Source organism: Thermodesulfobacterium thermophilum DSM 1276, from assembly GCF_000421605.1.
GTDB classification, from domain to species: domain Bacteria; phylum Desulfobacterota; class Thermodesulfobacteria; order Thermodesulfobacteriales; family Thermodesulfobacteriaceae; genus Thermodesulfobacterium; species Thermodesulfobacterium thermophilum.
In genome coordinates this window covers 1-41,396 of record NZ_ATXI01000015.1, presented here as the reverse complement: position 1 = coordinate 41,396, position 41,396 = coordinate 1, and the positions used below count along the sequence as shown (strand labels likewise).

General features: G+C 36.2%; 55 protein-coding genes and 1 CRISPR repeat array. All 55 genes read right to left on the bottom strand.

The features are described 5' to 3' along the window. Positions 1-4: 4 nt before the first annotated feature. A CRISPR array of direct repeats spans positions 5-296; the repeat unit is 29 nt; unit sequence CTTTATATCCCACATGGTTCAGATGAAAC. Positions 297-503: 207 nt separating this feature from the next. The 55 genes from cas2 to tuf all read right to left on the bottom strand — a co-directional run bounded on the left by cas2 (position 504) and on the right by tuf (position 41,373). Then, positions 504-770 (bottom strand): CRISPR-associated endonuclease Cas2, encoded by a 267-nt coding sequence (gene cas2, locus H529_RS0107630; RefSeq protein ID WP_022855932.1) that lies wholly within the window; start codon positions 768-770, stop codon positions 504-506. A 3-nt stretch (positions 771-773) separates the two neighbouring features. After that, complete coding sequence (gene cas1b, locus H529_RS0107625; RefSeq protein ID WP_028843126.1) at positions 774-1,754, bottom strand: type I-B CRISPR-associated endonuclease Cas1b; 981 nt, start codon at positions 1,752-1,754, stop codon at positions 774-776. Further along, positions 1,748-2,644 carry a type III-B CRISPR module RAMP protein Cmr6 gene (gene cmr6, locus H529_RS10590; RefSeq protein WP_022855930.1) on the bottom strand — a complete coding sequence of 299 codons (897 nt, stop codon included), beginning with the start codon at positions 2,642-2,644 and terminating at the stop codon, positions 1,748-1,750. The genes cas1b and cmr6 overlap by 7 nt, the downstream gene beginning before the upstream one ends. Continuing rightward, on the bottom strand, positions 2,645-3,079 hold the full coding sequence (cmr5, locus tag H529_RS0107615; RefSeq protein WP_022855929.1) for a type III-B CRISPR module-associated protein Cmr5: 435 nt from the start codon (positions 3,077-3,079) through the stop codon (positions 2,645-2,647). Next, a complete protein-coding gene (gene cmr4 / locus H529_RS0107610) occupies positions 3,072-3,899 on the bottom strand; it encodes a type III-B CRISPR module RAMP protein Cmr4 (RefSeq protein ID WP_022855928.1) in 828 nt (275 codons plus the stop codon). Before cmr4 ends, cmr5 begins: the two co-directional genes overlap by 8 nt. Beyond that, positions 3,892-4,917, bottom strand: a complete 1,026-nt coding sequence (locus tag H529_RS0107605) for a type III-B CRISPR module-associated Cmr3 family protein (protein ID WP_022855927.1) — start codon at positions 4,915-4,917, stop codon at positions 3,892-3,894. Before H529_RS0107605 ends, cmr4 begins: the two co-directional genes overlap by 8 nt. Continuing rightward, positions 4,910-6,298 carry a CRISPR-associated DxTHG motif protein gene (locus H529_RS0107600; protein WP_022855926.1) on the bottom strand — a complete coding sequence of 463 codons (1,389 nt, stop codon included), beginning with the start codon at positions 6,296-6,298 and terminating at the stop codon, positions 4,910-4,912. Before H529_RS0107600 ends, H529_RS0107605 begins: the two co-directional genes overlap by 8 nt. Positions 6,299-6,300: 2 nt before the next feature. Continuing rightward, positions 6,301-8,130, bottom strand: a complete 1,830-nt coding sequence (gene cas10, locus H529_RS0107595) for a type III-B CRISPR-associated protein Cas10/Cmr2 (protein WP_022855925.1) — start codon at positions 8,128-8,130, stop codon at positions 6,301-6,303. Between the two features lies 1 nt (position 8,131). Further along, a complete protein-coding gene (gene cmr1, locus H529_RS0107590) occupies positions 8,132-9,337 on the bottom strand; it encodes a type III-B CRISPR module RAMP protein Cmr1 (protein WP_022855924.1) in 1,206 nt (401 codons plus the stop codon). A 21-nt stretch (positions 9,338-9,358) separates the two neighbouring features. Next, positions 9,359-9,883, bottom strand: coding sequence for a CRISPR-associated protein Cas4 (gene cas4 / locus H529_RS0107585; protein ID WP_022855923.1), 525 nt, complete (start codon positions 9,881-9,883; stop codon positions 9,359-9,361). Beyond that, positions 9,876-10,877, bottom strand: coding sequence for an ERCC4 domain-containing protein (locus H529_RS0107580; protein WP_211209653.1), 1,002 nt, complete (start codon positions 10,875-10,877; stop codon positions 9,876-9,878). Before H529_RS0107580 ends, cas4 begins: the two co-directional genes overlap by 8 nt. Before the next feature lie 81 nt (positions 10,878-10,958). Then, positions 10,959-13,187, bottom strand: coding sequence for a CRISPR-associated helicase/endonuclease Cas3 (locus H529_RS0107575; RefSeq protein ID WP_022855921.1), 2,229 nt, complete (start codon positions 13,185-13,187; stop codon positions 10,959-10,961). Between the two features lie 4 nt (positions 13,188-13,191). Beyond that, complete coding sequence (gene cas5 / locus H529_RS0107570) at positions 13,192-13,938, bottom strand: CRISPR-associated protein Cas5 (protein WP_022855920.1); 747 nt, start codon at positions 13,936-13,938, stop codon at positions 13,192-13,194. Then, on the bottom strand, positions 13,923-14,921 hold the full coding sequence (gene cas7i, locus H529_RS0107565; RefSeq protein WP_022855919.1) for a type I-B CRISPR-associated protein Cas7/Cst2/DevR: 999 nt from the start codon (positions 14,919-14,921) through the stop codon (positions 13,923-13,925). The genes cas5 and cas7i overlap by 16 nt, the downstream gene beginning before the upstream one ends. A gap of 12 nt (positions 14,922-14,933) precedes the next feature. After that, positions 14,934-16,040, bottom strand: a complete 1,107-nt coding sequence (locus H529_RS0107560) for a hypothetical protein (RefSeq protein ID WP_211209652.1) — start codon at positions 16,038-16,040, stop codon at positions 14,934-14,936. A 21-nt stretch (positions 16,041-16,061) separates the two neighbouring features. Continuing rightward, positions 16,062-16,358 (bottom strand): nucleotidyl transferase AbiEii/AbiGii toxin family protein, encoded by a 297-nt coding sequence (locus H529_RS10585; RefSeq protein ID WP_162138249.1) that lies wholly within the window; start codon positions 16,356-16,358, stop codon positions 16,062-16,064. A 64-nt stretch (positions 16,359-16,422) separates the two neighbouring features. Then, positions 16,423-16,692, bottom strand: a complete 270-nt coding sequence (locus H529_RS0107550) for a DUF6922 domain-containing protein (RefSeq protein ID WP_022855916.1) — start codon at positions 16,690-16,692, stop codon at positions 16,423-16,425. Then, positions 16,693-17,424, bottom strand: a complete 732-nt coding sequence (cas6, locus tag H529_RS0107545) for a CRISPR-associated endoribonuclease Cas6 (RefSeq protein ID WP_422821906.1) — start codon at positions 17,422-17,424, stop codon at positions 16,693-16,695. A gap of 387 nt (positions 17,425-17,811) precedes the next feature. After that, entirely contained in the window at positions 17,812-20,232 is a 2,421-nt protein-coding gene (gene lon, locus H529_RS10580) for an endopeptidase La (RefSeq protein ID WP_022855914.1), read from the bottom strand. Positions 20,233-20,240: 8 nt separating this feature from the next. Then, the gene (gene clpX, locus H529_RS0107535; RefSeq protein ID WP_022855913.1) at positions 20,241-21,494 is read right to left on the bottom strand and encodes an ATP-dependent Clp protease ATP-binding subunit ClpX; all 1,254 of its coding nucleotides are present in this window, start codon (positions 21,492-21,494) and stop codon (positions 20,241-20,243) included. Positions 21,495-21,502: 8 nt separating this feature from the next. Further along, on the bottom strand, positions 21,503-22,093 hold the full coding sequence (gene clpP, locus H529_RS0107530; protein ID WP_022855912.1) for an ATP-dependent Clp endopeptidase proteolytic subunit ClpP: 591 nt from the start codon (positions 22,091-22,093) through the stop codon (positions 21,503-21,505). Positions 22,094-22,095: 2 nt separating this feature from the next. Next, positions 22,096-23,382: a trigger factor gene (gene tig, locus H529_RS0107525; protein ID WP_022855911.1), complete on the bottom strand. Its 1,287-nt coding sequence runs from the start codon at positions 23,380-23,382 to the stop codon at positions 22,096-22,098. A gap of 55 nt (positions 23,383-23,437) precedes the next feature. Then, the gene (locus H529_RS0107520) at positions 23,438-24,892 is read right to left on the bottom strand and encodes a tRNA nucleotidyltransferase/poly(A) polymerase-related protein (RefSeq protein ID WP_022855910.1); all 1,455 of its coding nucleotides are present in this window, start codon (positions 24,890-24,892) and stop codon (positions 23,438-23,440) included. Positions 24,893-24,934: 42 nt separating this feature from the next. Next, positions 24,935-25,462, bottom strand: a complete 528-nt coding sequence (gene rplQ, locus H529_RS10575; protein WP_022855909.1) for a 50S ribosomal protein L17 — start codon at positions 25,460-25,462, stop codon at positions 24,935-24,937. Positions 25,463-25,481: 19 nt separating this feature from the next. After that, entirely contained in the window at positions 25,482-26,447 is a 966-nt protein-coding gene (locus H529_RS0107510; protein WP_022855908.1) for a DNA-directed RNA polymerase subunit alpha, read from the bottom strand. Between the two features lie 55 nt (positions 26,448-26,502). Continuing rightward, positions 26,503-27,135: a 30S ribosomal protein S4 gene (gene rpsD / locus H529_RS0107505; RefSeq protein WP_022855907.1), complete on the bottom strand. Its 633-nt coding sequence runs from the start codon at positions 27,133-27,135 to the stop codon at positions 26,503-26,505. A gap of 35 nt (positions 27,136-27,170) precedes the next feature. Then, positions 27,171-27,551: a 30S ribosomal protein S11 gene (gene rpsK / locus H529_RS0107500; RefSeq protein ID WP_022855906.1), complete on the bottom strand. Its 381-nt coding sequence runs from the start codon at positions 27,549-27,551 to the stop codon at positions 27,171-27,173. Positions 27,552-27,564: 13 nt separating this feature from the next. Then, positions 27,565-27,936, bottom strand: a complete 372-nt coding sequence (rpsM, locus tag H529_RS0107495) for a 30S ribosomal protein S13 (RefSeq protein WP_022855905.1) — start codon at positions 27,934-27,936, stop codon at positions 27,565-27,567. A gap of 11 nt (positions 27,937-27,947) precedes the next feature. Beyond that, positions 27,948-28,061: a 50S ribosomal protein L36 gene (gene rpmJ / locus H529_RS0107490; RefSeq protein WP_022855904.1), complete on the bottom strand. Its 114-nt coding sequence runs from the start codon at positions 28,059-28,061 to the stop codon at positions 27,948-27,950. Between the two features lie 5 nt (positions 28,062-28,066). Continuing rightward, a complete protein-coding gene (gene infA, locus H529_RS0107485; RefSeq protein WP_022855903.1) occupies positions 28,067-28,306 on the bottom strand; it encodes a translation initiation factor IF-1 in 240 nt (79 codons plus the stop codon). A gap of 2 nt (positions 28,307-28,308) precedes the next feature. Continuing rightward, positions 28,309-29,082: a type I methionyl aminopeptidase gene (map, locus tag H529_RS0107480; RefSeq protein ID WP_022855902.1), complete on the bottom strand. Its 774-nt coding sequence runs from the start codon at positions 29,080-29,082 to the stop codon at positions 28,309-28,311. 2 nt (positions 29,083-29,084) lie between these two features. Then, the gene (locus tag H529_RS0107475) at positions 29,085-29,732 is read right to left on the bottom strand and encodes an adenylate kinase (protein WP_022855901.1); all 648 of its coding nucleotides are present in this window, start codon (positions 29,730-29,732) and stop codon (positions 29,085-29,087) included. Between the two features lie 11 nt (positions 29,733-29,743). Next, positions 29,744-31,054, bottom strand: a complete 1,311-nt coding sequence (gene secY, locus H529_RS0107470) for a preprotein translocase subunit SecY (RefSeq protein ID WP_022855900.1) — start codon at positions 31,052-31,054, stop codon at positions 29,744-29,746. Between the two features lie 19 nt (positions 31,055-31,073). After that, on the bottom strand, positions 31,074-31,523 hold the full coding sequence (gene rplO, locus H529_RS0107465) for a 50S ribosomal protein L15 (RefSeq protein WP_028843124.1): 450 nt from the start codon (positions 31,521-31,523) through the stop codon (positions 31,074-31,076). 4 nt (positions 31,524-31,527) lie between these two features. Beyond that, positions 31,528-31,713 (bottom strand): 50S ribosomal protein L30, encoded by a 186-nt coding sequence (gene rpmD / locus H529_RS0107460; protein ID WP_022855898.1) that lies wholly within the window; start codon positions 31,711-31,713, stop codon positions 31,528-31,530. After that, positions 31,710-32,213 carry a 30S ribosomal protein S5 gene (rpsE, locus tag H529_RS0107455; RefSeq protein ID WP_022855897.1) on the bottom strand — a complete coding sequence of 168 codons (504 nt, stop codon included), beginning with the start codon at positions 32,211-32,213 and terminating at the stop codon, positions 31,710-31,712. The genes rpmD and rpsE overlap by 4 nt, the downstream gene beginning before the upstream one ends. Positions 32,214-32,227: 14 nt before the next feature. Next, positions 32,228-32,608 (bottom strand): 50S ribosomal protein L18, encoded by a 381-nt coding sequence (rplR, locus tag H529_RS0107450; protein ID WP_028843123.1) that lies wholly within the window; start codon positions 32,606-32,608, stop codon positions 32,228-32,230. A gap of 31 nt (positions 32,609-32,639) precedes the next feature. After that, positions 32,640-33,218 (bottom strand): 50S ribosomal protein L6, encoded by a 579-nt coding sequence (rplF, locus tag H529_RS0107445; protein ID WP_022855895.1) that lies wholly within the window; start codon positions 33,216-33,218, stop codon positions 32,640-32,642. 14 nt (positions 33,219-33,232) lie between these two features. Beyond that, positions 33,233-33,628 carry a 30S ribosomal protein S8 gene (rpsH, locus tag H529_RS0107440; protein ID WP_028841354.1) on the bottom strand — a complete coding sequence of 132 codons (396 nt, stop codon included), beginning with the start codon at positions 33,626-33,628 and terminating at the stop codon, positions 33,233-33,235. A 14-nt stretch (positions 33,629-33,642) separates the two neighbouring features. Continuing rightward, positions 33,643-33,828 (bottom strand): type Z 30S ribosomal protein S14, encoded by a 186-nt coding sequence (locus H529_RS0107435; protein ID WP_022855893.1) that lies wholly within the window; start codon positions 33,826-33,828, stop codon positions 33,643-33,645. A gap of 6 nt (positions 33,829-33,834) precedes the next feature. Next, on the bottom strand, positions 33,835-34,374 hold the full coding sequence (gene rplE, locus H529_RS0107430) for a 50S ribosomal protein L5 (RefSeq protein WP_022855892.1): 540 nt from the start codon (positions 34,372-34,374) through the stop codon (positions 33,835-33,837). Positions 34,375-34,377: 3 nt separating this feature from the next. Then, positions 34,378-34,746: a 50S ribosomal protein L24 gene (rplX, locus tag H529_RS0107425; RefSeq protein WP_022855891.1), complete on the bottom strand. Its 369-nt coding sequence runs from the start codon at positions 34,744-34,746 to the stop codon at positions 34,378-34,380. A 13-nt stretch (positions 34,747-34,759) separates the two neighbouring features. Continuing rightward, positions 34,760-35,128: a 50S ribosomal protein L14 gene (gene rplN / locus H529_RS0107420; protein WP_022855890.1), complete on the bottom strand. Its 369-nt coding sequence runs from the start codon at positions 35,126-35,128 to the stop codon at positions 34,760-34,762. Positions 35,129-35,130: 2 nt separating this feature from the next. Further along, positions 35,131-35,415, bottom strand: coding sequence for a 30S ribosomal protein S17 (rpsQ, locus tag H529_RS0107415; protein ID WP_022855889.1), 285 nt, complete (start codon positions 35,413-35,415; stop codon positions 35,131-35,133). A gap of 13 nt (positions 35,416-35,428) precedes the next feature. Then, the gene (gene rpmC / locus H529_RS0107410) at positions 35,429-35,626 is read right to left on the bottom strand and encodes a 50S ribosomal protein L29 (protein WP_022855888.1); all 198 of its coding nucleotides are present in this window, start codon (positions 35,624-35,626) and stop codon (positions 35,429-35,431) included. After that, entirely contained in the window at positions 35,626-36,039 is a 414-nt protein-coding gene (gene rplP, locus H529_RS0107405) for a 50S ribosomal protein L16 (protein ID WP_028843122.1), read from the bottom strand. Before rplP ends, rpmC begins: the two co-directional genes overlap by 1 nt. 26 nt (positions 36,040-36,065) lie before the next feature. After that, positions 36,066-36,728 (bottom strand): 30S ribosomal protein S3, encoded by a 663-nt coding sequence (gene rpsC / locus H529_RS0107400; RefSeq protein ID WP_022855886.1) that lies wholly within the window; start codon positions 36,726-36,728, stop codon positions 36,066-36,068. Between the two features lie 3 nt (positions 36,729-36,731). Further along, a complete protein-coding gene (rplV, locus tag H529_RS0107395; protein WP_022855885.1) occupies positions 36,732-37,088 on the bottom strand; it encodes a 50S ribosomal protein L22 in 357 nt (118 codons plus the stop codon). 14 nt (positions 37,089-37,102) lie between these two features. Next, the gene (gene rpsS / locus H529_RS0107390; RefSeq protein ID WP_022855884.1) at positions 37,103-37,393 is read right to left on the bottom strand and encodes a 30S ribosomal protein S19; all 291 of its coding nucleotides are present in this window, start codon (positions 37,391-37,393) and stop codon (positions 37,103-37,105) included. Between the two features lie 22 nt (positions 37,394-37,415). Next, entirely contained in the window at positions 37,416-38,237 is an 822-nt protein-coding gene (rplB, locus tag H529_RS0107385) for a 50S ribosomal protein L2 (protein WP_022855883.1), read from the bottom strand. A 13-nt stretch (positions 38,238-38,250) separates the two neighbouring features. Beyond that, positions 38,251-38,541 carry a 50S ribosomal protein L23 gene (gene rplW, locus H529_RS0107380; protein WP_022855882.1) on the bottom strand — a complete coding sequence of 97 codons (291 nt, stop codon included), beginning with the start codon at positions 38,539-38,541 and terminating at the stop codon, positions 38,251-38,253. 3 nt (positions 38,542-38,544) lie between these two features. After that, positions 38,545-39,177 (bottom strand): 50S ribosomal protein L4, encoded by a 633-nt coding sequence (rplD, locus tag H529_RS0107375; protein ID WP_022855881.1) that lies wholly within the window; start codon positions 39,175-39,177, stop codon positions 38,545-38,547. Positions 39,178-39,191: 14 nt separating this feature from the next. Beyond that, positions 39,192-39,827: a 50S ribosomal protein L3 gene (gene rplC / locus H529_RS0107370; protein WP_022855880.1), complete on the bottom strand. Its 636-nt coding sequence runs from the start codon at positions 39,825-39,827 to the stop codon at positions 39,192-39,194. Between the two features lie 14 nt (positions 39,828-39,841). Next, positions 39,842-40,150, bottom strand: coding sequence for a 30S ribosomal protein S10 (gene rpsJ / locus H529_RS0107365; protein WP_028841344.1), 309 nt, complete (start codon positions 40,148-40,150; stop codon positions 39,842-39,844). Positions 40,151-40,173: 23 nt separating this feature from the next. Further along, on the bottom strand, positions 40,174-41,373 hold the full coding sequence (tuf, locus tag H529_RS0107360) for an elongation factor Tu (RefSeq protein ID WP_022855495.1): 1,200 nt from the start codon (positions 41,371-41,373) through the stop codon (positions 40,174-40,176). Positions 41,374-41,396: the final 23 nt, after the last annotated feature.

The window sequence follows — 41,396 nt, the reverse complement described above, 5'->3', positions numbered from 1 at the left end:
AAGTCTTTATATCCCACATGGTTCAGATGAAACACAACAAGATTAAATGCTTTTGTGGCCTTGCATGATTCTTTATATCCCACATGGTTCAGATGAAACTGAAAGGCGATTAGTAATGTTATTACCGCATCAGCAGACTTTATATCCCACATGGTTCAGATGAAACTTGCTTTATCAATATTTTGCTAAAAATGAAGAAGAGCTTTATATCCCACATGGTTCAGATGAAACCAAGTAGGTCAACACTTGAAGATACTTTCTTTTTAACTTTATATCCCACATGGTTCAGATGAAACCCAATTGTCAAAGAACATAAAATTACATGCAAAAGCTTTATACATAAAAATTTTAAAACAATCTATAATTTTATCTACAACCTAGATTTGATTTTATCTGCATCAAACCTTCAATCGATTTTAAAAAAGCTAATAAAAAATATCTTCATTATGTAGCATTCATTAAGTTTATTCAAATTTTGGCAGAAAACCAGGTTCGATGCAAAATCATAAAATATTCCCTGTCATATCCTTTTCAATTCCGAGGACTGTTTTTCTGTAGTTCAACCTGTTCTCAAGACTGTAAAAATATATAGAATCATTTTCTTTATCGATTACCTTTTCCAGCTCTAACTTGCACTTTAATAACTTTCCCTCACTAATCTCTCCCTCAAAAACCGAATTCTGAACCCACATAAAGTATTTTTTAAGAATTTTTCTCACTTTATTTAGCCTTTCTTCTCCTATATCATAGGTAACAATCAAATACGGCATATATCACCACCAAGCCTTAAAAGGTTTATATACTTCATCTCCTATCAAATGTTTAATCAACTTGTAACACTCAATCCTAATCAAACTCCTATAAGAAACCTTTCTTTTCATTTTTCTGTGCTTTATCGTTGTGGTAAGCTTCTGGTCAAACTCTTTGATAAACTTTTTTCTACCACTGTCATTCAGATAGCAATAATTTACATCTTCCTCAAAGTCATCAAGCCTGAGCATGTTGTTGTTTATCAATTTAAATATAATTGGGTCTGCTATGAGAGGTTTAAATATCTCTGCAATATCAAGACTTAGAGAGTATCGCCTGTGCCCTGGCTCATGAAGATAGCTTATTGTAGGGTTCAGCTGGGTATGATATATCTCATTCAACACTGTTGTGTAAATCATGCTGTTTGCAAAGGAAATTAAAGCATTAACGGGATTTGTAGGAGGTCTTTTCTCTCTTTTTTCCATTGAAAAATCTGATTTTAAGATAGTATTGAATGCCTCATAATAAACATCTCTTGCCCTACCCTCACATCCCATAAGCTCACTGATGTTTTTTGCCTCAACGGCATTGGTTAACTCTTTTTTGATTTTTTCCTGAAATCCTTCAGTATTTTTATATTCTCTTAGATTTCTTAACATGTGAAAGATTGCACCCTCTACAAAGGAAAAAGCAAGATAAAATCTGCGTTCTTGGTCAAGATAATGTTCAACCTGTTTTACTAAAAGATGCCCTGATACGTTTCTGTCTCTTGGCATAAGGCTTCCAGAGTAAAATCCATAGTAGTTGTAAAAATGTACAGTCTTTCCGTGCTGGCAGAGAAAATTAAGAAGTTTCGTGTTTAGATCAACTTCTCCAAAAACATGGATGGTATCTACATCTTCAATGGGTATGGCTTTTTTGTCACCCTGCTCGTTTTCTATGTAAATGGTGTTATCCTTCCGTCTCAGCCTTCCATTTGAGAAAATATAATAGTTTCTCATGATTGAAAAACTCCATACCCAAGAGCTGTTTTTGCACCTATTCCAAGTAGTTGTAAAGCATTTTTCAGATCACTTTCAAGCTGCTCATAGGGATTTAAAAAGTAAAAATTAAATCTGGTTCCCGCAGGTAAAACAAGAAACTTTACAGGATTTGGATTCTGCCAATCTGCAGGCGGTTGATTATCCTGGTAGTAGTCAGGGTAGTGGGGGTTCATTATGTCAATTTCAAAACCATTCAACTGCTCAGGATAGGCATCAAAAACTATTAGGCTTCCTCTATTTACCTGACTGCCGAAGATTTGTAAAATTTCAAATAATTCGTTCTTCTTTTTAAAAATCATCTCTGTCTTGTCCAACAAAATATTTGCCTCAGGCTTTAATTCTTTTTTCTGGATATTGTTTAGTCTTTCGCAAAACTCCTTTTCTGGCTCTTTACATTTCTCATAAACTAATTTAATTGCATACTCAAATGCGCTGAAAAGCTCCATATCCCAGTCAGCAAGCTTCCAGAGTTTGTATGCCCTCAAGAGTCCTTTAATAGCAGTTGAAGGTATGTATGGCACTCCATAGATGTGGTGAAGTTTTATTGATGTCTCAAGCACTGAGGTTGAGCCAAGACCCACAATAAGTCGAGAAGAGGTGAATAAGGAATAAGATTTAGCAATAATCTTCATTTTTTTATTTATTTCAGAAAAAAGCTTTTTCATATTTCTCAAAATAATATCACTTTTCAAGCTTCTAAAAATCTCTGTTTTTGCTTTATCAATTTTTAAAATTTCCAGTTTACTATTGTCATTCACATTAATTATTTTTATAAACTTATTCATTAGTAAAAGCGGATTATCAGGTAGAAAATTATTAGAGATCTTTGAATTATTAGGAACTAAATACATTTACTTACCTCCTTTTTCAATAATTCCATCTGAAAACCGCTTGAGCCAGATGAAAAGAGAAAGTAGTTCATTTGTAACCACAGAGTAATGATATACATCTAGTTCCAGAACAAGGCCATTCAAAATATCACCTAATTTGCTTTTGACTTTATCACTATTAAAAATCCAGTGATCATTAAACCTATCAAAACCGTTAGTAGAAACAATTTTGCACTTTCTCAGTATCCAGTCAGCCATTATGCCAGCGATAAGAAGATGGTGCTCTTTGCCCTTTGAAAATAGAAAAGCCAGGGTGTTTCCAAGACCGTTTGTTAGTATATATGAATGCATCTTTGATACGAGCGATGAAAAATCTGATGCATAGCTTTGATCTTTTACTCTTTCAACAATCTTATATGCATATTCTGCCCTTTTTTGTTCAAGAGTCTTAGCCATTTTTCTCCCCTCCATATAGAATTACTTTTGCAAAACCACGGCCAAGGGTTTCATTTCCACCAAACTGGAAAATCTGATTATTGTAAGTCTTAATGAATTGCTGTAAATCCTTACAACTATCCTTACTCCTTTCAATTACAAGGCTATAAAATACAGATTCCGCTGGCACGAGTTCTTCATACCATAGTGCCCCTTCTTCAACGGTTCCTTTCTCTTGGTCAATTCTAATTCTTGCATTTATCTCAGTTGCATTCTTGACAAAATATGAAAACATATTATCAGAAATAACCGCTATTCTTGATTTATCTATACCAATCTTAAGCTGGTCAATCCAATTAAAATCAATGTTATTCTTTTTTTTTAAACTCAGTTCTTCAAGAATTAAAAAATCATTGACTGTAATTCTATCACTTGAAACATAAGCCACCTCATCATTATCAAAATTAAGGCTTGCCAGAAAATTAATTTTAAAATCAGATTTTATAATTTTCATATCCCTTTCAAATCTTTGCAAAACCATAGGACAGGTAATCCATACAAAAACTCCTCTTGCAGATTTTACAGGGAAGAATAGTATTCGTCCGTCAACGAATGTGAGTTTTCCTTCTTCATCTCCTTTACCAAAAATGCTTTCAGCTTTTTCTTCTCCGTATGTTTGCTGATAACATGCCCTGAATACACCTTTAATTCCCGTTGACGGCATTACAGGATAGTTCGTATGAGATTCCCTTTCTACTGGAAGATCAATGTAACTTAATGTTGTGCCGCTACCAAAGTGTAGAGATGTGTAAAAATGGTAAAATACAGCTAAATTACTCATAGCTAACCTCCTTAACTGTGCCTATTATTGTTAATCCTAAACATAGTGGATTTATCCCATCTAAGCTTTCAAAGTATGGAAAATCAGGTTTAAAAAATGCAGGCTTTAGCCAGAATCTATTAAAAAGGGATTTTACAAACTCTTCTCTATTACTGTTTTCAATTCTGTAATAAAAAACAGCACCCGGTTTTATGAGGTTGAATAGCCTTGATGGAAAGGCGTCCTTATCCTTTCTTAACCAGCCTGAGTAAACATAGGGTCTTTCTACTACCTTAGCAATCATCCTTGCTCCAGATATTTCACATGGACCGTTAGTAGGTGTAAGAAGTATTAGCTTAAAAAGACCATTATTGATAATATGTTCTTGAATGCGATCAATATTTACAAATTCATCTTCAATAGCTATTTCTATTTCTTCTAAAATAGCCATCCTTGATTCACCACCAAGTTTGATTGTCTTTTCTGAAGCTTTAAAGTTAGTTTTGATATAAAAAGCAGAATCCTCTTTAAATCTGAGATACTCTTCAAAGTATAAAAATCCTTCTTCTGTAGTCCTCTTTTGTCTATCTATCTTTATGCCGATTCTTTTTTCTGTTTTGATTGGCTCCGAGGTTTTAATATTCTCCACTTCAAATTCACTGAGCAAATATTTGTCCATAAAGTAAGAATCAATATATCTATCAAATTCTCTATGAATTTTTTCTTCTCCAAAACTGACCCAATATTCATCCTCTGAGTCAGATACAAACTTAGATGAAGCAGTTCTCTTTAATATTCCCTGTTTATAATCGGTATCAGTCTTCACAATATCAAATGGTAAGGGAAAAAGAAATTTATTTTTACTAATCAAGGATATAAAATTAATCTGTGCATCCTTAAACTTTTTTCTAAGTGCTCCGAAAAAAGGTATAGGATTTATAATTTTTTCTGAGGCTCTGTAGGTCTGTTCAGCACTGTTAAAGGGGGAAGGATTGCCTAATATGAATAAATCAATTGGTTTTATAAGATAGTTATACATTGCCTTGCTCCTTGCTTAGGTTTTTATAAATATTTGACAGTTCTCTAAGCTTTTCTACTACTAAAAGGTTCGGCAATCTTTCTATATCTTCAAATATTGCTTCAAACTTCTCCCATTTAATCTTCTTACTTAAAGTTGAAGGAGTCAAATGTTCGGCTAATTTAATTGAATTTTTATAGATTTTATTTGCCTCATCTTCAGATAAATCTTTTATGTGAGCAAAGCAATTTCTTATATTGCTTAATTCATTGAATAATATACTTAATGGTTTCTGAATATCATACAAAGCAGCATTGCCTTTAATGTACTTATCAATAAATTGTTTGTATTCTTCATTTTGGTGATTTTCTTTTATTGGTATGAGAATTGCTTTAGCTATTTCCCTGTCTTCTCTTTTAGACGAATTAAGTTTATATGCCTCACAGAGTTTAGTTACTAAAGACTCAATCAATGCGACGTATCCATGAAGGTATCTCTTATTCTCTAAATGCCACTTTGCAAGGGAAAACTCAAATTCAGATTGAGAACCATTGCTCTTAAATTCACCAAGCATTTTTCTTATTTCTTCTAAAACTAGTGAATATACATCATTCTCAAATTTACAATCATTAATTTTTATTTTTAATTCTTTTAAGGTTTCCTTTATTTTAGGAGAAAGATTCATATCAAGGGAAGATTGAAGAGTATTCAGTGTTTCGGAAATATCATTCATTAAGCCCTGTAAAAACTCTGCAATAGGTCTAATATTTGCACTGTTTTTAAATGTGAAAATACCGTGTGACCAATCCATAACACCCATATATTCCTTAAGACTTATAACTCTGTTTTTTGCTGAAGTTTCACCGAAGGCATATAATATCTCTCCAAGCTTGATAGGTAAACCTGCATTTTTAAGAAGTGATACCACTATTGTTAAAAACATAGGTATAAACCGGTATCCATGAGTAATGTCTATATGAAAAATATTGTCAATATGTTTTTCCATAAATGTCTTTAAATTAGCTACAAAAGATACAAGGTTATCTTCATCAATAACTAAAAAATCATATGTGAAGTTAGTTTTTGATTTTAAAGTCTCACAAAAAAGACTTTTATGTTCTTCATAATTCTCTTTTCGTTTAAAACGCTTAATTATATCTTTTTCAAACACCTCGTCAATTCTTTTATTGAGCAAAAATTCGCAAAGATTTTCAAAGAGTAGATAGTAATCTTTCTGCAATTTTTTTGTAATAACAAATACTATTTTTTCAACATTTTCTAGTTTCTCACAAAGCCACAGAATTGGAAGTTTAGATTTATTTTCCTCCGAATTATAAATATATGTAATTTCTCTATATTTACTCAGATCCCCAAGAGGATAAAGAAAAATTGATTTTTCCATCTTTAATCTCCTCCTTTGATTACATGAAGTATACTTAACAACGAACTTAAACGATTAAAATTTAATAATTTGTCAACCTCAATAAGCTGATCTATAATTCCCTCTATTCTGTCCGATTTCACTTTTCTTTTTAATAGGCTCCTTATGAAAGCCTGTCGTGCATGAAATTCATTTAAACCATCCTTATCTTCAAAAACATTTGATACACTACTTAATTGATAGATAAACGATTTTGGTATATCCCTTAATCTTTCAAACTCGCTAAGTTTATCCCATTTCAATATTACCTCATCTGATGAAAGGGAGTGTTTGATAAATTTTATGCCAATTGAGTCTTTGCCTTTCTGGGATTTTGCTTCTTTTTCAATTTCATAAAGTTCTTTGATTAAATACTGTAAAGGTAGGAGATGATGGGCAACTAATATAGCTCCTGACATAGTAAAACTATGTGAGCCCGATAACTGGCTTGCAATTTCCTTCATGTGGACTTCATATTCACTCCTGATTGACTTTGCACACTCAAGAACATACTCAACAGGCAAAAATGCAAAAATATCATCCCCTCCAATGTAAACTGGAGCACCATAGTATTCGTAGATAAATTCTTTTGCTTTCTCTACAAAACTATATTGTAATTCGCTCAATTTTTTATGTCCTTTTTTGTCAAGAGCTGAAATCTTTGCTCCCATGTTGTCCCCATCAAGTTTGAAGATGGCGTACATCTCAGATGGTTTTTTATGAGATTTATAAAAATCCTCCAGTTGTGAACATACTCTTTTTGCCTCATCGTCATTTATACCATATACAGCATAAGTATTTGGATTTTTCCACGTGTCAATCATAAACCACTCACCATCAATTTTGAGAAGTTCTATATTTTTTTGATTAGATTTCTTTTTGAATTCCTCTCCCAACTTCTTCACAGAATTGCCTCGGGGTAATTTATTAATTACTTGCTCAAAAATACGAGTTAATTCCTCAAGTGCCTCTGAATTATCAATCACCTGTTTCTTAAACACTGTAGCGGCCATCTCGCTTGTAGAAGGAAAGGACTGTTTTTTTAAATATTCTGCTAAGAATCTTTTAATAAGACAGAAGCCACAGAGTCTTTCACCTTCTTTAAATTTTGCTTTGTGGTTTTTCCAGTATTGCCTCCAGAAATCGCTTCCTTTGTAATCTTTCTCAGTTGCCCCTATAATGGTATTTTCTTTACAAACTGTACAGGTATATGCTCCTCTGCAATATTTTTCATAGTCTTCTGTGTTCTGATAATTATCAAACGAACTTTCAGGTTTCTGTCGCTTAATCAACTTATAACTTTGAAACACTTCATCATTTTTTATATATGCATCCTTTAAATATCCAGTAAATGCATCAAGATGCTGCCTTGTAGCTTTATAATCTCCTTCAACTGGAAGGGCAGCCCAGAATAGTTTGATTGTACTTTTTGCCTGATGATAAGCGAGAACTTTATAATCATCGATATTAATCCCACATTTACGAAAAATACTATCAACTAAGTCACTAAGCCCTTTATAAGTAATTGCTTCTATCTCTCCTGCTATAGCCTTTATTTCTTTTTCATTTGATTTGAGAACTTTAAAAAGAACTTTATTTGAAATATCAGCAAAATCAGAGTTTTGGTCTTTACTAACAGATGATGGAAATATTAGTTCTATTCTTCCAGCATATTTATTTTTTATCTCTGATATAAAGCTCTTTATAAGACTTGCCACAATCATGCTACCAGCCCAGAGGTCCTCTGTCCTCCTTGAATATTTAATAAGCTTTCCAATTGAAGGAATAGTTATAAGACAAAGATAATCAGACATTTTACCCTCCTAAACTTTTTTTAATGTAGGGTATAAATCTTTGTTCAAGAAATGTATATTCCTCAACCTGAGCCTCTCTATTATCAAATTTTACTTTGCTATTTTCAGGAGCAAATCGAGATTTAAAAAGCACAATATGAAGATTTAATTTATTATAAATCTCCTTTACACTGAACCATATCGGAGAAGCTCGCCTTAAAATTTCTTTTTCATTGTTGTCTTTAGGTCTTTCAAGCCTAAGAATTTTCTTATTGGGATATACGATATTAAGTCCAAAGAGGGCATTCCTTACTTTGTAATTTCTAAAATTTTGAAGCCCATCACAGTTTTTTGGCTTATTTGCATTGATTAAATAATCAAAATCCGTTGTATGAATCCCTGTTCCTGGAACTCCGGGTTTAGGCTTTTCTGCACAAACCCTGAAGCCACGATAATGTTTCCCAAAATTATCTAAGAGAGCTTTATAGTCTGTTTCATTGGTTTGTATCACTTCAAAAATAAATTGTGAATCATCAATAGCAGGATATTCAGTGGCAGGAGTTGGATTGCTAAATTCTTTATTAAGAATACCTTTTAAGTGTCCTATATTCTTTTCTATACCCTCTTTAGTATAGTCCGTTGGATTAAATACTAAATCCAAGCCTTCATTCTTTATAATCTGCCAGCTACCAAAACACTTTCTTGCCCTCAAGCCAAATCCTCCAAGTGCTGTTGCAAGATAGAAAGAGCCTGTGATGAGATTTATTTCTTCTTTGGTGGTGCCTGGATAAAAGAAAAACTCTAAATCAAAAGTAGAACCAGCATCTATTAATACATTGCCCTGTATGCCTGATTTATTCGGATTTGGAATAAAATTTCTACTTTCTTTTTGCCATTTGAAAATGACATTGCCAATGCCAAGATAGGTATATCCATTTAGGGGAATGCCAGATGTATTTCTATTTATAAAATTCAGCTTACTGTTAGTTATTAGTAATTTAAATTTACTTTTTTGACTGCTTTTTTTAGCATCGGCTATACCAAAAAATCTCCCTTCGTATTTTTTTAATTCTTTATAGTCATTTCCTACAAAACTACCAGCCAGTGCTCTGAACCACCATCTCAACATACCTTTAATCTCAGATGTCCTTATCTCGTCAAACTTTCCGTCACCACCACCCATGAATGTTGGAGTAATGGTTTTGATTTTTAAAGTTACAGTCTTCATAAAAAGCCTCCTACATAGGTTTTACCCCCAGCAAAATTCATAATATGCACATTTAGGGCAATATGGTTTTTTCTGAAGTGCTGGCGGTTTATCTTTTTTAGTTATTTCATGAACTTTGATTAAAGCCTGTTCAACTTCTAATTCTGCTTCCGTTGTGAGAACAACTTCTTCCTTTTTCCTCATTTTAGGATAGTTAATAATACCTCGCTTTTCGATGCCGAGTTGTTTTAAATAGTATAGATAATAAAGTATCTGAATTCTATCAGCATGGGCAAGACGGTTGCTGTATTTAACTTCTCTTATGTTACTGTCTCCAACGATGTCTATGTTTATCAGGTTGTCAATAAGTATTTCCTTTTTTTCATCTCTTGGGTATGAATACTCTCCAAGAAGTTTCCCCATAAGAACTCTGTCAGATTTTGACTCCATCTGGATTCCCCTGTCAAAAAGCCAGAGCTTGCGCTCGCAAACATAGAGATAGTTTACTTTGATACCATTGGTTTTAAGTGTTTGAAAGTCAAAGCTATCTTCTTTTAATTCATTCATCAGCTTTATTTATTTTTTTCCAATAGCTTTTCCTGCCTTTGGTGTACTTTGTAATAACACCCTCTTTATTTAAATCATTAAGCAGTTTTCTTATGGTTGAAACAGATGCATGTGGAAATTTTTCTTTTATTTCTGAAAGTGTAAACTCTTCTTGAAATCCTTCAATGATGCTCTTTCTTAATTCGAAATATAACCCTCCCCTGGTTTCCTGAGAGGCTCTGTATTCTTCAATCACTTCAGAGACTTTTGCATGTGGGGTATCATTTTCATGAGCATTTATAGCACAAAAAAATCTATAAGCCCATTCATTTGCAAGTTTACGATTACCTGCAAATACTATGGCGAGATTTGGATGCATCGCATAAAGCTCAGCAATAGCCTTGGCGGCAAAAGCTGGAGTATAAAATTTAATCTTTTTAGGATTAAGGAAATCAGAGTAATTTGCCTCTATTACTACTGCTGCATACCTGTATGCTTCAAGCTCTCCAAGTTGCTGATGAAAAGCAGACATTCTGCCCAATTCAGCAAGAAGATTGTCAAAAGTCTTTCTCTCTACCACTGCAACTATGCCTGTTTCGTTAATCAATGCATAATCACCTACAGGTAGTTTGTCTTTCTTTATTTCAGAATCAGGAAATTTCCAGGGATATCTTTCATTTGCATCCACTATCAAATTTAGTTTGCCTTTGTGGTAAGTACTGAGCTTAACCCTTGGTCTCCTTTCAGTAAGAGCCCTTTGAGTCCTCCAGAATATCTGTTCGTATTCACCTTCTTTGGTTTTATACTTCTTTTTTAAAAAAAGAAAATCGCAACGTTTATTTATAGGTCTATCAAGAACAATAGCTAATCTTTTTCCATAACGCTTTAATGAGACAACAGGGACTCTTTCAATTTCCTCAACAGGTGGGTCAAGCTCTTTGTTGTCCTCTCTTATACAAAAGATATTCCCCTTTTGCCCTGGCCATCTATCCTGAACCCTTAGAGCAAGAAGCACCTTTTCACCCTGCCTGATAGTCAGGCGATATGGAAATTTTAGATTGTTAACTGATTCAAGGATGAAGAAGGTAGACATTAGTTATCCAAAATTTGAAGGTAAAGTTTTAAGATTAAGTCCTGTCTCGCTATTGTAGTCTAAATGAGCCAGAAACATACCGTATCTTGTCTCCTCAAAAAACGACCTGAATTTTAGTAAACTATATATTGGAACAGAAATTATTTTACCTCTTATCTGATACAAAAAGGTCAACTTTTCATCCCTGTCTCTCCATTTATAGTTCCCATTAAGCTTCTCTATTTCTGAGTCTTCTAATTTTGATACAGGAATTACATTGAATAAAACGCCAGAATCCCTTAAAAATCTGCTTACCTCGTTGTTACTAACTGTTTCAAGCATTGTGAGGTCAGAACTTAGAAAAGCTCCAACAATATTCTTTGCTCTCGTCTTCTCATCAATAATTTTTTTACTTTGCCAATATTTCTTAAAGTAATTGTTTAAAATCTTCAACTTTTCTTGCCAAGTTAAAACACCATTGTTCCCTTCAAATGCCTTTAAACTCTCTTTAATTGCAAGCTCTCCATACGGATAAAATTCTCTGTTACTGTTATCATTTATAGATTTTGAATAGATAAAGACTTTCCCTACACCTTTACGCTTACGATAACATCTACCCATTCTTTGTATTAAAGCATTCACAGGTGCAGCTTCTGTTATCAATACATCAAAATCTAAATCAAGAGAAACCTCTACTACTTGAGTTGTAATCCATATACCTGTACTTCTGCCGTTATGGTCAGCTTGAGCTATTTCTGCTTCTTTAATTTCCCTGTCATCAAAAGTAAACAATGAATGATAAAGTTTGGGTGACAGATCTTTTAACTTTTCATAAACGTAAACCGCCTTTTTAATGGTATTACAAACAATAAGGATACTTTCTCGTTCACCATTAGAAAGATCTTTTATGGTTTTGTAGCAATTAATAATATCATCATTAATAATTTGTATTTCATGATTAGATTCATTTTTTAGTTCTATCTCTTCCCATTCTGGGATATATTCTTCCGACACAATTCCTTCTTTTTTAAGTTCCTCTTTCAGAATATCCGGGATTGTCGCAGACATAATTAAAAAGTTTATGTCAAATTGACGTGCTATTTTAAGGCTCTGTTTCAATATTTCAATAGTATATGGAGAATATGAATCTATTTCGTCTAAAACAATATTTGCACCGTAAAGTCCCATAAGAACCTTTTCATACTGATGCACTCTAAGTGCAAATGAAAAAATCTGATCAATTGTTGTTACTACAATTGGCTTTAATAAATTTTTACAGAGATTTACTTCATAAATGCTTTCCTCTAATGCTTCTGTTTCATCATATTCCCTCCTTAAAGTTGAATAAATAAATCTGCCCGCTTCACCATGAAGTATGCCGACATCATCACCATAATATTTTTGTAACTTCCTAAATGCGGCATTAACAGAGGCTCTTGTAGGCAGGGTAAAAATAATCTTTCCTTTTCTGTTTCCTGCCCAACATAAAGCAGCCTCGGTCTTGCCACTTCCAGTAGGAGCAATAAGAAGAAGAGATTCTCCTTTATTAACAATTTCTTCCTGAAATTTTTTAGGAGTAATTTTAAGTTTAAGAGTCTTGTATGCTTCAGAGTTTAGATATATCTTTGATTCTTCATTTATTCCAGCAGATGCTATATGATCTGCCCTATGTAAAATCCCTTTAAGGTGTACAATTTCTTTATCAAATGGATTTAAATCAAAAATTATGTCTTTTAGTTTATCGATAATACTGTAATCTATGCTAAATTTAATATCAGCATTGAAATATTCTTTGAATAATTCCTGCATAGGCTTAAGCAGATGGAGCCTATTTGTCTCTATATCAATGAGTTCATCTTCAAGCCCGTCGGTCCCTGCTCTTTTTGAATCATTAATGAAATCACTAAGCTCTAAAAAATTTTTGTGGTGAAAACCTACTGCATAGATTATCTTATTTTTTAATTGATCCGGAATATCGCTTATTTGGTCAAAGATGGTTTTAAGAAAAGCTACCGATAAGAGATTATGAGGGATATATTTTCTACTTCCCGATAAGGAGTCCTGAAAGGCTCTTGAAACCTTACCCAAATCATGTGCAAAACAACAAATCTTAATAGCCTTTTCCATAGTATTGTCAATATTCAATCCAAGTAATCGTAAATTGTAAATCTCTCTTTCAGCACACTGAATCACTTCAAGTGTATGTTCGTACAACTCTTTTTCAGGATTGCTTTTAGCTAAAATTCTTTGCATTTTTCTACCCCAATAATATTGGCAAATTCCCGTTTATCGTATCTTTGTATTCTAATAGCCATAAAAAACAATCGCCATCAGAAGTTTTCCAATATTCGCCTTCATAATAAGACACAGATTGCTGAATATAATAAATCTTTTCCATCTTCAGGTTCCTATCTTTCAAATGAGAAACTGGTAAAAACAAAGGTGTCGAGCCATATAACTCTCTTGGTAGATAGGAATTTTCAATTTTTATCTTATCCTTTTTTTCAGCCTTTTTCTTTTCAGCACTAACAGAGACAGTTTTAAACATTGCTATATCTTCACTTCTACCGAGAGAAATAAAGCCTTGAGGATCCTTGAGTTTTGATAGGTAATAATTATGGTGCTCAGGTGTAAAAAGATATATAGTATATTGTGGTTTGAATAAAATCTTAACATATAAAGGGTTTAGCTGTACATCATCGCCTTTTTTTGCGTCCGAATACCGATTAATTTTTCTCCTCACCCACCAGCCCTTTTTACTATCCAGCTCAATTGCACCATGTAGAAAGGTCTGGTAGTCAAAGAATACTCCTTTAAACCATCCCTTGATTGCAAGGGTTAAAGGCTCTGGTGGTCTTTCACCGAGAGCTTCCCTTAATATTCCAAGCACTGTTGAAGGTGGCGGTAAAGGATAAGAATCGCAAAAATTCTGGTTGCCATATATCCTAAAATGCGCTGTCTGTCCCCAGATATTTATTTTGATGATTTTTATGTTGTTTTCCATATTTTTTCCTTATTTTTCTCTATAAAATCTACAACTTTATCTATTGCCTTCTTGGGTAACATAGTTTTAATATTCACTTGCCCATCCAATGGAAAGCCCTCATGGATACCAAAGACTAATAAATTATTATCGTCTGATTTAAGTTCATATTCATCAATAATGTCATTAATAGCCTTAGCTTTGACCGCATTCTTATTTTTATCCCATACAATTGAGTCAATAAAATATGGAAACTTCTTTTCAAAAACACCACCCACAACAAGATGAGGTCTTAGAGTACCCACTAAAGCGCCATTTCTATGGATAGCAATATAGGGTATCGCTTCTAAAATTGCCTTAACCCTATTTAACTTCTCATCTGTGTTAACCTCGTTATTCTTGTCTTTATTTTCCTCTTTACCAATACGCTGTAAATCAAGATTAAGCGTATAAACAAAATAGTTCATGTCTATTTCTCTCTGGAAAATCATCTGTCCTTCTCCTTTTGAGCCTGACAATTCGACCAGTCCGAGATTGGTTCTATAATCAAGACAATTTTTAAAGCCCATCAAGCCTATAGCATAAGAGACGCCAAGAGGAGATTTCCTTTTTCGTGTTTCCTCTGGTGCTTCTTCCGATCCAACACTTTCTTCTTCACTCTTTTCTTTTTTACCTCCTCCAGTTTTTTTTCTTGTAAATAAATATCCAAATATATCAGCAAATGGATCTTCATCTGCAAAGCTTGTTATTTGAAGCGGAGGTTTATCCGTGGCTTTTTTCTTAGGAGCTATATTTATATTTTTACGAAATTCAAACTGCCATTTCTTTTCTTTTACAAAATACTCCATCAAGGGCTGTTTTAATATTGCATTGGGTGAGAGATAGGGAAAGTCGCCTATATCTGTTGTCAATACTTTCATAGGATTAATATTACCACCAAGCCCTTCTCCCATTGAAGGAGTTCCTGTAAATTTAACAACCATTGTTAATGTTACTCCTTTCATGTTTAAGCCTCCTTATCCTTTAATTGTGTTCATTATACCCATAATAAATGCAAGTGCATATTCATCGTTCTCAGTTATTTTTGTAAGTTCAGGTGGGATCGGCTGTTTTAGATAAATATATATTCCTATTACTTGCTTTTGAAGTTGTGTAGGATCCTTGAGAGATTTATATAGTTTTAATGCTGAAGAATAAGCCTTATCACCTAATTCATTTCCAAGTTTTTTGCCGAGATCAAAAAACTCTTTTGTCATACCAATACCTCCTTTATAAGCTTTAACAAAGGCATAAAATGCTATAACAACCTCATCTGAAGATAATTTAGACTGCTTCATAAGAAAATCTGATACTAATTTTGCTCCTGCTTTATCCCGATACTTTTCAACAATCTCTAAAATATATTGTTCTTTACCTTTTGTTCTCAATAAACCTGACAGATTCATTAACATTAAAGAAGCCTTAGGCAAGAGAGGCCGTAAATCAAAACTCTCTATATTTCCTCGCCTGTCAAAATTAGGATAAACCAGCAAACTTCCAAGAGAAAGAAAAATTGATGAAGATCTTTCAAAATTCAGATTTAAATCTTTTCTGAGAAGTAAATTATCCAGAAGCTTCTTATATAACTGAATATCAGGATTATAGATGATGAATGGCAATTTTTCTTTTACAAATAATTCATATGCCTTAAATGCAGCCAATAAAGATAACCTTCTACAATTTAAACATATTCTTGGTGCAATATAACCTCCGCCAGCATAAAGAGGTGAACCCTCCCAGCCACCTGAGACAATCCATTTACGCCCGGCAATACTGTCTTTATTTTTTGTTGTCATTTGACCACAAAAACTACAATTAATCTCTGCAGGTTCTGGTTTTGTACTAAAGAGACTTTTAATATCCTCTTCGCTTTGCCTTTTGGATTTATTTTTGGGATTTGCAATATAATTGTTTAAAAGAGTCGTATTTATAATTGAAAGATATGGATTTCTCTTTTCACCTATCCTATCAACTATATTAGATGCTACTTTAAACAACCGAGTTGGGATTTCAGGATCAGATAAATTGCCACTTTGGTTCAATTCATAACAATAAACCATTCCTAAATCCAGCCACCAGTTCATTCTACTTCCTATTGACATATCCTATACCTCTACAAACTCCTTTATAAAATACTTCTTTATTTTATCCCAGGATATCTTTTTTATCATTTTCAACTCTCCCTCTTTATCAGCGTCTTCAAAATATGTAAGAACCTTTTTTATTATTAAAGGATTAAAGTTTCCGTATTTCTGCTGAAAAATTCTTATTAACTGTTCACAGTTTATTTTTAGTTCTTTTAAAATAAAATATACATCAACAAAATCTTTCTTGCTTCCTCTCTGAAGGATAGCAGATGTTTTCATTGCAAGGATATCCTCAAGACTTGCAAGTTCAATCATATCAAGTTTCTGTCTTTCCTTTAATAACTCATAGGAATAATAAAAGAGGGAAAGGACAGAATTTCTATGCTCTTTTTTTAGCCTTTTTCTCATAGTAAATTCTCCAAAAATTCAATGACTTTCTGGAAAGTAATCTGTCACCACTTTCTTGTAAAAATTTTATAATCTTGTCATCACCTACTACTGAAACTAAAATTTTAAACTGCTCGGGATTTCCCATTTCAAGAACTCTTGCTATTACAAAAGGAGAGTTTAAGTTTTTCTTTACAGAATTCCATTCATGCTCCCAGAAGAGAGGCTTTAGTTTATTAAGATTTTTTTCTTTTTTATCCATCTATACAACTTCCACCATGCCAAAGCCCTGACCTGTCCTTAAGCCTGCTCCTGCTTGATATAGCAACTGCAAATCCTCTGGATTTCCTTTTAATTTGAAACAACCATCAAAACACGTAAGCATCATGTAAGGTTTTCCTGTCTGCTCTCTAAATCCTTTTAATGTGTGTTTGACAACTGTTTTTTTTATTAATATTGGTTCAAGATAAAACTCCTCCATAGGTTCCTTGCCTCTTATATCTTTAAAAATTCTTTTATGAATTTCATTAAAATGCAGATTAAAATCATCCAGTTGTCCATCAATTGGAAGTAAGGGAGTACCATCTTTACTTTCAATCAGAATAGGTGATAGGGTTTTAAATATTACTTCATTAGAGTTAATTTTCTTTTCTTTAATGAGATGTGTTCTTTGATGATGAAGAATAATACCTCCTCCAAAATCAAAACTACTAAGCTCAAGTAGACCGTTATAAAGATTAATCATAAACTCTAAATCAAAAGAACTCATAAAAAAAGATATATAGGAGTCTGCTGGAAAATAAAAGACCGAATCTTCAATAAAGGTTGATTCATCTATCTGTATTTTTTCTTTTTTTATTTTTTTATTTTTTGGAAAAACCACCGCAAAAGTAAAGGGTTTTACTACTTTAGAAAAAACAGCTTTTTTATCTGGATAAAGCAACTTCTTATAACGAATATCTTGATTGGATATAGCTTCTTTTATCAAAGCCATAAATCTGTGTCGATAAAGTATAGGAAGTTTGTTAACTTTAAATCTAAATTGAAGCCTCATAGTAGTCCCTTTTTTCTCTAAACTAAAGTTAATATCGATAATAGCTAATATTAACAAAAAATTATTTGTATGTTTTATAAAAATAATTTTTATATGTTTTTTTTTCTTTAGTCAAGGTATAGAAGCGAAAATTTTCAGAAACAGAATGAATTTAAATGCTGATTTTCGATGAATTTTTTTATTAAATGTTAATTTTCGATGGATTTTCTAATTATAAAAAATTAGAATCCCAAATCTAAAGATGATAACTTCTGTAGATAAAAAGATTTCTACCGAGGAATTAACCCCGGTAGAAACCCTAATAAATAAGTAGACCTATTCTTATACTTAATGTTCTAAAGCTATGGTTTTTTCTGCAAGTTTTTGCTGCAAGTCTACCAATTCCCATACATCTAAGGTTGGAGCTTCTTTGAATAGTTTCGAACTATCTTGAAGGTCTAACGCAAGCTTTAAAACTTCATCCACATTGTCCACCAAGATAACCTCTAAATCTTTCAGTATCTTGGGATTTATTTCCTTTAAATCCTTTTCGTTTTCTTTAGGAATAAGTACTGTCTTAATCCCACCTCTTATGGCTGCAAGCAATTTTTCCTTGAGTCCTCCTATAGGAAGGACCCTACCCCTTAAAGTAATCTCACCGGTCATCGCTACGGTATTTTTCACCGGTATTTTTAAAAGGGCTGAAACTATTGCGGTTGCGATGGTAATACCTGCACTTGGCCCATCTTTTGGGATAGCTCCTTCAGGTACATGGACATGAATGTCTATCTTTCTATAAAAATCTAAAGGTAGTCCAAGCTGAAGAGCCCTTGACCTTACATAACTCATGGCTGCTTGTACTGACTCTTGCATGACCTCACCAAGTTTTCCGGTTATCTGAAGGTTCCCCTTACCTGGCATGATAACCGCTTCTATCTGAAGCAAAGCTCCTCCAGTTTCAGTCCAGGCAAGACCTGTAGCAATTCCTACTTGAGGTTTCTCTTCAGCGATCCCATACCTGTATTTAGGTACACCTAAAAACTTTTCTAACTTAGAAACCCCTATCTTTATCGGTTTAAACTCCTCAGGATTTTTAGCCACATCTCTGGCTATTTTTCTACAAAGGTTAGCGATTTCTCTTTCTAAATTTCTTACCCCAGCTTCTCTGGTATACCTTCTAATTATCTCAAGCAAAGCTTTTTCAGTAATAGGTACCATCTCAGGTTTTAATCCGTGAGCAGAAAGCTGTCTTGGAAGAAGATAGTTCTTCGCTATTTCTAACTTTTCTTCTTCAGTATAACCGGGAAGTTCTATAATTTCCATTCTGTCAAGAAGAGGTGCAGGAATAGTATGAAGAGAGTTAGCTGTAGTGATAAAAAGTACCTTGGAAAGGTCATAGGCTACTTCTAAATAATGGTCCTGGAAGGCAAAATTTTGTTCTGGGTCTAAAACTTCTAACAAAGCAGCCGCTGGATCACCTCTAAAGTCCATACCTATCTTATCTACCTCATCTAAACAGAAGAGGGGATTGATGGTACCTGCCTTTCTCATGCCCTGAATAATCTTGCCAGGTAAAGCTCCTACATAAGTTCTTCTATGTCCTCTGATCTCTGCTTCATCCCTCACGCCACCCAAGGATAACCTTACAAACCTTCTTCCTATCGCCTCAGCTATAGATTTAGCTAAAGAAGTCTTTCCCACTCCAGGAGGTCCTACAAAACAAAGAATAGGTCCTTTGATAGATTTAGTAAGCTTTTGCACTGCAAGATGCTCTATAATCCTCTGTTTAGGTTTTTCTAATCCATAGTGATTTTTGTTAAGTAAAATTTCTACCTTTTCTAAGTCTATGTTGTCCTTAGTTTTTTCATACCAAGGAAGGCTTAACAACCAGTCTATATAGTTTCTGACTACCGTAGCCTCTGCAGACATAGGAGACATCATCGAAAGTTTGTTAAACTCTTTCTTTACTATATCTGCTACTTCTTTAGGAAGCTTTTTCTTTTTAATTCTCTTCTCTAAATCTGCCAGGTCTTTTCTTCCATCTTCACGCTCACCCAGCTCTTTCTGGATGGCTTTCATCTGTTCCTGGAGATAATAGTCTCTCTGGGTCTTTTCCATCTGCTTTTTGACCCTTTCTCTGATACGAGCCTCAGTTTTTATAACCTCTATTTCACCTCTAAGATAGTTAAGTAAGATCTCCAAACGTTTTTTAACGCTTATCGTCTCAAGAAGTTTTTGTTTTTGTTCTAATTTAAGGTTTAAAATAGCGGCTAAACGGTCGCTAAACTCTGCTATATCCTCAATTTCCAAAAGATTAGAAACTGCATCTAAATTGAGCTTTTTGTTATAAGAAGAATACTCCTCTAACGACTCTTTACAGAGTTTAAAAAGAGCTAAAGTTTCTACATCGTTCTCTAAAACCTCGGTTTTAAGTTCAACCTCAACCATAAAAAAGTCTGTATTGTCAAGAAACCTTACAATCCTTCCTCTGTTAAGACCTTCTACCAGGATCTTTAAAGTACCATCGGGAAGTTTAAGAAGCTGCAAAATACGGCAGATGGTTCCTACCTTATAGATTTCCTCTTCTGTAGGATTGTCTATTTTAGCGTCTTTCTGAGCAGAAAGAAAGATAAATTTATCACCTGCATAAGCTTTTTCTATGGCAATTATACTTTTAGCTCTCCCAATAAATAAAGGTACTACTGTATTAGGGAAAACTACTATCTCCCTTAATGGGAGCAAAGGTAAAGTTTTTAATTGAGTTTCCATAAGATTAATTACCCCTCCTTTATCTTTTTTCTATTAAAAATTAAGATGGGTCTTTCCTTTTTCAAGACCACCTCTTCGGTAACCACACATTCTTTTACATCTCCTAAGGAGGGGAGTTCATACATTACGTCTATCATCACCTCTTCTATGATAGCCCTAAGCCCTCTGGCCCCAGTTTTCCTTTTATATGCCTCTTCTGCTACCAACCTCAAGGCTCCCTCGGTAAACTTAAGTTCAACCCCTTCTATCTCAAAAAGTTTTTGATATTGTTTAATAATTGAATTTTTAGGCTCTACTAAGATTTTAACCAAATCATCCACAGAAAGCTCATCCAAAGTAGCAATTACCGGTATCCTACCTACAAACTCAGGGATAAAACCAAACTTGATAAGGTCTTCTGGTTGGACTTGAGAAAGTATCTCTCCTAAAGTTAAATCTTTAACACTTTTTACCTCTGCCCCAAAACCGATAGAACCTTTACCTATCCTTTTTTTAATGATGTCTTCTAAACCTACAAAAGCCCCACCACAGATAAAAAGAATGTTGGTGGTGTCCATTCTGATGTATTCTTGTTGAGGATGCTTTCTACCACCCTTAGGGGGAATGTTAGCCAAAGTACCTTCTAAAATCTTGAGTAAAGCTTGTTGTACCCCTTCTCCTGAAACATCCCTGGTAATAGATGGGCCCTCGCTTTTCTTAGCGATCTTGTCTATCTCGTCTATGTAAACAATCCCTCTTTGAGCCAACTCAAGGTCATAGTTAGCTGCTTGTAAAAGATAAAGTAGAATATTTTCCACATCCTCTCCTACATAACCCGCTTCGGTCAAAGGAGTAGCATCGGCTATCGTAAAAGGTACCCTCAAAAACTTAGCCAATGTTTGAGCCATAAGGGTTTTACCAGAACCAGTAGGCCCTATCAAAAAAATGTTGGTTTTCTGGATTTCTACGTCTTTGAATTTATGTTTAAAGTTTTTCTCATATTCTATTCTTTTATAATGGTTGTAGACAGCCACAGAAAGGATTTTCTTCGCCCTCTCTTGTCCTACTACATACTGGTCTAAATAAGCCTTAATTTCAGATGGCTTGGGAAGTGCGCTGTCTTCTTTAAGGTTTATCCGCTCGTATTCCTCTTCTAAAATTTCATTACACAGCTCTACACATTCATTACAAATATAAGCTGAAGACCCTGCAATCAACTTGCGCACTTCAGACTGTGGTTTCCCACAAAAAGAACACCTTAGTTCCTGGTCTTTTGACCCCATAACTATACCTACCCCGTCCTTTTATTTAAAATATTGTCTATTACTCCATATTCAAGAGCTTCTTGCGGAGACATATAAAAATCTCTTTCTGTATCTTGCTTAATTTTGTCCTTAGGTTGGTTGGTATGCTGGGTTAAAATTTCGTTAAGCATTTCCCTTAATCTAAGGATCTCTTTGGCCTGTATTTCTACATCAGTTGCCTGTCCTTGAAAAGCCCCGATAGGTTGATGAAGCATAATTCTTGAATGTGGAAGGGCATAACGTTTACCTTTAGCTCCTGCTGCCAAAAGCACAGCTGCCATGCTTGCAGCTTGACCTACACAGATAGTACAAACATCCGGCTTTATGTACTGCATAGTATCATAAATTGCGAGCCCTGCGGTAACCAGCCCACCTGGAGAGTTTATGTAAAGCATGATGTCTTTATCAGGGTCCTCTGCCTCTAAAAAAAGAAGTTGAGCTATAACTAAGTTAGCTACCTGTTCGTCTATGGCTGTACCTAAAAAAATAATTCTCTCTTTAAGTAAACGAGAATAAATATCATAAGCTCTTTCCCCTCTCCCTGTCTGTTCCACCACTATGGGGATATAATAACTCATACTTAACTCTCCTTCTCAATCACTTTAGCATTCTCTATCAAAAAGTTTAAGGTTTTTTCTGCTAATTTTTTAGGCAAAATGTTAAAAAAGACGATATTTCTGGCCTCTTCTACGGAAAGTTTCAACCCTTGGGAAATAGCTTCCACTGTTTTGTCTATTTCTTCCTGAGGTATTTCTATGTTTTCTATCTCTGAAATCTTTTCAAGGATTAGCTCTTCCTTAGCCTGTCTCTCTGCTATGGGTTGTAACTTCTCTTTTAATTTTTCCATGGAAATATTTAATGCCTCAAAACTGAAACCATCTCTTTCTAAGCCTTCTTTTATTTGCTCTATCAACTGATAAAGTTTTAATTCTACATACCTTGCAGGAACTTTTATATCCACTTTTTCAAGAATCTTTTCTAACACCCTTTCTTTCACCGCATTTTCGTTTTTTCTCTTTTTTTCCTCTAACAATCTTTTTCTGACTGACTCCTTTAAGGCCTCAACAGTTTCAAAACCTATGTTAAGATTTTTTATAAACTCATCGGTCAGTTCCTGCAACTCTCTTTTATAAATCTCTTTTACCTCTATCTCATATTTTACTTTTTTTCCAGCAAGAAGTGGGTTCAACCCCTCTGCAGGATACTCTACTTCTATACTAAACCTATCTCCTAACTTTTTTCCTACCAAAGCTTCTTCTACTTCTCTGTTAAACTCTCCAGTTCCTACGTCTACAAACAGTGCTTCTGCCTGATGCCCTGGAATAAGCCCATTCTCATCATAGGCTTCAAAGCTTATAACAGCTACATACCTTTCAGCAATAGGTTCTTCATCTTCTATCTTTTTAAGTTGTCCAAAGGAATACCTCAACTCATCTACCAATCTTTCTACCTCTTCCTCCTTTACTTCATCTTTTTCTTTTTCTACCTCTAACCCAAGATAATCTTCTTTTTTCAACTCAAACTCAGGCCTTATTTCCACCAACACAGAATAATTAAACTTTTCTCCTTCCTTAAGTTCTCCTAACTCTTCCACTTTTGGCCTTAAGAGAGGCTCTAGTTTAGCTTCTTTAATAGCTTCATAAAGAGTTTTTTCAATCAACTTATCTATTGCTCTACCCTCTATCTCTTCTTTAAATAGCTTTTTTACTAAATACTCAGGGACCTTACCCTCTCTAAATCCCTTAACCTTAGCCTTTTTCTTTAGTTCATTGGTAACCTCTTTTATGGCTGACTGAACAACCTCTTCTGGCACCTCTACCTTTAAAATTTTTTCCACTTCGCTTAAATTCTCTACTTCTACCCTCATCTTTTTACCCCTTTCTAAGGATTTTTTACTTTTACCTTAACTTAATTTTTCATTTTTACAAGTTTAGATACCTTGACTTGATTAAGTCTAAGGCTTCCTCCTTGTTATGTATCTTTTTTTCTAAAAAAAGCAACTCTATCTCTTGCAAGATCTCTTTAAACATAGGTCCTGGTTTTAATCCTAAACTTATCAAATCTTGGCCGGTAATAAATCTTCTCTTTTGAGACATGCTTTCCATCTCAGCTTTAAGTTCTTTAAGCTCAAAGAAGAAAGCCTTAAGCCTCTCTTCGTAATCTGGTTCTTTATCTGGTCCTTGACTAGCATAAGAATCAGCCATAGCCACCACAAAAAGTTCAAGCCAATATGGCACATCGGTTAAAAGATGTCTTTTGGCCCTTATAGTTAGAGTACCTTTTTCCTTTTCATTTAACAGATGAAAAGGCCTCATATGGTTTTTTATCAACACATAGGTCTTATGAAGTAAATCTTTTTTTAACCGATAATTTTCAAAACTCTCTTTAAAGAGTTCTGCTGAAACCTTTTCATGACCATAAAAAGTTATCCTTTCTTCATTTCTTCCAAACGTAAAAGCCTTACCCAAATCATGAAAAAGGCTTGCCAATTTCACAGGTATTACCACTTCCTCTTTATGAAAATCCTCTGTTTTTTCTAAATCTAAGTAATCCTCAGGATTTTTTAATATCTTTTCAGCCCATTTAAGACTTTCTAAAAGATGGCCCCAAACGTCTAAATGATGAAAACTTGGTTGTGCCACCCCTTTTGTTTTCTCAAAAAACGGAAAAAGCTCTCCCAGGACTCCATCTTCATCCATCAGCTTAAAAGTTTCATAACATTTATCTGAAAGAAGGATATAACTAAGCTCTTGTAAAATTCTCTCTTTTGCGCAAGATAAAAGCTTCTTTCTGTGAAGTTTAAAAATTCTCCTTGTCTCTTCTTCTATTTCCCCTATTCCTTGAGCAAAAAATCGATAACCCCTAAGAATTCTTAGAGGATCTTCGATTACGTTCGCTTCCCCTATGGTCTTTATCTTACCTGCGATAAGATGTGAACATCCATCAAAAGGGTCTACTACCTTTAAACTTTCAGAAAAAAGAGAGCTTACAGGAATGGCCATCGCATTAAAAGTAAAGTCTCTGGCCCTAAGGTCCTCCTCTAAAGTTTTTCCTCTAAAAAGGGTTAAATCTAAGCTATTTTCTCCTTTAGCAACTCTGTAGATACCTAACTCTGGAGCAAGGGAAACCAAATGATATCCAAGATACTCTTTAGCAAAAAGAGCTAAAGCCTCTACGTCTTCTTTTACACATAAATCAAGGTCTAAAATCCTTTTACCTAAAAAGAAATCCCTTACCGCGCCACCTACTATAAAAAAATCGTCTCTGTGAGAAAATTTTCTTAAAAAAGAAAGAAGACGTTCCTTTTCTTTTTCAGGAAAGGCAAGAAGGGTTATAAATTCGGTAATCTTTTCTTGACCTAAGGTTAAAACATTCATAAAAAGACCCCCCCCCGAAGGGGGGAAAAGAAAGATCTATGGTTAAACTTGAATTTCTTGAGCCCCCTCAACCGAGCTATCTTCTTGAGCTGTCTTTTCGACAGTTGATTTTTCTTCTTGAGGTTTTACCCCATACTGTTTTTTCTTCTTTTCTATAAATTCCAACACCTTTTTAAGCCTTTCTCCTTTCTTTTTACCAGATTTAGCAGAAACCTTTTCTTCTACCAACTCCACCAACACCATCATAGAAGCATCGCCTTGTCTTGGGCCAATCTTAATAATTCGGGTATATCCACCTGACCTGTCTAAAAACTTCTCTCTTAAGTCTTTAAAAAGCTTTCTTACCACTTCTTTGTCATTGATAAAACTTAACGCCCTTCTTCTGGCGACAAGGTCACCTTTTTTTGCCAAGGTTATCATCCTCTCTGCAACCCTTCTTAACTCCTTAGCTTTAGCTATGGTAGTAACAACCTTACCATGTTTTAAAAGATCTCTCACCTGATTTCTCATAATCGCCCAATGATGTTCTGTATCTCTACCCAATCTTCTACTAACTTTCCTATGCCTCATCTTCTCCTCTCCTTACTTTCTAATCTTTTGGAGGTTTCCACTTAAGGTCTGTCATGCCAAGCTTTAGGTTAAACCTGTTAAGTTTTTCTACTATTTCGTCTAAAGATTTCTTACCAAAACTTCTAAGCTTTAAAAGTTCAGATTCGGTCTTTTGGACCAACTGGCCTACATAGTTTATGTTAGCAGCCTTCAAACAATTATATGCCCTGCCAGAAAGATCAAGCTCTTCTATAGGAAGATTTAAAACATTCTGGGTAGTACTAACATCTGAAGGGGTTGTCTCTAACCCTATTTTTTCTTCACCTAAAAATACCATAAACTGTTCTACTAAAATCTTAGCAGCCTTAACCAAAGCTTCTTTAGGGTCTATCGTCCCGTCTGTATATATCTCTAACACCAAACTGTCGTAATCACTACTTTTCCCTACACGAGCCTGAGTAACCGTGAAATTTACCTTGGTAATAGGGGAAAACAAACCATCAACCAGAATAACCCCTATTTCATTATTTTTGTTATATTCTGCTGGAGCGTAACCTCTCCCTTTTTCTACCTTAATCTCCATCAACAACTTACCATCTTTGGTTAAAGTAGCTATGTGAACCTCAGGATTTAATATAACCCCCTTATCTTCAACCTGAATATCTCCTGCCTTTACCTCGCCTTCTCCTATTTTTTCAAGCTTAAAATAAAAAGGACCATCTCCTTCGAGTTTAAACCTTACCCCCTTTAAGTTTAAGATGATCTCCGTTACATCCTCAACCACTCCAGGCAAACTGGTAAACTCGTGAGAAGCACCTTCTATCCTTACCTCAGTGACAGAATAACCAGGTATAGAGGAAAGTAGAACCCTTCTTAAGGCGTTCCCCAGGGTAATTCCATATCCTCTTTCTAAAGGCTCTATAACAAACTTCCCATAATAAGGAAACTGACTATCCTTATGAACTCGAATCTCTTCAGGCTTAATAAGCTCTATTTCCTTCTTCATCGGTACTTTTACCTCTTTTAATTTTTATAGTCTTACCACCTTATAAAGCTGAAGTTTACCTAGCATAAAACTCAATTATGTAGCTTTCCTGAATAGGCATGGTAATTTCATCTCGAGTAGGTAACCCTTTAACAACACCTTTAAAACCTTCGGCATCCAACTCAAGCCAAGAAGGGACCCCTCTTCTGATAACTGTCTCTAAACTTTCTAAAACCTGAGGATTGTTTCTATACTTCTCTTTAAGCTCGATCACGTCTCCCGGCTTTACCAGATAAGAGGGAATATCTACATTTCTTCCGTTCACCTTAAAAAATCCGTGATTTACATATTGTCTTGCCTGATTTCTTGAAGATGCAAAACCTAAGCGATAGATTACATTATCCAACCTTCTTTCTAACAACTGAAGAAGATTATGACCTGCCTGACCAGGCATTTTAGTTGCCCTTTCATAATACATCCTCATCTGTTTCTCAGAAATACCATAAATTCTCTTTACTTTTTGTTTTTCCCTTAAACGGATTCCATAGTCTGAAAGTTTTAGCCTCACCTGCTGAGGTCCATGTTGCCCAGGAGGATAACTCCTTCTTTCAAAAGCACATTTATCTGTATAACATCTATCTCCTTTTAAAAAAAGCTTCATCCCTTCTCTTCTACAAAGTCTGCATCTTGCCTCAGTATATCTAGCCACCTTACCTAACCTCCTTAACTTTCTTTTTTATATCCTTAGACCCTTCTTCTCTTAGGTGGACGACACCCATCATGAGGTATGGGAGTAACGTCTTTTATAAGAGTTACTTTAAGCCCAGATCCTTGCAGAGCCCTTAAAGCAGCCTCTCTCCCTGGACCAGGACCCTTTACATATACCCAAACCTCTTTCAAACCATATGATTGAGCCTTTTTTAAGGCTGACTGCATAGCCAATTGAGCAGCAAAAGGTGTCCCCTTTCTTGTTCCCTTAAAACCTTCGGTTCCACCACTGGCCCAAGAAAGAACATTTCCTTGTTTGTCTGTTATTGTAATGATAGTATTGTTGAAAGTAGAATGAATATGGATTATACCTTCTGCCACAGACTTTTTAATTTTTTTCTTTTTAGGTTTAGCCACCTTCTATCCCTCCTTATTTCTTCTTCCTTCTTAAGGAACCTGGTCTGGGACCTTTTCTTGTCCTGGCATTGGACCTTGTCTTTTGTCCCCTTACAGGAAGCCCCATCTTATGCCTCAAACCTCTATAACAACCTATGGCCATAAGCCTCTGAATGTTCTGTCTGACCTCTTTTCTCAGATCTCCTTCTACCACATACTCCTTTTCAATAATCTGCCTCAAACGGTTAATCTCTTCTTCAGAAAGATCCCTTACCTTTCTAAACCAGTCTATCCCGGCTTTGGTACAAGCTTTTTGAGCCAAAGTTCTTCCTACACCATAAATATAAGTAAGTGCAACCTCTACAGGTTTGTTTTCTGGAATGTCAACTCCAGCGATCTTAGGCATAATTTTTCCTCCTAACCTTGCCTTTGTTTATGCTTAGGTATCTCACAAATTACCCTTACCACACCTTTTCTCTTTATGATCTTACACTTTCTACACCTTTTTTTAACCGAAGGACTAACCTTCATAAACACTAACCCCCTTTATAATCTTTTAAACTGCCTCTATAAACTATCCTACCCCTTGTCAAATCATAAGGAGACAACTCTACCACTACTGTATCTCCAGGCAAAATTCTAATGTAATGCATCCTCATCTTCCCAGAAATATGAGCCAAAATTTTATTACCTGTCTCTAACTCAACCCTAAACATTGCATTAGGAAGAGGTTCTATCACCTTTCCTTCTAAAAGGATTACGTCATCTTTTGCCATAACTACACCTTTGATAAAATTTCTGGTCCCTTAGGAGTTATAGCTATTGAATGTTCAAAATGGGCTGCCAAACTTCTATCTTTAGTTACAGCAGTCCAACCATCCAACAAAATCTCTACTCTCGGATCTCCTGCAGAAACCATAGGCTCTATAGCTAAAACCATCCCTACCTCAATCTTTGGCCCCCTTCCTGGTCTACCCCAATTAGGCACCTCTGGAGGCTCATGCAAACTTCTTCCTACTCCATGGCCAACAAATTCTTTTATAACGTTAAACCCATGCCTTTCCACATGGGATTGAATAGCAAAAGAGATGTCCCCTATTTTATTACCAAAATGAGCTTTTTCAATACCCTTATAAAGGGCCTCTTCTGTAACCTTCATCAACCTTTCTGCTTTTTCCGAAACCCTTCCCACACCAACAGTCAAAGCAGCATCCCCTACATAACCTTCATAGACCACACCAAAATCAAAGCTCACCAAATCTCCTTCTTTTAAAACCTTTTCTTTCTTAGGCATACCATGCACTATTTCTTCGTTTATAGATACACAAAGGGCATAGGGATATCCCCTATACCCTTTAAAAGCCGGTTTTACTCCCTTCTTTTCACAAAGGCTTAAAGCTAACTCTTCAAACTCCCAGGCACTAACCCCAGGCTTTACTTCCTCTTTTAGCCTAAGAAGAACCTCCATTACTATAGCATTAGCCTTACGTAAAATCTCTATCTCTGCCTGGGTCTTAAGTATCGCTCTTTTTTTAAGATAAGAATTATACAATTTTATTTCTTTTCTAAAATATTTATAATTTGTTGAGTTATCTCTTCTATACTCTTGCTTCCATCAATCTCAGCTAAAATACCCTTACCTTTATAATACTCAATAAGGGGAGCTGTAGATTCATGGTAAACCTTTAACCTATTTCTTACAGTCTCTTCGTTATCGTCTGCTCTTTGATAAAGCTCTCCTCCACAAGCGTCACATTTACCTTCTACTTTGGGAGGTTTAAATTTTATATGATACATCATTCCACAATTTTTACAAGTTCTTCTGCCGGTAAGCCTAAGGACAAGCTCTTCATCAGGTACTATCAAAGCTAAAGCTACTTCAAGCTTTCTCCCCATTTCTTCTAACATTTTATCTAAGGCTTCAGCTTGAGCAACTGTTCTTGGAAATCCATCTAAAATAAATCCTTTTTGAGCGTCAGGTTGACTAAGACGTTCTTTAACCATCCCAAGGATAACCTCATCAGGAACAAGCTGTCCTTTTTCCATATATTCCTTAGCTTTTAACCCTAACTCTGTACCTTTAGCTACATGTTCTCTCAACATGTCTCCTGTAGAGATCTGAGGAATACCATACTTTTCTACCAAAATCTTAGCCTGAGTTCCCTTCCCCGCTCCTGGTGGTCCTAAGAAAACTATGTTCATACCCCACCCCCTTATTTAATTTTTAGTTTGCTTTGTTTGATAAAACTCTCATACTGCCTGGAAATAAGATGAGCCTCTATCTGTCCCATAATATCTAAAGCTACTCCTACCACGATCAGCAAGGAGGTGCCTCCAAAATAAAAAGGCAGGTTTAGTTTGGTAATAAAAAAACTGGGAATAACACAAATAAAAGCTACATAAAGAGCACCTATAAACGTAATCCTGTTAAGCACCTTGTCTAAAAATTCCTCAGTAGCCTTACCTGGCCTTATCCCTGGGATAAAACCACCCCATTTCTTAAGATTGTCAGCCACCTCTTTAGGATTAAAAACCACTGCAGTATAAAAATAGCAAAAAAAGATAATCAATGCAGCAAAAATAGCCTCATAAAGGATAGCACCAGGCCTTAAAAAGTCACTTGCCTGTTTAAACGCAGAAATAGGAACAAAACTGGCTAATGTAGCAGGAAACATTAAAATCGCTGAAGCAAAAATAGGAGGAATAACCCCTGCGGTGTTTATTTTTAAAGGTAAATAGCTTGTTTGACCACCTACTACCTGTCTTCCTACCTGTCTTCGTGCATAATGGATAGGGATCCTTCTCTGAGACATCTCCATAAAACAAGTAAAAGCCAAAATTCCTATTAACAACACTAAAATTAAAAGAAGATAAAATACTGAAAACTCACCTGTTTGGACGAACTTTATCGTCCTTGAGATAGCTGGGAAGATACCGGCTACAATACCTGAAAATATTATCATAGAAATTCCATTCCCGATCCCATGCTCCGTCATCTGTTCACCTAACCATACCAAAAACATCGTTCCAGCCGTCAAACTAACAGTGGTAACTATCCTAAAAGTCCATCCTGGGTCAGAAACTATAGGAACACCGTTAGGAGCTGTCATTCGTTCCAAACCTATAGCTATACCAAATCCTTGTATCAAACATATAAGAACTGTTAAATACCTGGTATAATAAGCTATCTTTCTTTTTCCTTCTGGGCCTTCTTTATAAAGTTCTTTTATCGTAGGATAAACCACAGTCATAAGTTGCAAGATGATCGAAGCACTGATATAAGGCATCACACCAAGAGCACAAATAGAAAACCTTCTTAAAGCACCTCCAGAAAAAATATCCATAAAACCAAAGATAGTCCCACCTGCCTGTTGAAAAAGACTTAAAAATGCCTCTCCGTCGATACCTGGAGTAGGTATATGGATAGAAAATCTATAAATAGCTAAACCTAAAAAAAGATAGAAAAGTCTTCTTTTTAACTCAGGAATATTAGCTAAACTTAAAAGATTTTCTCTTCCGTTCACTACCGCTTATCTCCAAAAACTATGCCTTAACTATCTCTACCTTGCCGCCTGCCTTCTCAATCTTTTCTTTAGCGGTTTTAGAAATCGCATGCACTTTAACTGTCAAAGCCTTATCTATCTCTCCCTCACCCAAAAGTTTAACCAACTTATTTTTTCCTTTTACCAATCCTTTTAATCGTAAACTCTCTAAATCTACTACTGCATTAGGCTCAAACCTTTCTGCTAGATCTTTTACGTTTACCACTACATACTCTTTTTTGAATACGTTATTAAAACCTCTCTTAGGAACCCTTCTGATTAAAGAAGTCTGACCACCTTCAAACCAAGGATGAATGTCTAAACCTCTACGAGCTTTCTGCCCTTTATGTCCCTTACAAGAGGTCTTACCATGACCAGAACCATGACCTCTTCCCACCCTTTTTTCTCTATGTTTTGAACCAGCAAAGGGTTTTAACTCTTCTAAGTCTATAACCTTATTCATCGACTTCCTCCACCTTAACTAAATGGCTTACTTTTTTTATCATACCCCTTATCATGGGAGTATCTTCTCTCAAAACAGTCTGACCTATCTTTTTTAAACCTAATCCTTTCAAGTTTTCTCTTTGATTAGGTGTCCTCCCATACCTACTTCTAACTAAAGTTATCTTAAGCTTTTTCATACCCTCATCTCCCTCTTTAGGTCTTCAAAGGTTTTTCCTCTTTTCTTAGCCACATAATCTAAACCTTGAAGCTGTGAAAGTGCCCTAAAAGTAGCCTTAACCAAATTATGAGGATTACTACTTCCTATACATTTAGTAACCACATCTGTAATGCCTACTGCATCCATGATAGCACGCACCGTACCACCTGCGATAACTCCTGTACCTGGTTTAGCAGGTTTTAAAAGAATGGTACTTGCCCCAAACTTGGTTGTGATAGAATGGGGTATAGTTCCTCCTATGATAGGCACTTGAATCAAACTTTTCTTGGCTTTTTCTATGGCTTTCCTTATAGCATCAGGCACCTCAGGAGCCTTTCCTAACCCATAGCCTACCCTACCTTTTCCGTCTCCAACTATCACCAAAGCGGAAAACCTAAGTCTTTTACCACCTTTGGTTACCTTAGTAACTCGACTTATTTGTATTATTTTTTCTACAAATTCTTCAGTGCCTCTAACCAAAGCCTTCCCTCCTTTTAGAATTGTAAACCTGCAGCTCTGGCTGCATCAGCAAGGGCTTTAATTCTTCCGTGGTATTTAAAACCACCTCTGTCAAAAACCACCTTGGTAATCCCTTTTTCTAAAGCCTTTTTGGCTATAAGCTCTCCTACCGCTTTAGCTACTTCTATCTTTCCACCCTTAGATCTAAACTCAGCGATTTTTTCCCTTATCTCTGGAGAAAGAGAAGAAGCTGCTACCAAAGTATGTCCTGTAACATCATCTATGATTTGGGCATAAATATGATTTAAACTTTTATATACACTAAGTCTCGGTCTTTCAGGAGTACCAAAGACTTTTTTTCTTACCCTTTTTTTTCTTTTTAACCTTGCCTCAACCTTTTTTTCTCTTTTTCTCAACTCTGCCATGGATTACCTCTCCCTAAAGGTTTTACTTTTTACCAGATTTACCAGCCTTTCTGTAAATAACCTCATCAGCATACCTGATACCTTTTCCTTTATATGGCTCAGGTGGTCTTAACTTTCTAATGTTTGCAGCTACTTGACCTAACAACTCTTTATCTATGCCTTCTAAAGTTAACCTAACCTGTACTTCTCCTGTACCTCTTTCTGCCTTAGCTGTAATACCTTTGGGAAGTTTAAAATTTATCGGATGAGAATATCCCAAACTAAAAACTATCTCGTCTCCCTTTACCTCAGCTTTATATCCTAAACCTACGATATCTAAAGCTCTTTGAAAACCTTGAGTAACCCCTGTTACCATGTTGTTTATCAAAGCCCTGGTTAAACCTTGAAAAGCTTTGGCCTTGTTTTTTAATTTTTTTCTTACCTCATCTTGCTGCACTATAATCGTGTCTCCTTCTACCACTACCTTAACCAATGGAGGAAGCTTTTTTTCAAGCCTCCCTTTAGGTCCTTCAGCTACCATAAAACCGTCTTCTTTTAAATAAAACTTTACTCCATTGGGAATTTTTATTGGTTTTCTTCCTACACGAGAAACTTCTCCCATAACCAGTCACCCCTTTACCAAATTTCACAAATAACTTCACCGCCTACCTTAAGGCGTCTTGCCTGATGATCTGTCATGATACCTTGAGAGGTTGAAACTATAGCAATCCCAAGCCCGTCCAAAACTCTGGGTAAATCTTTATATCCTCTATATATTCTTCTTCCTGGTTTGCTTACCCTCTTTATACCAGAAATAACCGGTCTCTTCAACTCATCATACTTTAAGACGATCTCTATCTTGCCCTGAGGTTTTTCATCATGATAGATAAAATCCTCTATATATCCCTCTTCTTTCAATATTTTCAAGATTGCAAGCTTGATTTTAGAAGACGGGACAACTACCGTTTTTTGCCTGCTCTGAAGAGCATTTTTTATCCTGGTTAGCATATCTGCTATAGGGTCTGTCATCATACCTCTTTTCCTCCTTACCAGCTAGCTTTCCTAACCCCAGGGATTTTAGCCTCTGAAGCCAACTTTCTAAAACACATCCTGCAAAGCCCAAACCTTCTTATATACGCCCTGGCACGTCCACAAACAGAACATCTATTTCTGTGACGAACTTGAAACTTGAGCTTCCTCTTTGCTTTTTCTCTTTGAGCTTTTCTTGGCATATAAAATTACCCCCTAAATGGCATTCCTAACTCTTTTAGTAAAGCATAAGCCTCTTCATCAGTTTTGGCTGTGGTAACGATGGTTATGCTTAAACCTTTAATCTTGTCTACTTTACTGCTGTCAATCTCAGGGAAAATCGTATGGTCGTTTATACCAAAAGTATAATTACCTCTTCCATCAAAACCAGACTTAGAAAGACCTTTGAAATCCTTGGTCCTGGGCAAAGCAATGTTTATAACTCTGGTGAGAAAATCGTACATTCTATCGCCTCTCAGGGTTACCATCACCCCGATAGGCATACCTTTTCTTAACTTAAACCCTGCTATCGATTTCCTCGCCTTACATACCTTGGGCTTTTGCCCAGTAAGTTGAGCTAACTCTACCATAGCCTGGTCTATAATCTTAGGGTTTGCCACCGCCTCGTTTAACCCCATATTAACACTTATTTTCTCTAATTTAGGTACCTGATGTATGTTTTTATAACCAAATCTCTCTCTTAATCTTGCAATCACTTCATTTTTGTAATAATCTTTTAACCAGCTCATGTCTTACTCCTTCACCTCGATGATTTCTCCACATTTTTTACAAAACCTAACCTTGGTTCCATCCTCTAAAAACTTTCGACCTATCTTTACACCCTTTTTACATTTAGGACAATAAACCATCAAGTTAGAAATATGTACAGGTGCTGGTTTTTCAACTATGCCCCCACTGCTGTAAGGAGTAGGCTTCATATGTCTCTTAACTAAATTCACCCCTTCAACCACAGCCCTTCCTTTCCTCGGGAATACCTTTAAAACTTTCCCTATCTTTCCTTTATCCTTACCTGCTATAACAACTACCATATCGTTTTTTCTTACATGTAATTTAACTTCATGAGGTTTAGGTGCTTTTTTATTTATCCCGCGCTTTATCATGGTCAAACTCCTTTTATATAACTTCAGGGGCTAAAGAAATGATTTTCATAAAACCTTTAGCCCTAAGTTCTCTGGCTACAGGTCCAAAAATACGAGTCCCTATCGGCTCTTTATACTGATTGATTAAAACAGCTGCGTTTTCGTCAAACCTTATGTGAGTTCCGTCTGGTCTTGCAACTTCTTTTTTTGTTCTAACAATCACAGCTTTAACTACATCTCCCTCTTTTACTTTTGAATTAGGAATAGCTTCTTTTACTGAAGCAACTATTATATCCCCTACACTTCCATACTTCCTGTGAGAACCACCTAAAACCCTTATACACATTATCTTTTTAGCCCCAGAATTATCAGCTACGTTTAAATAAGTCTGCTGCTGAATCATTCTTATTCACCCCCTTCTAAATCCTCTTTAACCTCTAACACTTTGGCCTTCTCTATGATCTCTCTTACCCTCCATCTTTTTCTACGAGAAAGGGGCCTTGTCTCTTCGATCAAAACCTTATCACCTATCTTACATTCGTTATTTTCATCGTGAGCCATATATTTTTTTCTTCTTTTGATGTATTTTCCGTAAAGAGGATGTTTTACCAAAGTTTCTACCATCACCACTACAGTCTTATCCATCTTATCACTAACTACTGTCCCTATAAAACTTTTTTTTCCACTCATATCCATCCTCACCCTATCGTATGTTAAGTTCTTTTTCTCTTATAACTGTCAAAACTTTAGCAATATCTCTTTTAACCTGCCTAATTCTCATAGGGTTTTCAAGTTTGTAAATAGTTTTCTGAAACCTGAGATTAAAAAGCTCTTCTCTTAAACTTGCCAACTTTTCTTTTAACTCAGGGATGGACAACTCCCTCAAATCACGGGCCTTCATTAAAATTCCTCCCTACTAACTATTTTACATTTAAAAGGCATCTTACTGGCAGCCATTCTTAAAGCTTCTTTAGCCACCTCTTCGGGAACACCTGCAATCTCATAGATAACCTTACCTGGCTTAACTACAGCTACCCACTCTTCCACAGCTCCTTTACCCTTTCCCATACGGGTTTCTGCAGGTTTTTTGGTAATCGGTTTGTCTGGAAAAACCCTGATCCAAACCTTAGCTCCCTTTTTTGCTACCCTGACTATAGCTACACGGCCTGCCTCTATCTGTCTTGCAGTCAACCAACCACCTTCAAGAACCTTTAACCCATATTCTCCAAACTCAACCGTATGCCCACTGGTGGCTTTTCCTCTAACCCTTCCTTTTTGTTGCTTCCTGTATTTAGTTTTTTTAGGTTGGAGCAACATGTCTTCTCACCCCTATATTTTTTTTAGATAACTAACCTTTCCTGCCCTTCTTTTTCAGGTAAAACTTCTCCTTTAAAAATCCAAACCTTTACCCCTATACTTCCATATTTAGTTACTGCGGTAGCAAAACCGTAGTCTATGTCAGCCCTTAAAGTAGAAAGAGGAACTCTTCCAACCCTATACCATTCACTCCTCGCTATTTCAGCACCTCCAAGTCTTCCAGAACACTGAACCTTAACCCCTTGAGCCCCAAAACGCATCACCAAAGAAACAGCTCTTTTCATCGCCCTTCTAAAAGAAACCCTTCTTTCTATTTGGGTAGCTATGTTTTCTGCTACTAACTGGGCCTCAAGCTCTGGTCTCCTAACCTCGTTCACCAAAACTTCAAACTCTCTTTCCTTGATCAACTTACCTAACTCATTTTTTATCTTTTCTATCTCAGCGCCTTTCTTACCTATCACTATTCCTGGACGAGCCGAATAGATAATCACCCTAACCTTGTTAGCTGCCCTCTCTATATCAATCTTAGATATCCCAGCATGAAAGTATTTCTCTTTCAAAAATTTTCTTATCAAATAATCCTCATATACGTATTTAGGAAATTCTGAAGGTTTAGCAACCCAACGAGAATCCCAAGTTCTGGTAATACCGATTCTCAACCCAATAGGATTAACTTTCTGCCCCAAGGCTTACCTCCTCTTTTTACTTTTTTCTTCTTTTTCTTCTACCACCACCGTAATATGGCTCATCCTTCTTAAGATCCTACTTGCCCTCCCCCATGCCCTTGGCCAAATCCTTTTAAGACGAGGACCTTCATTTACGTAGGCCTCTGCCACATAAAGTTTATCCACATCCATACCGTAGTTGTTTTCTGCATTAGCTATAGCACTCTCCAAAACTTTCTTAACAATTCTTGCTGCTTTTTTGGGGGTAAAGGCTAAAATGTTTAGAGCCTCATCTATCTTTTTTCCTCTTATTAAATCTACTACCAACCTTGCCTTATAAGGAGAAATCAAAACATATTTCGCAGTAGCTCGAGCCTTCATATCCTATCTCCTTTTTATTTCTTCTTTACTCCTTTTACTTTTCCCTTATCTGCAGGATGTCCTTTATAGGTTCTGGTAGGAGCAAACTCACCCAACTTATGTCCAACCATGTTTTCCGTTACATAAACCGGTATAAACTTATGTCCATTATGAACCGCAAAGGTCAACCCTACCATTTCAGGAACGATAGTAGACCTTCTACTCCAAGTCTTTATAGGTTTTTTATCTCCTGTTTCTCTTGCTGCCAAAACCTTTTTTAATAAATGGTCGTCCACAAAAGGACCTTTTTTCTTAGACCTTGGCATTTTTAAAGCACCTCCTAACTAATTAACCCTTTCTTCTAAGTATAAACTTATCAGATGCCTTTTTCTTACGGGTCTTACGACCTTTACATAACCATCCCCAAGGAGAACAAGGATGTCTTCCACCATGAGACCTTCCTTCTCCACCACCAAGAGGATGATCTACAGGATTCATGGCTATACCACGTACATGAGGCTTTCTACCAAGCCATCTCAACCTTCCTGCCTTACCAAGCATCACGTTTTCCCATTCAAGATTCCCTACTTGACCGATGGTAGCCTTGCAATTCCCATGGACTTTTCTTATCTCACCAGAGGGCAACCTTAAAATCACATAATCACCTTCTTTTCCAAGAACTTGAGCAAAAGATCCAGCACTTCTAGCTAATTGCCCGCCTTTTTTAGGCCTAAGTTCTACATTATGCACCATAGTACCTACAGGAATGTTTTTAAGAAATAAAGCATTCCCTACCTTAATCTCTACACTATCTCCAGACATCACCACATCACCTACTTTAAGACCCACAGGTGCTATGATATATCTCTTTTCTCCGTCTGCATACTGCAACAAAGCTATATTAGCAGACCTATTAGGATCATACTCTAAAGCAACCACCTTAGCTGGTACATTATCCTTATCCCTTTTAAAATCTATGATACGATAAAGCCTTTTATGCCCTCCTCCTCTAAACCTTATGGTAACCCTTCCATAATTGTTTCTCCCACCTGACTTCTTTAAAGGCTCAACTAAAGATTTTTCTGGCTCTTTTTTGGTAAGTTCTGGGTTAACCAAATAGGTTTGAAACCTTCTACCAGGAGAGGTAGGCTTACACTTCTTTATAGGCATCTCTTATCACCTCTTATATGGTTTCAAAAAATTCTATCGTCTGCCCAGGCTGAAGCCTGACTATGGCCTTTTTTCTTAACGATGTTTTTCCAGGATTTCTGTATCCACCCTTAGGTTTTCCTTTTACCCTTATCGTTTGCACGTCTACTACCTTTACATCAAACAGTTTTTCTACTGCCTGCTTGATTTCTATCTTATTAGCCGCTGGGTCTACCCAAAAAGAAACCTGATTATTTTTTTCCTTTAAAAGCATAGACTTTTCGTTAATGATAGGAGCTAAGATAACCTTTCTTGGGTCTTTCATCTTCTATCTCCTTAAACGTTCCTCTATTTTTTCTAAGGCTTCCTTAGAAACTATTAAGTTTTCGTGATTTAAGATATCATAAACGTTTAATCCTTCAACAGCCAATACCTTAACTTTAGGAAGATTAGAAGCACTTTTTTCTAAAGTTAAATTTCTTTCAGGAACTATGATAAGCGCCTCATTGATCCCTAACGTCTCTAAATAAGACTTAAGAAGCTTGGTTTTGGGTTGTTCAGCCACAGGGAAACCTTCTGCTACAAAGATTTTATTTGTCAAAGCCCTTGAAGAAAGAGCCATTTTTAACCCTAATCTTCTAACCTTTTTATTTAATTTAAATTCATAACTTCTTGGCTTAGGACCATGGACTACACCACCACCAACCCATTGAGGAGCTCTGATAGAACCTTGACGTGCCCTTCCGGTATGTTTTTGAGGCCAAGGTTTCCTTCCTCCTCCTCTTACCTCTCCCCTTGTCTTGGTACAAGCTGTGCCAGCCCTCCATCTCGCCATTTGCCATCTAACTATCTCATGCAAAATACCTTCCTTAGGATAGACACCATAAATATCAAGAGGCAGATCCATCTCTCCTATTATCTTAGCACTGGCGTCGATTACTTTAGCTTTTATAGCCTCCATCTCTTAACTCCCCTTTATTTAAAATAAACCATTACATATCCATTGTTCCATCCAGGAACACCACCCTTTACTAAAAGGAGGTTTTTTTCAGGGTCTATATCAACTACGGTAAGGTTTTTTATCGTAACTCTTTCAACTCCATAATGACCTGCCATCTTTGTCCCTTTAATTACCCTTCCTGGGAAAGTGTTAGCACCACTTGAACCTCTTTTACGATGAACCTTTTTGGCACCATGACTCATGGGTTGACGTTGAAAATTCCATCTCTTTATCGTTCCGGTAAAACCTCTTCCCTTAGTAATCCCAACCAAATCTACCTTTATACCCTTCTCCAAACCCAAATCAGACAAGGTTAAAACCTGCCCAGGCATAAACTCTTGGGGATTTTCAACTTTAAATTCCTTCAAAAGATAAAAACCTGTATCTAAACCAGCTTTCAAAAAATGTCCTATCATAGGCAAGGTAAACTTAGTTAATTTTTTAGGGTCAAACCCTAACTGGACTGCGTTATAACCATCCTTCTCTTCTGTTTTAACCTGAACTACTGCGCAAGGCCCCACCTGAATTACCGTCACAGGCACCACATTACCGTCGGCATCAAAAACTCTTGTCATTCCTAATTTTTTGCCTATCAAGCCTTCAACCTTCATGGCTAACACTCCCCTTACACCTTTATTTCAACTTCCACACCAGCAGGTAACTCCAACTGCATCAACGCATCGATGGTTTGCTGTGTGGGCTCTAAAATCTCGATAAGCCTTTTATGTATTCTCATCTCAAACTGTTCTCGAGAATTTTTATCGATGTGTGGAGACCTCAACACAGTCCATCTACTTATTTTAGTAGGTAACGGTATAGGACCTACCACTTTAGCCCCTGTCTCCTTGGCTGTAGATACTATGTTAGCCACAGACTTATCCAAAACTCTGTAATCAAAACTTTTTAATTTTATTCTTATCTTCTGTGTGGGTATCATCTTCTAAACCTCACACTCCCTTATTCTATTATTTTAGTTACTACGCCAGCACCAACTGTCCTTCCACCTTCTCTAATCGCAAACCTCAAACCCTCTTCCAACGCAACAGGCTTGATCAACTCAACCTCTAACTCCACATTGTCACCTGGCATCACCATCTCAACCCCATCTGGTAACTTAACCACTCCTGTCACATCCGTTGTCCTAAAATAAAACTGTGGCCTGTACCCGTTAAAAAACGGTGTATGCCTTCCTCCCTCCTCCTTCTTCAACACATACACCTCTGCCTTAAACTTTGTATAAGGCTTAATACTACCAGGCTTTGCCAACACCTGTCCCCTCTCTACCTCATCCTTCCCTATACCCCTCAACAACACCCCTACGTTGTCACCAGGTAATGCCTCGTCCAATATCTTCCTAAACATCTCCAAACTCGTTGCCACCGTCTTCACCGTAGGCCTAAGCCCTACTATCTCAATCTCCTCCCCAGGCTTAAGCACTCCCCTCTCTACCTTCCCTGTTACCACCGTTCCCCTTCCAGATATGCTAAATACGTCCTCAACTGGCATCAAAAACGGCTTGTCTATATCCCTAACAGGCTCAGGTATATAATCATCCATCGCCTTGATCAACTCCCATATCCTACCACACCACTCACATTCCTCCTTACCACATCCACACTCAAGAGCCTTCAACGCACTACCCCTAATCACCGGCACATCATCCCCTGGAAATCCATACTTGCTAAGCAACTCCCTAACCTCTAACTCCACCAAATCCAATAACTCTGGATCATCTACCATGTCCACCTTGTTCATAAACACCACTATCGCAGGTACGTTAACCTGCCTCGCAAGCAACACATGCTCCCTCGTCTGTGGCATAGGACCATCTGTTGCCGCAACCACCAATATAGATCCATCCATCTGCGCCGCACCAGTTATCATGTTCTTTATGTAGTCAGCATGCCCAGGACAGTCTATATGTGCATAGTGCCTCCTGTCACTCTCATACTCAACATGGGCAAGCTGAATCGTTATCCCCCTTGCCTTCTCCTCAGGTGCCTTGTCTATGTTGTCAAATGGAATCCACTGCGCATAACCCTTCGTAGACAATACCCTCGTCATCGCACTGGTTAATGTGGTCTTACCATGGTCTATGTGCCCAATCGTCCCCACGTTTAAATGCGGCTTCTTCCTCTCAAACTTTTGCTTGGCCATCTTCCCTTCCTCCTATCCTAAAA

What these genes read in the sequence shown, in the direction of transcription:
- cas2 (WP_022855932.1), bottom strand. Translation starts at nt 770, where the DNA reads ATGCCGTATTTGATTGTTACCTATGATATAGGAGAAGAAAGGCTAAAT.
- cmr6 (WP_022855930.1), bottom strand. Translation starts at nt 2,644, where the DNA reads ATGTATTTAGTTCCTAATAATTCAAAGATCTCTAATAATTTTCTACCT.
- cmr5 (WP_022855929.1), bottom strand. Translation starts at nt 3,079, where the DNA reads ATGGCTAAGACTCTTGAACAAAAAAGGGCAGAATATGCATATAAGATT.
- cmr4 (WP_022855928.1), bottom strand. Translation starts at nt 3,899, where the DNA reads ATGAGTAATTTAGCTGTATTTTACCATTTTTACACATCTCTACACTTT.
- H529_RS0107605 (WP_022855927.1), bottom strand. Translation starts at nt 4,917, where the DNA reads ATGTATAACTATCTTATAAAACCAATTGATTTATTCATATTAGGCAAT.
- H529_RS0107600 (WP_022855926.1), bottom strand. Translation starts at nt 6,298, where the DNA reads ATGGAAAAATCAATTTTTCTTTATCCTCTTGGGGATCTGAGTAAATAT.
- cas10 (WP_022855925.1), bottom strand. Translation starts at nt 8,130, where the DNA reads ATGTCTGATTATCTTTGTCTTATAACTATTCCTTCAATTGGAAAGCTT.
- cmr1 (WP_022855924.1), bottom strand. Translation starts at nt 9,337, where the DNA reads ATGAAGACTGTAACTTTAAAAATCAAAACCATTACTCCAACATTCATG.
- cas4 (WP_022855923.1), bottom strand. Translation starts at nt 9,883, where the DNA reads ATGAATGAATTAAAAGAAGATAGCTTTGACTTTCAAACACTTAAAACC.
- H529_RS0107575 (WP_022855921.1), bottom strand. Translation starts at nt 13,187, where the DNA reads ATGCAAAGAATTTTAGCTAAAAGCAATCCTGAAAAAGAGTTGTACGAA.
- cas5 (WP_022855920.1), bottom strand. Translation starts at nt 13,938, where the DNA reads ATGGAAAACAACATAAAAATCATCAAAATAAATATCTGGGGACAGACA.
- cas7i (WP_022855919.1), bottom strand. Translation starts at nt 14,921, where the DNA reads ATGAAAGGAGTAACATTAACAATGGTTGTTAAATTTACAGGAACTCCT.
- H529_RS0107560 (WP_211209652.1), bottom strand. Translation starts at nt 16,040, where the DNA reads ATGAACTGGTGGCTGGATTTAGGAATGGTTTATTGTTATGAATTGAAC.
- H529_RS10585 (WP_162138249.1), bottom strand. Translation starts at nt 16,358, where the DNA reads ATGATTGAACTTGCAAGTCTTGAGGATATCCTTGCAATGAAAACATCT.
- H529_RS0107550 (WP_022855916.1), bottom strand. Translation starts at nt 16,692, where the DNA reads ATGGATAAAAAAGAAAAAAATCTTAATAAACTAAAGCCTCTCTTCTGG.
- cas6 (WP_422821906.1), bottom strand. Translation starts at nt 17,424, where the DNA reads ATGGCTTTGATAAAAGAAGCTATATCCAATCAAGATATTCGTTATAAG.
- lon (WP_022855914.1), bottom strand. Translation starts at nt 20,232, where the DNA reads ATGGAAACTCAATTAAAAACTTTACCTTTGCTCCCATTAAGGGAGATA.
- clpX (WP_022855913.1), bottom strand. Translation starts at nt 21,494, where the DNA reads ATGGGGTCAAAAGACCAGGAACTAAGGTGTTCTTTTTGTGGGAAACCA.
- clpP (WP_022855912.1), bottom strand. Translation starts at nt 22,093, where the DNA reads ATGAGTTATTATATCCCCATAGTGGTGGAACAGACAGGGAGAGGGGAA.
- tig (WP_022855911.1), bottom strand. Translation starts at nt 23,382, where the DNA reads ATGAGGGTAGAAGTAGAGAATTTAAGCGAAGTGGAAAAAATTTTAAAG.
- H529_RS0107520 (WP_022855910.1), bottom strand. Translation starts at nt 24,892, where the DNA reads ATGAATGTTTTAACCTTAGGTCAAGAAAAGATTACCGAATTTATAACC.
- rplQ (WP_022855909.1), bottom strand. Translation starts at nt 25,462, where the DNA reads ATGAGGCATAGGAAAGTTAGTAGAAGATTGGGTAGAGATACAGAACAT.
- H529_RS0107510 (WP_022855908.1), bottom strand. Translation starts at nt 26,447, where the DNA reads ATGAAGAAGGAAATAGAGCTTATTAAGCCTGAAGAGATTCGAGTTCAT.
- rpsM (WP_022855905.1), bottom strand. Translation starts at nt 27,936, where the DNA reads ATGCCTAAGATCGCTGGAGTTGACATTCCAGAAAACAAACCTGTAGAG.
- rpmJ (WP_022855904.1), bottom strand. Translation starts at nt 28,061, where the DNA reads ATGAAGGTTAGTCCTTCGGTTAAAAAAAGGTGTAGAAAGTGTAAGATC.
- infA (WP_022855903.1), bottom strand. Translation starts at nt 28,306, where the DNA reads ATGGCAAAAGATGACGTAATCCTTTTAGAAGGAAAGGTGATAGAACCT.
- H529_RS0107475 (WP_022855901.1), bottom strand. Translation starts at nt 29,732, where the DNA reads ATGAACATAGTTTTCTTAGGACCACCAGGAGCGGGGAAGGGAACTCAG.
- rpmD (WP_022855898.1), bottom strand. Translation starts at nt 31,713, where the DNA reads ATGAAAAAGCTTAAGATAACTTTAGTTAGAAGTAGGTATGGGAGGACA.
- rplF (WP_022855895.1), bottom strand. Translation starts at nt 33,218, where the DNA reads ATGGGAGAAGTTTCTCGTGTAGGAAGAAAACCAATAAAAATTCCCAAT.
- rpsH (WP_028841354.1), bottom strand. Translation starts at nt 33,628, where the DNA reads ATGATGACAGACCCTATAGCAGATATGCTAACCAGGATAAAAAATGCT.
- H529_RS0107435 (WP_022855893.1), bottom strand. Translation starts at nt 33,828, where the DNA reads ATGCCAAGAAAAGCTCAAAGAGAAAAAGCAAAGAGGAAGCTCAAGTTT.
- rplE (WP_022855892.1), bottom strand. Translation starts at nt 34,374, where the DNA reads ATGAGCTGGTTAAAAGATTATTACAAAAATGAAGTGATTGCAAGATTA.
- rplX (WP_022855891.1), bottom strand. Translation starts at nt 34,746, where the DNA reads ATGATAAAGCGCGGGATAAATAAAAAAGCACCTAAACCTCATGAAGTT.
- rplN (WP_022855890.1), bottom strand. Translation starts at nt 35,128, where the DNA reads ATGATTCAGCAGCAGACTTATTTAAACGTAGCTGATAATTCTGGGGCT.
- rpsQ (WP_022855889.1), bottom strand. Translation starts at nt 35,415, where the DNA reads ATGAGTGGAAAAAAAAGTTTTATAGGGACAGTAGTTAGTGATAAGATG.
- rpmC (WP_022855888.1), bottom strand. Translation starts at nt 35,626, where the DNA reads ATGAAGGCCCGTGATTTGAGGGAGTTGTCCATCCCTGAGTTAAAAGAA.
- rplV (WP_022855885.1), bottom strand. Translation starts at nt 37,088, where the DNA reads ATGAAGGCTCGAGCTACTGCGAAATATGTTTTGATTTCTCCTTATAAG.
- rpsS (WP_022855884.1), bottom strand. Translation starts at nt 37,393, where the DNA reads ATGCCAAGGTCTAAGAAAAAAGGTCCTTTTGTGGACGACCATTTATTA.
- rplB (WP_022855883.1), bottom strand. Translation starts at nt 38,237, where the DNA reads ATGCCTATAAAGAAGTGTAAGCCTACCTCTCCTGGTAGAAGGTTTCAA.
- rplW (WP_022855882.1), bottom strand. Translation starts at nt 38,541, where the DNA reads ATGAAAGACCCAAGAAAGGTTATCTTAGCTCCTATCATTAACGAAAAG.
- rplD (WP_022855881.1), bottom strand. Translation starts at nt 39,177, where the DNA reads ATGGAGGCTATAAAAGCTAAAGTAATCGACGCCAGTGCTAAGATAATA.
- rplC (WP_022855880.1), bottom strand. Translation starts at nt 39,827, where the DNA reads ATGAAGGTTGAAGGCTTGATAGGCAAAAAATTAGGAATGACAAGAGTT.
- tuf (WP_022855495.1), bottom strand. Translation starts at nt 41,373, where the DNA reads ATGGCCAAGCAAAAGTTTGAGAGGAAGAAGCCGCATTTAAACGTGGGG.